Source organism: Caballeronia sp. GAWG1-1, from assembly GCF_023631465.1.
Taxonomy (GTDB): Bacteria; Pseudomonadota; Gammaproteobacteria; order Burkholderiales; family Burkholderiaceae; genus Caballeronia.
The window spans coordinates 168,716-225,127 of the sequence record NZ_JALQDB010000034.1 but is presented as its reverse complement, the minus strand read 5'-3'; the positions used below and the strand labels follow the sequence as shown (position 1 = coordinate 225,127).

52 protein-coding genes and 1 pseudogene (2 of these 53 only partly in view) are annotated in these 56,412 nt (G+C 61.8%); 31 read left to right on the top strand and 22 right to left on the bottom strand.

All coding sequences use genetic code 11. The features are described from left to right. The 3 genes in view from NCT03_RS24320 to NCT03_RS24310 are tightly spaced (at most 23 nt apart) and all read left to right on the top strand, a layout consistent with a single transcriptional unit that may run on beyond the window. On the top strand, positions 1–1,607 hold the 3' portion of the coding sequence (locus NCT03_RS24320) for an NHL repeat-containing protein (protein WP_502800412.1). The gene continues 589 nt to the left of window position 1, outside the view; only the last 1,607 of its 2,196 coding nucleotides appear in the window; the start codon falls outside the window, past its left edge; the stop codon is at positions 1,605–1,607. A gap of 15 nt (positions 1,608–1,622) precedes the next feature. Then, positions 1,623–3,134 carry an oligosaccharide flippase family protein gene (locus NCT03_RS24315; RefSeq protein ID WP_250494213.1) on the top strand — a complete coding sequence of 504 codons (1,512 nt, stop codon included), beginning with the start codon at positions 1,623–1,625 and terminating at the stop codon, positions 3,132–3,134. Positions 3,135–3,157: 23 nt separating this feature from the next. Further along, entirely contained in the window at positions 3,158–5,596 is a 2,439-nt protein-coding gene (locus tag NCT03_RS24310; RefSeq protein WP_502800413.1) for a glycosyltransferase family 4 protein, read from the top strand. A 56-nt stretch (positions 5,597–5,652) separates the two neighbouring features. Here the strand turns inward: NCT03_RS24310 and NCT03_RS24305 are convergent, their stop codons facing one another. Then, positions 5,653–6,789, bottom strand: a complete 1,137-nt coding sequence (locus NCT03_RS24305; RefSeq protein WP_250494259.1) for an acyltransferase family protein — start codon at positions 6,787–6,789, stop codon at positions 5,653–5,655. A gap of 217 nt (positions 6,790–7,006) precedes the next feature. Here NCT03_RS24305 and NCT03_RS24300 point away from each other — a divergent pair, with 217 nt between their 5' ends. The 4 genes from NCT03_RS24300 (at position 7,007) to NCT03_RS24285 (ending at position 9,990) form a co-directional block, all read left to right on the top strand. Further along, positions 7,007–7,159, top strand: a complete 153-nt coding sequence (locus tag NCT03_RS24300) for a hypothetical protein (RefSeq protein ID WP_250494211.1) — start codon at positions 7,007–7,009, stop codon at positions 7,157–7,159. Between the two features lie 100 nt (positions 7,160–7,259). Then, on the top strand, positions 7,260–8,192 hold the full coding sequence (galU, locus tag NCT03_RS24295) for a UTP--glucose-1-phosphate uridylyltransferase GalU (protein WP_244829987.1): 933 nt from the start codon (positions 7,260–7,262) through the stop codon (positions 8,190–8,192). Between the two features lie 156 nt (positions 8,193–8,348). Further along, a complete protein-coding gene (locus tag NCT03_RS24290; RefSeq protein WP_250494210.1) occupies positions 8,349–8,879 on the top strand; it encodes a septal ring lytic transglycosylase RlpA family protein in 531 nt (176 codons plus the stop codon). Positions 8,880–8,928: 49 nt separating this feature from the next. Then, positions 8,929–9,990: a phytoene/squalene synthase family protein gene (locus NCT03_RS24285; protein WP_250494209.1), complete on the top strand. Its 1,062-nt coding sequence runs from the start codon at positions 8,929–8,931 to the stop codon at positions 9,988–9,990. Here the strand turns inward: NCT03_RS24285 and NCT03_RS24280 are convergent. Continuing rightward, positions 9,968–10,819, bottom strand: a complete 852-nt coding sequence (locus NCT03_RS24280) for a LysR family transcriptional regulator (RefSeq protein ID WP_250494208.1) — start codon at positions 10,817–10,819, stop codon at positions 9,968–9,970. The two genes, NCT03_RS24285 and NCT03_RS24280, sit on opposite strands and share 23 nt — an antisense overlap. A gap of 104 nt (positions 10,820–10,923) precedes the next feature. Between NCT03_RS24280 and NCT03_RS24275 the strand changes: the two are divergent. The 3 genes and pseudogenes from NCT03_RS24275 to NCT03_RS24265 all read left to right on the top strand — a co-directional run bounded on the left by NCT03_RS24275 (position 10,924) and on the right by NCT03_RS24265 (position 13,493). Then, positions 10,924–11,792, top strand: a pseudogene (locus NCT03_RS24275) (alpha/beta fold hydrolase). Positions 11,793–11,990: 198 nt separating this feature from the next. Continuing rightward, entirely contained in the window at positions 11,991–12,407 is a 417-nt protein-coding gene (locus NCT03_RS24270; RefSeq protein WP_250494207.1) for a hypothetical protein, read from the top strand. A gap of 189 nt (positions 12,408–12,596) precedes the next feature. After that, positions 12,597–13,493 carry a fructose bisphosphate aldolase gene (locus tag NCT03_RS24265; protein WP_250494206.1) on the top strand — a complete coding sequence of 299 codons (897 nt, stop codon included), beginning with the start codon at positions 12,597–12,599 and terminating at the stop codon, positions 13,491–13,493. A gap of 45 nt (positions 13,494–13,538) precedes the next feature. On the opposite strand, the gene NCT03_RS24260 is transcribed toward NCT03_RS24265, so the two are convergent. Continuing rightward, positions 13,539–14,777 (bottom strand): NAD(P)/FAD-dependent oxidoreductase, encoded by a 1,239-nt coding sequence (locus NCT03_RS24260; protein WP_250494205.1) that lies wholly within the window; start codon positions 14,775–14,777, stop codon positions 13,539–13,541. 280 nt (positions 14,778–15,057) lie between these two features. On the opposite strand from NCT03_RS24260, the gene NCT03_RS24255 reads away from it, so the two are divergent. Continuing rightward, positions 15,058–15,357, top strand: coding sequence for a DUF4148 domain-containing protein (locus NCT03_RS24255; RefSeq protein WP_244829995.1), 300 nt, complete (start codon positions 15,058–15,060; stop codon positions 15,355–15,357). Positions 15,358–15,451: 94 nt separating this feature from the next. Here the strand turns inward: NCT03_RS24255 and NCT03_RS24250 are convergent, their stop codons facing one another. Then, a complete protein-coding gene (locus NCT03_RS24250; protein ID WP_250494204.1) occupies positions 15,452–16,393 on the bottom strand; it encodes a LysR family transcriptional regulator in 942 nt (313 codons plus the stop codon). A 108-nt stretch (positions 16,394–16,501) separates the two neighbouring features. Here NCT03_RS24250 and NCT03_RS24245 point away from each other — a divergent pair, with 108 nt between their 5' ends. From NCT03_RS24245 to NCT03_RS24205, 9 genes are all read left to right on the top strand, one after another. Then, positions 16,502–18,013 carry a CoA-acylating methylmalonate-semialdehyde dehydrogenase gene (locus NCT03_RS24245; RefSeq protein WP_250468613.1) on the top strand — a complete coding sequence of 504 codons (1,512 nt, stop codon included), beginning with the start codon at positions 16,502–16,504 and terminating at the stop codon, positions 18,011–18,013. 137 nt (positions 18,014–18,150) lie between these two features. Further along, complete coding sequence (locus tag NCT03_RS24240) at positions 18,151–19,242, top strand: NAD(P)H-dependent flavin oxidoreductase (protein ID WP_250494203.1); 1,092 nt, start codon at positions 18,151–18,153, stop codon at positions 19,240–19,242. A 148-nt stretch (positions 19,243–19,390) separates the two neighbouring features. After that, positions 19,391–20,326, top strand: coding sequence for a TauD/TfdA dioxygenase family protein (locus NCT03_RS24235; protein ID WP_250468609.1), 936 nt, complete (start codon positions 19,391–19,393; stop codon positions 20,324–20,326). A 64-nt stretch (positions 20,327–20,390) separates the two neighbouring features. Beyond that, the gene (locus NCT03_RS24230) at positions 20,391–21,452 is read left to right on the top strand and encodes an ABC transporter substrate-binding protein (RefSeq protein WP_250494202.1); all 1,062 of its coding nucleotides are present in this window, start codon (positions 20,391–20,393) and stop codon (positions 21,450–21,452) included. Positions 21,453–21,481: 29 nt separating this feature from the next. Beyond that, complete coding sequence (locus NCT03_RS24225) at positions 21,482–22,312, top strand: ABC transporter permease (RefSeq protein ID WP_250494201.1); 831 nt, start codon at positions 21,482–21,484, stop codon at positions 22,310–22,312. A gap of 9 nt (positions 22,313–22,321) precedes the next feature. Next, on the top strand, positions 22,322–23,113 hold the full coding sequence (locus NCT03_RS24220) for an ABC transporter permease (RefSeq protein ID WP_250494200.1): 792 nt from the start codon (positions 22,322–22,324) through the stop codon (positions 23,111–23,113). 29 nt (positions 23,114–23,142) lie between these two features. Further along, positions 23,143–23,901, top strand: coding sequence for an ABC transporter ATP-binding protein (locus tag NCT03_RS24215; RefSeq protein ID WP_250494258.1), 759 nt, complete (start codon positions 23,143–23,145; stop codon positions 23,899–23,901). A gap of 386 nt (positions 23,902–24,287) precedes the next feature. Continuing rightward, on the top strand, positions 24,288–27,428 hold the full coding sequence (locus NCT03_RS24210; RefSeq protein ID WP_250494199.1) for a CheR family methyltransferase: 3,141 nt from the start codon (positions 24,288–24,290) through the stop codon (positions 27,426–27,428). Positions 27,429–27,439: 11 nt separating this feature from the next. Continuing rightward, positions 27,440–27,817: a response regulator gene (locus NCT03_RS24205; RefSeq protein WP_250494198.1), complete on the top strand. Its 378-nt coding sequence runs from the start codon at positions 27,440–27,442 to the stop codon at positions 27,815–27,817. 10 nt (positions 27,818–27,827) lie between these two features. Here NCT03_RS24205 and NCT03_RS24200 read toward each other — a convergent pair whose 3' ends face one another. The 3 genes from NCT03_RS24200 to NCT03_RS24190 form a co-directional block, all read right to left on the bottom strand. Next, the gene (locus NCT03_RS24200; protein WP_250494197.1) at positions 27,828–28,592 is read right to left on the bottom strand and encodes an enoyl-CoA hydratase; all 765 of its coding nucleotides are present in this window, start codon (positions 28,590–28,592) and stop codon (positions 27,828–27,830) included. After that, positions 28,589–29,764, bottom strand: a complete 1,176-nt coding sequence (locus NCT03_RS24195) for a CaiB/BaiF CoA transferase family protein (RefSeq protein ID WP_250494196.1) — start codon at positions 29,762–29,764, stop codon at positions 28,589–28,591. The genes NCT03_RS24200 and NCT03_RS24195 overlap by 4 nt, the downstream gene beginning before the upstream one ends. Before the next feature lie 146 nt (positions 29,765–29,910). Next, positions 29,911–30,801 (bottom strand): LysR family transcriptional regulator, encoded by an 891-nt coding sequence (locus tag NCT03_RS24190; protein WP_250468594.1) that lies wholly within the window; start codon positions 30,799–30,801, stop codon positions 29,911–29,913. A 238-nt stretch (positions 30,802–31,039) separates the two neighbouring features. Here NCT03_RS24190 and kdgT point away from each other — a divergent pair, with 238 nt between their 5' ends. Continuing rightward, entirely contained in the window at positions 31,040–32,056 is a 1,017-nt protein-coding gene (gene kdgT, locus NCT03_RS24185; RefSeq protein ID WP_244830008.1) for a 2-keto-3-deoxygluconate transporter, read from the top strand. A gap of 21 nt (positions 32,057–32,077) precedes the next feature. Here the strand turns inward: kdgT and NCT03_RS24180 are convergent, their stop codons facing one another. The 4 genes from NCT03_RS24180 to NCT03_RS24165 all read right to left on the bottom strand — a co-directional run bounded on the left by NCT03_RS24180 (position 32,078) and on the right by NCT03_RS24165 (position 34,431). Then, positions 32,078–32,311 (bottom strand): hypothetical protein, encoded by a 234-nt coding sequence (locus tag NCT03_RS24180; protein WP_250494195.1) that lies wholly within the window; start codon positions 32,309–32,311, stop codon positions 32,078–32,080. A 122-nt stretch (positions 32,312–32,433) separates the two neighbouring features. After that, a complete protein-coding gene (locus NCT03_RS24175; RefSeq protein ID WP_244830010.1) occupies positions 32,434–32,652 on the bottom strand; it encodes a hypothetical protein in 219 nt (72 codons plus the stop codon). Positions 32,653–33,010: 358 nt separating this feature from the next. Beyond that, positions 33,011–33,697 carry a type 1 glutamine amidotransferase domain-containing protein gene (locus NCT03_RS24170; RefSeq protein ID WP_244830011.1) on the bottom strand — a complete coding sequence of 229 codons (687 nt, stop codon included), beginning with the start codon at positions 33,695–33,697 and terminating at the stop codon, positions 33,011–33,013. A 128-nt stretch (positions 33,698–33,825) separates the two neighbouring features. Further along, entirely contained in the window at positions 33,826–34,431 is a 606-nt protein-coding gene (locus NCT03_RS24165; protein WP_250468592.1) for a TetR/AcrR family transcriptional regulator, read from the bottom strand. A 250-nt stretch (positions 34,432–34,681) separates the two neighbouring features. Here NCT03_RS24165 and flgM point away from each other — a divergent pair, with 250 nt between their 5' ends. Then, on the top strand, positions 34,682–34,987 hold the full coding sequence (gene flgM, locus NCT03_RS24160) for a flagellar biosynthesis anti-sigma factor FlgM (protein WP_244830013.1): 306 nt from the start codon (positions 34,682–34,684) through the stop codon (positions 34,985–34,987). A 352-nt stretch (positions 34,988–35,339) separates the two neighbouring features. Here the strand turns inward: flgM and NCT03_RS24155 are convergent, their stop codons facing one another. Together NCT03_RS24155 and gcvA are read right to left on the bottom strand one after the other, a co-directional pair. Beyond that, a complete protein-coding gene (locus NCT03_RS24155) occupies positions 35,340–36,116 on the bottom strand; it encodes an EAL domain-containing protein (RefSeq protein ID WP_250494194.1) in 777 nt (258 codons plus the stop codon). Positions 36,117–36,205: 89 nt separating this feature from the next. Next, positions 36,206–37,138 (bottom strand): transcriptional regulator GcvA, encoded by a 933-nt coding sequence (gene gcvA, locus NCT03_RS24150; RefSeq protein ID WP_250494193.1) that lies wholly within the window; start codon positions 37,136–37,138, stop codon positions 36,206–36,208. 108 nt (positions 37,139–37,246) lie between these two features. Between gcvA and NCT03_RS24145 the strand changes: the two genes are divergently transcribed. The 7 genes from NCT03_RS24145 (at position 37,247) to NCT03_RS24115 (ending at position 44,247) form a co-directional block, all read left to right on the top strand. Further along, entirely contained in the window at positions 37,247–38,452 is a 1,206-nt protein-coding gene (locus NCT03_RS24145; RefSeq protein ID WP_250494192.1) for an MFS transporter, read from the top strand. A 304-nt stretch (positions 38,453–38,756) separates the two neighbouring features. After that, positions 38,757–40,058, top strand: coding sequence for a gallate dioxygenase (locus tag NCT03_RS24140; RefSeq protein WP_250494191.1), 1,302 nt, complete (start codon positions 38,757–38,759; stop codon positions 40,056–40,058). Between the two features lie 30 nt (positions 40,059–40,088). Then, complete coding sequence (locus NCT03_RS24135) at positions 40,089–41,441, top strand: MFS transporter (RefSeq protein ID WP_250468578.1); 1,353 nt, start codon at positions 40,089–40,091, stop codon at positions 41,439–41,441. A 14-nt stretch (positions 41,442–41,455) separates the two neighbouring features. Further along, positions 41,456–42,481, top strand: coding sequence for an amidohydrolase family protein (locus NCT03_RS24130; RefSeq protein ID WP_244830019.1), 1,026 nt, complete (start codon positions 41,456–41,458; stop codon positions 42,479–42,481). Between the two features lie 2 nt (positions 42,482–42,483). Further along, complete coding sequence (ligK, locus tag NCT03_RS24125; protein ID WP_250468575.1) at positions 42,484–43,167, top strand: 4-carboxy-4-hydroxy-2-oxoadipate aldolase/oxaloacetate decarboxylase; 684 nt, start codon at positions 42,484–42,486, stop codon at positions 43,165–43,167. Position 43,168: 1 nt separating this feature from the next. After that, a complete protein-coding gene (locus tag NCT03_RS24120) occupies positions 43,169–43,861 on the top strand; it encodes a substrate-binding domain-containing protein (protein WP_250494190.1) in 693 nt (230 codons plus the stop codon). Then, positions 43,858–44,247: a hypothetical protein gene (locus tag NCT03_RS24115; protein WP_244830023.1), complete on the top strand. Its 390-nt coding sequence runs from the start codon at positions 43,858–43,860 to the stop codon at positions 44,245–44,247. The genes NCT03_RS24120 and NCT03_RS24115 overlap by 4 nt, the downstream gene beginning before the upstream one ends. A gap of 28 nt (positions 44,248–44,275) precedes the next feature. Here NCT03_RS24115 and NCT03_RS24110 read toward each other — a convergent pair whose 3' ends face one another. From NCT03_RS24110 to NCT03_RS24090, 5 genes are read right to left on the bottom strand one after another with little or no spacing between them, the layout of a single operon-like run. Continuing rightward, positions 44,276–45,196 (bottom strand): dihydrodipicolinate synthase family protein, encoded by a 921-nt coding sequence (locus NCT03_RS24110; protein ID WP_250494189.1) that lies wholly within the window; start codon positions 45,194–45,196, stop codon positions 44,276–44,278. A 19-nt stretch (positions 45,197–45,215) separates the two neighbouring features. Beyond that, complete coding sequence (locus NCT03_RS24105) at positions 45,216–46,172, bottom strand: amidohydrolase family protein (RefSeq protein ID WP_250494188.1); 957 nt, start codon at positions 46,170–46,172, stop codon at positions 45,216–45,218. 6 nt (positions 46,173–46,178) lie between these two features. Then, positions 46,179–47,180 (bottom strand): 4-hydroxythreonine-4-phosphate dehydrogenase PdxA, encoded by a 1,002-nt coding sequence (locus NCT03_RS24100; protein WP_250494187.1) that lies wholly within the window; start codon positions 47,178–47,180, stop codon positions 46,179–46,181. 22 nt (positions 47,181–47,202) lie between these two features. After that, positions 47,203–48,489, bottom strand: coding sequence for an MFS transporter (locus tag NCT03_RS24095; protein WP_244830027.1), 1,287 nt, complete (start codon positions 48,487–48,489; stop codon positions 47,203–47,205). Between the two features lie 53 nt (positions 48,490–48,542). After that, the gene (locus NCT03_RS24090) at positions 48,543–49,718 is read right to left on the bottom strand and encodes an L-rhamnonate dehydratase (protein WP_244830028.1); all 1,176 of its coding nucleotides are present in this window, start codon (positions 49,716–49,718) and stop codon (positions 48,543–48,545) included. A gap of 169 nt (positions 49,719–49,887) precedes the next feature. Here NCT03_RS24090 and NCT03_RS24085 point away from each other — a divergent pair, with 169 nt between their 5' ends. Next, positions 49,888–50,811, top strand: coding sequence for a LysR family transcriptional regulator (locus tag NCT03_RS24085; RefSeq protein ID WP_250494184.1), 924 nt, complete (start codon positions 49,888–49,890; stop codon positions 50,809–50,811). A 58-nt stretch (positions 50,812–50,869) separates the two neighbouring features. Here the strand turns inward: NCT03_RS24085 and NCT03_RS24080 are convergent, their stop codons facing one another. The 4 genes from NCT03_RS24080 to NCT03_RS24065 all read right to left on the bottom strand — a co-directional run bounded on the left by NCT03_RS24080 (position 50,870) and on the right by NCT03_RS24065 (position 56,127). Beyond that, the gene (locus tag NCT03_RS24080; protein ID WP_250494183.1) at positions 50,870–52,186 is read right to left on the bottom strand and encodes an MFS transporter; all 1,317 of its coding nucleotides are present in this window, start codon (positions 52,184–52,186) and stop codon (positions 50,870–50,872) included. Positions 52,187–52,409: 223 nt separating this feature from the next. After that, positions 52,410–53,966 carry a methyl-accepting chemotaxis protein gene (locus NCT03_RS24075; protein WP_284503442.1) on the bottom strand — a complete coding sequence of 519 codons (1,557 nt, stop codon included), beginning with the start codon at positions 53,964–53,966 and terminating at the stop codon, positions 52,410–52,412. Positions 53,967–54,156: 190 nt separating this feature from the next. Then, positions 54,157–55,131 (bottom strand): glycosyltransferase family 2 protein, encoded by a 975-nt coding sequence (locus NCT03_RS24070; RefSeq protein ID WP_250494182.1) that lies wholly within the window; start codon positions 55,129–55,131, stop codon positions 54,157–54,159. Between the two features lie 234 nt (positions 55,132–55,365). Next, entirely contained in the window at positions 55,366–56,127 is a 762-nt protein-coding gene (locus NCT03_RS24065) for a DUF899 domain-containing protein (protein ID WP_250494181.1), read from the bottom strand. A gap of 101 nt (positions 56,128–56,228) precedes the next feature. Between NCT03_RS24065 and NCT03_RS24060 the strand changes: the two genes are divergently transcribed. After that, positions 56,229–56,412, top strand: the 5' end (the start) of a protein-coding gene (locus NCT03_RS24060) for a helix-turn-helix domain-containing protein (RefSeq protein ID WP_250494179.1). Its footprint extends 1,037 nt past the window's final position; the window shows 184 of its 1,221 coding nt (coding positions 1–184); the start codon lies at positions 56,229–56,231; its stop codon lies beyond the right edge, outside the window.

Here is a 56,412-nt window from a genome sequence, read left to right as displayed (position 1 = left end):
ATGTGGCGAACACGGCGCTGAATCGCATCGAAGTCTATGACGCACAGTCGATGCAAAAAGAAGCGCAATGGAGCGCGCCGCAGCCGGGGAAAATCGCGCTGTCGGCGGATGGTTCCTTATGGGCGATCGTGGAGAGCAACGACGATCATCCGCGCATCGCGCATTACGCCGCATCGGGCGCGTTATTGGACGATGCGCCGCGCTTGAATGCCGATAGCAGCGCGGTGGATATCGCCATCGACAGAGAAGGGCGTCTGCTTGTAGCCGATAACGGGCCGCGTCAGCAAGTGTTGTTCTTTATACGCAAGGCGAATGCTTATCACGAAGCTGGCGCGTTGGGCGAGCGCGGCGGCATCTTCTCCGGCGTTGCGGGAACGCCGGGCCCGCGTCGCTTCAATGGCCTGACAGGCGTGGGTGTCGATGCCGCTGGCAACGTCTACGTGTCGACGAACGGAATAGGGCCACGCACGGGTTCGACGGGCGCCGGTCTTGGCGCGACGCTGGAAAGCTATGCCGCCAATGGCGCGTTGCGTTGGCAGACGCAAGGGCTTCTTTTCGTCGATGGCGCGTGGATCGATCCGGGCCGCCCCAATAGCGTCTTTACCGGCAACAAGCGGTTCGAGCTGGATCTGTCAAAGCCTGCGGGACAGGACTGGAAATACGCGGGCTTTCTGTCGGGCCGCTTCAAGTATCCCGACGATCCGGTGTTCCACGTCGATCAATGGCCGGGCATGCCTATCGCAAGAAAACTCGATGGCCGCGCGTTCCTGTATCTGACCGACATGTATGCGGATCACATGAAGATCTATCGCTTCGATGCGAAGCATGACGGCGAGCTGGCAATTCCCTCGGGCTTTATCGCGGGAAGACCACGCCCCGTGCAGAACGTGCCGAACCGCCCCGAAGGCGGCGAGTGGATTTGGCGCGATAGCAATGGCAACGGCCGCTTCGACGAAAGCGAATTCAAGCGTAATCCGGGCACTGCGCGCATGACGGGCGGCTGGGGCTGGTGGGTCGATATCAAAGGTGACATCTGGCGTACGAGCGACGTGAAGGGCATTTATCGCCTGCGCTATGGCGGCCTCGACAAGCAAGGCAATCCTGTCTACGACTACGAAAACATCGAGACGTATCCCGTTCCCGCGCCGTTCACCGAATTGCGCCGCGCGATCTACGACGCGGCAAGCGACACGCTCTATGTCACCGGTTATACAGCGGACGCGCCTTACGACAAGCGCTATTGGAAAGAGGTCGGCAAGCGCCTCGTGCGCTACGACCACTGGTCCGACGGCCCGCATCAACGCTATGCAATCGACTTGCCGTGGGATACGCAGAAGAAGCCGCTATCGACCGTGATTGGTGTGACCGTCGAAGGGCAATACGTGTTCGCGGTCGAGCCTGTTGGCGACGTGCACGTGTTCGACAAGGACTCCGGCAAAGAGGTAGGCGTAATCAAGCCGGGGGCGGAAGTCGGTCATGCGTCGGGCTGGGTGGACGTACCCAATGGCGTGAGCGCCTATAAGCGCGGCGATGGCGAGTACCTGGTGTTCGTCGAGGAAGACGCACGAGGCAAGGTGATGATGTACCGCTGGAAACCCGGCACATGAAGTCGCGAGGAACCGATGGAAAAGAGCATGGTCAGGAACGTCGGCATCAACTTCGTCGGGTTGATCCTGCCGACATTCGTATCGCTTGCAACGGTACCTGCCTATATCCACCTCGTAGGCGTGGAGCGTTATGGCGTGATCAGTCTCGTATGGACGCTGATCGGCTACTTCGGGATTCTCGATCTCGGCATGAGCATGGCCGCGCAACATCAGATAGCGAAAGCGCATGCGGCCGGGGATATGGCACAGCGCGCGCAGGTCTTCTGGAGCGCGGTGTGGCTCAACTTCGCGACGGGCGTGGCAGGCGGCCTCGCCATCTACTTCGGCGCGTTTCTCTATACGGCGTATGTGGCGCACTCCGCACCGGCCTTGCAGCATGAGGTTTATCGCGCGTTGCCGTTTCTCGCGCTCGCCATTCCCATTGCCAATGTGTCGTGGGTTTTTGCTGGCGCGATCAACGCGATGGAACGCTTCGGCATCTATAACGCCAATCAGACCTTCGGCACTTTCCTGTTCCAGTTGCTGCCGCTCGGTGCTGCGTGGTTCATCGCGGCCAATCTGCAAACGGTGCTAGCTGCCGCGGTCGTCGCGAGATTGCTTGCGGCCATTCTGCTTGGAAGAGCGAGTCTGAAGCTGCTGGCGATACGCCGCATCGATTGGCCGAAGCGTGCCGTTATGGGCGGGCTCTTTCGCTTCGGCGGCTGGATGCTGGTCTCAACGATGACCTCCATGCTCACCGATTCGCTCGATCGCGTTCTGCTCGGCGCGCATCTCGGCGCGCGTTTCGTCACGTATTACACGGTGCCGCAGAACCTCGTCACGCGTCTCAACATGCTGCCCAACGCGATGGTGCGCACGCTGTTTCCGCGCCTTTCATCGATCGATCGCAGCGACGCCGGCAAGATGGCCGCGACATCGCTCGAATTCCTCAATGGCGTGTTTACGCCGCTTGCGATCTTCGCGATGCTCGTGCTCGAACCGTTCCTGCATGTGTGGATCGGCGCTGACCTCGCCATCGCAAGCGCGCCGGTAGGCCGCATTCTCGTGATCGGCGTATGGCTCGTCGGTCAGGCGAGCGTCACGCGCATCCTCATTCAGTCGCAGATCAACCCCGCTTCGGCTGCACGTGCAGGACTCTTCCAGTTGCCGTTCTTCGTGGCGCTCCTATGGTTCGGCATTCAACGATACGGACCGGTTGGCGCCGCAAGCGTGGTTGCCCTGCGAGCGCTTGCGGACTATGCGGTGCTCTTGTGGCTGACCCGTGTGCGCGCAACCCCGATTGCGCTCGACATGCTTGCCCATCTCGCGTTTCTGCTCGCGGGGCTGGTGCTTGGCTATCTGATCGATGCCCTGGCGCATCCGCTCTATGCAATATCCGCAGCCGCCTTGCTCGCACTCGTCGATGCGGGATGGTCCGTGGTGACGCGGCCGGCCTTGCGTGCGCTTTTGCTTGCAGTGCTAAGCAAGGCCGGCGCGCGTTTTGGAAGGCGCAATCATTTACCGTTGAAGGCTAGGAGTGACGCATGAAAACAAATATCGAAGACGCGTTCATGGGGACCGCGAAAGCGCGTCATTTCCTGCACGAGCCGGCGCCAGCCATGACGCCTGTGCCGCGTCGCGAGCGCAGTATCGCGCGTGCGAACGGTGTACCGCGTATTGCTATCGTGCATGACTGGCTCGTGACCTACGCTGGCGCGGAGCGTGTGCTGGAACAGATGATCGCGTGCTTTCCGGACGCGGATATTTTCAGCGTCGTCGACTTTCTCGAAGACAGAGCGTTCTTGCGCGGCAAGCAGGCGAAGACCTCGTTCATCCAGAAGTTGCCCATCGCGAAGAAGCGCTATCGCGCATATTTGCCGCTCATGCCGCTCGCGATAGAACAGCTTGACGTGTCCGGCTACGACCTCATTCTGTCGAGCAGCCATGCGGTAGCGAAGGGTGTGTTGACAGGACCCGATCAGGTGCACGTCAGTTACGTGCATTCGCCCATACGCTACGCATGGGACCTGCAACATCAGTATCTCAAGCAGTCGAATCTCACTGCGGGCATGAAGTCGCTGATCGTACGCATGGCGCTGCATTACATGCGCAGCTGGGACATACGTACCTCGAATTCGGTGAATCATTTCATCGCTAATTCGGCTTTCATTGCGCGGCGAATCCACAAGGTTTATCGGCGTTCGTCGCAAGTGATCTTTCCTCCTGTCGATGTCGCCGCGTTCAACGTGTGCGAGGAAAAGGACGATTTTTATTTAACGGCGTCGCGCATGGTGCCGTATAAGAAGATCGATCTGATCGTCGAGGCGTTCGCGCAGATGCCTGAGCGCAAGCTCGTCGTGATCGGCGAGGGCCCGGACATGGCGAAGATTCGTGCGAAGGCTAAGCCCAACGTGCGCATCATGGGGTATCAGCCGTTCTCCGTGCTGCACGAAAAGATGCGCCGCGCGAAAGCGTTCGTCTTCGCGGCGGAAGAAGACTTCGGCATCTCGGTGGTCGAAGCGCAAGCGTGCGGCACGCCAGTGATTGCCTATGGCAAGGGCGGCGCATTGGAAACCGTGCGCGATGCGTCGGAGGCTGAGCCCACGGGCATGTTCTTTCAGGAGCAGTCGGCGGACGCCATCGTGGATGCTGTCGAGGCCTTCGAAGACGGCACGGTGACGTTCAAGCCAGCCGACTGTCGCAAGAACGCAGAGCGCTTTTCCAACGCGCGTTTCAGGGAACAGTTCCATGCGCATGTCGCACGCGTGGCGCCGCGCTTCGTTCTTCCTCCGCTGCCGGCAGAGCCCGAAGTTCAGGTCGAAGAAAAGAGCGATTTGCGCGTGCTTGCCGTGGATCAAAGCGGCTCGCTCGGCGGCGCGGAACTCTCCATGCTCGAAGTGGTGAAGAACATGCGTGGCGACGTGCAGACGGTTCTCTTCGACGATGGTCCGTTTCGCATTGCGCTGGAAGCGGTGGGCATCAAGGTAGACGTGCTCGACGGCAAAGCGCTCGGCAATGTTCGCAAGGACGGCATGACGCGTCCTGGCGCGGGCGTGGTGGGCGGCGTCGTCAAGCTCCTGCGCGGCACGCTCGAAAAGTCGCGCAATGCCGATGTCATCTACGTCAACACGCAGCGCGCGATGGTGATCGGCGCCATCGCCGGCCTAATCTCGCGGCGCCCCGTGGTGTGGCATCTGCGCGATATCGTGAGCGAGGACCACTTCGGGCGCACGCAGCTTTCCATCATCAAGTGGTGCACCAAGCTCATGCTCGAGCATGTCATCGCCAATTCGACGGCATCGGCGGCCGCGGTCACGGCGCTCACGCGTTTGCGCGAGGAGCGGCTCGATGTCGTGTTCAACGGCATATCGGCGGAGCCTTTCACTAGCATCGAAACGGTGGCGCAGCATGAGTTGCGAGCACGGTTCGGCTTGCCGCAAGATGCGTTTCTCGTCGGATGCTTTAGCCGTCTTGCACGCTGGAAGGGTCAGCATGTACTGCTCGAAGCGTTGCGCGAATGCACGGAGATGCATGCCGTTCTGGTTGGCGCGGCGCTTTTTGGAGAACACGAGTACGAGGCCGAGCTGCGTGCTTTCGTACTCGAACACGGGCTTGCGGACCGCGTGCATTTTCTCGGCTTTCAGGATGACATTGCCGCGTGCATGAAAGCGGTCGATGTGGTCACGCATACGTCGATCATGCCGGAGCCGTTTGGCCGCGTGATCATCGAAGGCATGTTGTCGAAACGGCCCGTTGTTGCGACGCGTGCGGGCGGCGTGACGGATATCGTCGACGATGGCGAGAACGGCCTGCTCTGCGCTCCCGGGGATGCCGCCGAACTGGCGCGCATACTGAATCGCCTTAAGGGCGATTCACCGCTTCGTGACCGTCTGACCGAAAGCGGCTTCGTACACGCAACGAAAAGATTCGGGACCGAGCGATATGTCGAGAGCGTCGAGAGAATCCTCGGAGACGTGGCGGCAAAGGCGAAGAAGCGCGAGCGTAGCTGAGGTACTCGAACTTCGATCAAGCCGCCTTTCGAGGCGGCTTTTTTATTGGCGCTTTATCAACGCGCAATGCGAACGCGTGTCTTCGCAGGTTTCAATCTTGCGGCCCAGGCCATGGCGGGTCGCTCGACAAGCGCATAGAACGCTGCGGCAACCACAACTGCAATGGCGGTAAAAGCAAACGAGGCCCAGATGCCCGTTTGCAAGACCGAATGAAAAAGCACGGACCCAAGCAGCACGAAAATGGGCAGATGCACGACGTAAAGCGAGAAGCTGAACTCGCCGAGCACGGAAAACACGCGCACTGGGCCGCCTTCCCGCATGGGCCGATCTAGCGCGCCAAACAAATAAACGGCAAACGCCAGCGCCCAAAGCTGAAACGCCAGATATTGCGCAAGCCCGAAGGCAGCGCATCCGCATAGTGCGATGCCAACCGCCACGACTCCCGAGCGCCTCGGTGCGCGCACGTTGCGCGCTTTCGCTTCGGCGATCCATGCTCCAAGCATCCATGAAAGCCAGTAGGACGTGAAGATCACGATCTGCTGGCGCTCGAAGACGAGCGCCGACACGATGTTGACGACAGCGACAAGGCCGACGACCGCCGGCATTCCGATTCGCCTCCGCAATGCAATCACGAGCGGATATACGAGGTAGAACTGCACCTCGACGGAGAGCGTCCATAAGGCGCCATTGGAGCCGAACGTCTTGCCCGCGATTCCCTGCAAGGAAAAGAGATTGATGAGGAAAGCATGAAGATCGAAGGGATTGATCTTGCGGCTGACCGGATCAAAGCCGACGCTAAGCGAATCCAGCACGAACGTCAGGACCAGCGCGGCAATCAGAACCGGATAGATCCGCACGAACCGCCGTACCAGAAAATTCAAGCCGTCGAACGGCGCGCGCGGGTCGGCATTCAGGCGCCGCGCCATCGCGCGATGAATGCAATAGCCGCTGATGATGAAGAAAATCGGCACACCGGCCGATCCCCAGGCGACAGGGAACGTGAGGTAACTGACGACCGCGTTGAGGTCGAACGCGGGCGAAGCGCGATGAAACTGCTGCATGCCGACCCACGTAACCTGCCTGCAATGAAAGTACGCGACCAGCAACGCGGCGACACCACGCCATGCGTTGATCGCGACGTCTTTATCGTCGGCGATAGCGTTCGAATTGCGCGCGGAAGTGCGCAGCGCCATGCCGCTTTCGTCGAAGGCCGGGGAGTCGCTCATCGCTAAACCTTAAGGAGCCGAAGGGATCGGCCCATGTTAGAGCAGCAAGAAATTCATGCCTAAGCAAAAAATTCGGCGCATTTCTTAAGAGAACGCGCAGCGTAAGGGCTTAAAGCGGGCGAATTATTTATCGATTTTTTTCTGCTACGGTGAGCCCTCATCTACAGGCGAATGGGTGTCGATCATGGATATGCATACAGTCGCCGGCATAGCCGTGCTGCTGGTACTCGTGGCGGCGTCCGCGTACCGCGACGCGTTGCGCAACGACCCTCTCGATCCCTTCCGCAAGAAGGGCTCCAACAATGCGCAGGCATCGCAGATGGAGGAAGCGGAGTAACGTGCGCAACGCCAAGAGCCTGCCGCAAGTGCGGGCGAATTAACGAGAGATTAGCGCGGGGACAACATCAATTTTCCGGTTTCGATCTGGAGGAGCAGTCATGCTTAAAGTGACCAAGGCCGTATTTCCAGTCGCAGGTCTCGGCACACGTTTTTTGCCAGCCACCAAGGCGAGTCCGAAGGAAATGCTGCCAGTGGTCGATAAGCCGCTCATTCAATACGCGGTGGAAGAAGCCATTGCTGCGGGCATGACGGAGATGATCTTCGTCACGGGTCGGGGCAAGCGCGCAATCGAGGATCACTTCGACAAATCATATGAGCTCGAAGCGGAACTGGAAGCGCGCAACAAGGCGGTTCTGCTCGATGCGGTACGCAGCATCAAGCCCGCCAACGTGGATTGTTTCTACGTGCGCCAGCCGGCCGCGCTGGGCTTGGGTCATGCGGTGCTATGCGCGGAACGGCTCGTCGGCGGTGAACCATTCGCCGTCATCCTGGCCGACGATCTGCTGCACGGCGCCGAGCCTGTCATGAAGCAACTCGTCGATGTATTCGACCACTATCACAGCTCGGTGATCGGTGTGGAACGCATCGCGCGCGAGGAAAGCGCGTCGTATGGCGTGATCGAAGGCCGCGAATGGGAAGAGGACGTCATCAAGTTGTCGGGTGTCGTCGAGAAGCCGCAGCCCGCGCTTGCGCCTTCCAATCTCGGCGTGGTCGGGCGTTACGTGCTGATGCCGAGCATCTTCGATCATCTGCGCAAGACGAAGCCCAACGCGGGCGGCGAGATTCAGCTAACCGATGCCATCGGCTCCTTGCTCGCGGTCGAACAGGTGCTGGCGTATCGCTACTACGGCACGCGTTTCGACTGCGGCAGCAAGCTCGGGTATCTCAAGGCGACGGTACAACTGGCCTTGCAACATCCTGAAGTGCGCGGAGACTTTGAGGCGTATCTGCGTGCGGCGGTATGGGCGCTCATGCCGCAAACAAAGGACGAACCGATGACGCATGCGGAATCGCTACAGGATTCGCTGTGATTGGAAATAGTTCGAATGACGAATCATGATCATCGTAAGGCAAACGTAGTCCTGTAAAGAAGCGTCATATCCAAGGAAGGCAGGTCAACGCTAAAAAGCAGAGGGCGTTAAGGGCGATCCGATCCACGAATCGGTAACTCATGGAGTAGATCGCCCATGCAGGTCCGCGCATTTCATGCGCGCCGGCTATTGGCCTGGATCGTGTCCATCGGCGCTTGCGTGTTGCTGTGCGGATGGACTTCACATCGGCCAGTCAAGCCAGCACGCAAGCATCATGCTTTACACAAGGCCGTGTCGCACACGAAGCATGTGCACGCCAAGAAGGCATATGCCTTCCAGATCGGCATGGCCAGCTATTACGCCGACGCTTTCCAAGGCCGCCCCACCGCGAGCGGCGAGGCTTACGACATGAACGCGCTCACGGCCGCGCATCTCACGCTGCCGCTCGGCACTTACGTGCGCGTCAGCAATGCCGCGAAGACGCGGTCGGTCGTCGTGCGCATCAACGACCGCGGCCCCTACCAGAAGGGCCGCGTGATCGATCTTTCGTTTGCGGCGGCGGTATTGCTCGGCCTGCAACACGCGGGCACGGCGCAAGTGGTGATCGAGCGTGTATCGGCGCATGATGCCGTCGCCATTCCCTTGCATCATCGCGCAAAGAGGCGAAGGCACAAGCGGCACCGTTGAGCCGGATACAATGCGCTCTCGCCTGCTTGAGCGCTCTCTGATCCCACTCATGAATCAATCGACCCGGGCAGTCCTCCTCGGCCCGCTTCTCAAGAGCGTTTCGCGCTCGTTCTATCTGACGCTGCGGATTCTTCCGGCGGGCATGCGCGACCCCGTCGCGCTGGCGTATCTGCTTGCGCGCGCCGCCGATACCATCGCGGATACGTCGCTCATCGCGCCGCAACTTCGTCTGGAATTGCTGCTGTCGTTGCGCGCGCAAGTCAACGGCGCACCGGACGATGGCGCGCTGGCTCGCATAGCCGGCGAAGTAGCGGGCCAGCAAGCGCAAGCGGATGAACGCGCGCTGCTCGAATCGCTCGGCGGAGCGCTTGCCATCCTGCCGCAATTGAGCAAGGCCGACCGCGATGCCGTGCGCGATATCGTGACCACGCTCACAACGGGCATGGAGTTCGATCTGCGCACGTTCCCGGATGAAACCTCGGGCGAGATCGCGGCGCTCGGTGAATTCGACGAACTGGACCGCTACACCTATCTCGTCGCGGGCTGCGTGGGCGAGTTCTGGACGAAGATGACCTACGCGCATATGCCGGGCACGCTCAAGGCCGCGCCGGATGTCATGCTTGCGCGCGGCGTGCGCTTCGGCAAGGCGCTGCAGATGACCAACGTGCTGCGCGATTGCGCGCGCGATCTGCGTATCGGGCGTTGCTATCTGCCTTCGTCGATGCTGGCGCGTCATGGCATCGCGCCACGAGAACTGCTCGCGCCCGAGGCATCCGATAAAGCGCGTCCCGTGCAAGACGAGCTGTTGCAAACCACCATCGCGCTCTATCGCGACGCGCTGGCCTACACGATGGCGATTCCATCGAGCGCCATTCGGCTACGGCTCGCGTGCCTGTGGCCGATCATGATCGGGCTGGAAACGCTGGTGTTGCTGGAACGTAACGACGCATGGCTCGACCCGGAGCGCATTACCAAGGTGCGCCGCAACGATGTCTATCGCATCATGGCGGCGTCGATGCCTCTGGTTGCATCGAATGGGCTCCTGAAGGTGTGGGCCGAACGCAGGATCAGCGCCATCCAAGCCGCACTCAACGGCGCAGCTCGGCCATGATGCGTTCGGCCAGGAAGTCGCAAGGCGGCCGTTTGGATGCCGCGCTGCGCGCCAGCACCACTTCGAGCGCGGCGATTTCCGGCAGCCCTTGCGCCTGACCGAGTAGCGTGAAATGCGCGGGGACAGCGCACTTGGCAAGCGGCGTGACGGCAAGACCGGCTTCGGCCATCGTCAGGAGACCGAGCAGACTCGGGCTCTCGTACGACGTGCGATAGCCGATACGCGCGCGTTCCAGGCTGCGTATGGCGTTCTCGCGCGCCACGCTGCCCGGCAGGAACACGGCAATGGGCAAGGGACGTTCGCGCCAGATTTCCGTGGCGCCGGGCGCGGCGGCCCAGGCCATCGGCTCATGACGCAGGAATTCGCCGCTCAGACCTTTCACGCGCGTGGCGCAGACCAGATCGACCGAGCCGTCTTTCAGCATCGGCGCAAGCGCCACGCTCGGCAAGCCGACCACCTGAATCTCGACCTTGGGAAAGGTCGCCGAAAACTTCTTGAGGATGGGCGGAAACAGCGACGACGCGTAGTCGTCCGGTACGCCGATCACCACGCGCCCCGTCACGTCCGGCCGCACGACGGCGGCCCATGCTTCATCGCGCAAGGCGAGCATGCGGCGCGCGTAGGTCAGTAACACTTCGCCGTCTTGCGTGGGCGTCACGCTGCGCGGTTTGCGCACGAACAGCGCCTTGCCAAGCGCGGTTTCGAGCGTCTTGATCTGCATGCTGACGGCCGATTGCGAGCGATGCACGAGTTCCGCCGCGCGGCTGATGTTGCCCGTGTCCGCGACGGCGACGATCATGGAAAGGACATCGAGGTCGAGTGCTTTCATGCCTGTGTGACGACTTGGTATCAGAAAATCTGAACGATGTTATCAATATTATGCGATTTTCTTTTAAATTGGCGGACGGCATAGTGCGGAAAAGGAGCGAATCAATGAACGCCCGTACCGATCCCGCCGTACTGTCCGCCTTGCAAGCCTTGCCGGAAGCGTCTTTTGCGACGACCGCGTCCGGCATTTCCGTGCCTTACGTGGATTGCGGCGAAGGCGAGCCGCTCCTGTTCGTGCATGGTTCGCTCTGCGATTACCGCTACTGGAGCGCGCAGATTCTGCCGCTTGCCAGGCAGTTTCGTTGCATCGCGCCGAGTCTCAGCCACTACTGGCCCGCCGTCGATGCCTTCGTGCAGGGCGAATTCAGCTGGGAAGCGCATGTCGCGGAGATGGCGGAATTTACCGAGGCGCTCGACATTGCACCCGTGCATCTGGTCGGGCATTCGCGCGGCGGGTGCGTCGCGTTTCATCTCGCAAGGGAACATCCGCGTCTCGTGAAGACGCTCACGCTCGCGGACCCGGGCGGACCGCTCCAGGTTTCGCCGCAGTCTGCGGCCGCCAGCTTGCCGCCCGCGACCAACGCCTTGCGCACGCGCGTGGCGGAACTCATCGAAATGGGCGAAATCGAGCCGGGGCTGGAACTGTTCGTCGACTCGGTCAGCATGCCGGCTTCTGGCAAAAGAGCACGCCGGCTTTTCGACGGATGGCGATAGACAACGCGCTTACGGTGCCGAAGCAACTTCGCGATCCCTTGCCCGCTTATACCCGCGACGCCGCGCGCGATATCAAGTGCCGCACTTTGCTGATAGACGGACAAAAGAGCCCGCGCATGTTCCGCAATAACGTCGACAAGCTGGCGGACTGGATTGAATTCGCGGATCGGCAAACTATTGCCGGGGCATCGCACGGAATGAACGTGGCAAGCCCGGCCGCATTCAATCGCGCTATAGAGGCGTTTGCCGGTGCCTGGTAATTTCCTTAGCGATTCTTTAGCAAGAACGCTCGTTCGCTCGAAAGTCACGCTTAAGAATATCTTTGGCTATTGCTAAGGAAGTCATGGAAGGCAAGCACTTATCGTCCGACTTTTTGTCTGCTTGTTGTGGCGGGACAACGCAAACGCGCGGGTCTCGGGCTAACATCATTGCCACCTCATCGCCAAGAAGAGGCCAATGTGAGTACGGGCCAAGACGATCTCGAAGCATGGAAGCGCCAGCGCACCCAGCAATTGGCGTTCGAATTGGCCGATAGCGGTCAATACGAGAATTTCGCCGATATCGCTTATGCGCTGCAATTCGAGCGCGGTCTCGCGACGGCGCAAGCACTCATCGAAAATCCGGAAATGCGTCGCTTGCTGAACGTGCATTGCGCAAATGCGCGTGAAGCGCTCTTGAACGTCAAAGCGCCAGCGCCTGAAAAAATACAGGCGCAATCTCAGCCGGTTTTAGAAACGCCCGAATTACCCACCCTCGAAATCATGGCGGCGCAAGGCGCGCCATCGTTCCTGCGCCGCGCTGCATTCATGCTCGGGCGAAGCGCACGCGCGGTCGAACCCGTGAACGCCGGGGACTTCAACTCCGCTGCGCCTTGAGCAGATCGAGCCGCAAAAGCCCTGCCGCGTCGCCTTTTCTCTCCTCGATTTGAGTGTGTGGCAGGGGAAATGGCGGATATGCACAGTCAAGTCGCGCCTCAAAACCATTACACTTACCGTAGTGGAACCAGAAGCCCGGGCCGTGCTCGCGCGCGTTCCGGTGTTTGAACTTTGAGGAGGGAAATGTTCGTGGCTAACGAAAAGATGCTGTCGCAAATGGCGGAGAAGCAAGGTTTTATCGCCGCCTTGGATCAAAGCGGCGGTTCGACGCCGGGCGCGCTCAAGCAGTACGGCATTGCAGAAGACGCCTACGACGGCGACGCCGAGATGTTCAAGCTGATGCATGAAATGCGCGTGCGCATCATCACCGCGCCGTCATTCACGGGAGAAAAGGTCATTGGCGCCATTCTCTTCGAAGCCACCATGGACGGTCAGGCAAATGGCAAGTCCGTGCCTGCGTTCCTGTGGGAAGACCGTGGCGTGGTGCCGTTCCTCAAGGTCGACAAGGGCCTCGAAGCGGAAGCCGACGGCGTGCAGGTCATGAAGCCGAACCCCGGCCTCGACGCGCTGCTGGAACGCGCCGTCAAGCTCGGCATCTTCGGCACGAAGATGCGTTCGGTCATCAAGGACGCGAACGAAAAGGGCATCGCCGCAGTCGTGAAGCAGCAATTCGAAGTGGGCAATCAGATCATCGGACACGGTCTCGTGCCCATTCTCGAACCTGAAGTGTCCATCAAGAGCACGGACAAGAAGGGTGCGGAAAAGATTCTGCGCGACGAATTGCTGAAAGGTCTCGACGCGCTGCCGGAATCCAGTCAGGTGATGATCAAGCTGACCATCCCCGACGAAGTGGACTTCTACGCGCCGCTGATCGAGCATCCGCGTGTCGTGCGCGTGGTGGCGCTTTCGGGCGGCTATACGCGCACCGACGCATGCCAGCGTCTGGCGAAGAACCACGGCATGATCGCGAGCTTCTCGCGCGCGCTCATCAACGAACTGAAGAAGTCGATGAGCGACGACGAGTTCAACGCGACGCTCGGCGAGTCCATCGACGAGATCTACGAAGCATCGGTCGACAAGGTTTGACGCTTCAGTGTCGATGAGGCGTGGTGTCTGCCCTCATCGCCACGATCATGAATCGGCGCGTGTCGTCGATGGCGGCGTTTGCACGATAGGCGCGGCAGCCCGGAACAACTCTTCGCGGCAGCCGCTCCTCGGCGGATAGATCCGCTCCCCGTTGATCGTGCGCTTGGTCGCCTTGGCGGCCTCGCCTTCCGACACCAGCTTGCGTTCCCATCCCTCCGTATAGACCGCGCCCCACGGGCCCAGGTCGCAGACCGTCGTGTACCAGTCGATCTGCAACGGCAGCATCTCTTCTCCGTATAAATCGCAGACGGCGTTATTGCCGGCGTAGCGGCCCATCGGCCGGCCATGCTGACACGACATGACCGAAGGCCGTTTGCCGTCGATCAGCACGCGTGCGCAATCGCCCGCCGCAAATACGCCGGGAACGCCCGTGACGCGCAGATAGGCATCGACGGGCACGCGGCCCATGGAATCGAGTCCGACGGGAAGCTGGCTCGCCAATGCGTTGGCGCGCATGCCGCCGCACCAGACCACGGTGCATGCCTGGATGTAATCGGCATTGACGCCGTCCGAAAGCGAAGCGCCGTGTCCGTCGAGTTCTTCCAGCGATACGCCTGGCCTAAGCTCGACATCGAGCGAGGTCATGGCCTGAACGACGACGCTTTGCGCGCCGCCCATCGATTGCGCGATTTTCGGCGACCGATCCGCGAGCACCACGCGCACCTTGTCGCGATCCGCTTCGCCCACGATCTCACGCAGGCGGCCGGGCAATTCCGCCGCGAGTTCGATTCCCGTGAGGCCTGCGCCGATCACGACAGCCGTATAGCGTCCGGGCGAGTCGGGCAATGCGGGCAGGGTGGACAGATGCGCCTGGAGCTTGCAGGCGCCCGCGTAGGTATCGACGTCGAACGAGTGGCGATCCAGCCCGGGAATTTCCGGGCGTACCAGTTCGCTGCCTACCGCGAGGATGAGCCGGTCGTATTCCAGCGAACCTTCTCCGTCTTCCCGCGTGAACATGACGCGCCGATTCGCGCTATCGACCGTGTGCGCGGTCGCCTGGACGAAGCGCACGCCGGTCGGACCGAACACGCCGTCGAGCGGCACGAGCGTGGGATCGAGCGGTTGCTCGTAGTTGCGCACGCGCACGCTGTGATAAGGCTGCGGATTGAGGACGACCACTTCGGCCTCATCCGCTGGTTGCTGCAATTCATCGAGTTTGCGCGCGGCGGCGAGCGCGCTCCATAGTCCGGCAAAACCCGCCCCAACGACCACGATTCGCTTCAAGGCATTGCCTCCTTTGCAAACCGAACGTTCGATCCATTTGGCATGATGTGTCGTGGACAACGTCCTGCTTACTTTATAGGCGATGCGCTAAGCAATTTCCCGTCGATGCTAAGGAACTGGAGTTTTCAGGCCTGGATTAGTCGCGATTTCACCAAAACTGATTTCGTGGATTAAGTATTTACCCTTAGCGAAGCACTCATTAAACTCTGTTCAACGGTCGCACACAAGCAAATGCCGAGTGAGCGACAGCCCCAAAAACCTAAGCTGGAGGGTATCAATCATGAACAAGCTCATTGGAATCGCAGCAGTTGCCATCGCTTTCGCCGCACCGGTTGCTTCTTTCGCACAATCGAACCAACCGCTTACGCGCGCTGAAGTTCGCGAACAGATCGTTCAGTTGGAAAAGGCCGGTTATAACCCCGGCTTCGTGAGCGACTCGCACTATCCGTCGGACATTCAAGCTGCTGAAGCGCGCGTTGCGGGTCAAGGCAACTCGTTTGGCGGTGCGACTGAAGGCTCGGCGCAAGCCGGCTCGCGTGCGGTGCAAGCCGACGTGTTCCCGACGTTTGCGCATCACTAAGCAACAGGTAGTCTCGCTATAAAGAAAGCGCTCGCAATTGCGGGCGCTTTTTCTTTGGCTAGAGCAAGCGCTAAAGCAAGCGCTAAAGAAAACGCTAAAGCGGAAAGCCGCCCGCAAAGGTCTCACGCAAATAGCCGATGAAAAGCGCGACCGCACGCGGCACATGAGGCGCATAAGGACGCACGACATAAAGCTGATCGGCGAATGTGCCCACGCAGCGCCAGTCCGGCAGCAACACCACAAGCTTTCCCGCCTGCACCGCGGTTTGCGCGCTGAAGTCGGGTAACAGCGCGATACCCAGATCGTCGAGCGCGGCATCGCGCAGCACTTCGCTATTGTTCGCGGAGAATGGCCCGTTGACCGCAAGCGTATGAGGCCCGGCCGCCGTCTTGCGCGCGCCCTTACGCACGAACGACCACACGCCCGATGTCTGCGCACGCGGATAAAACAGGCAGTCGTGCACCGCGAGATCGGCGGGCGTCGCGGGCATGCCGCGCCGTTTGAGATATGCATGTGTCGCCACGATCACCGAATGGGTATCGCACAACTTCCACGCGACATGCGTTTCCGGCGCTTGCGCGCTGTGCCGGATGGCGAGATCGAAGCCCTCCGTCGCAATGGAACTCAACCTGTCCGATGCTTCCAGTTGCACGCGCACTTCCGGATGCGCATGCAGAAAGCCCGCTAAACGCGGCACCAATTGCTGACGCGCGAACGCCATTGGCGCGGTGACGCGGATCAAGCCGCGCGCCACGCCCGCCATTTCCCTCACGCTCGAAAAGCTCGCGGCGATATGCTCGTACTGCGTGCGTGTATCGTCGACGAGGCGCCGTCCTGCCTCCGTGAAGCGCACGCTGCGCGTGGTGCGCGTGACAAGCGGCACGCCTGCCGCGCGCTCCAGTTCGGCGATACGCTGACTCATTGCGGCTTTGCTCACGTTGAGCCGCGCCGCCGCCGCCGTGTAGCTGCCCTGCTCGGCGAGCACCGTGAGCCAATGCAGATGCGTCCAGAGCCCTTCGACTTTTTGTGCGTCCATGCGCGGGGATTGTTTGCCGTTATGAACAATGAGTTCAATCATAACGCGTTCGCGGCGCACGATTCCGTCCTACACTCTTGGCATTGACACTTCTGGACAGGAGACGAAATGCAAGCGTATAACGACACCGCCGACGTGGTTCACTTCATTCATGGCGAACGCGTGAATGGCTCGGGCGCCCGCTCGCAGCCCATTTTCAATCCCGCGACGGGCGAGCGTCCGCGCAAGCTCGTGCTCGGCGAAGTCGCCGATGTCGATGCCGCCGTCGAGAGCGCGAAAGCCGCGTTCCCCGCATGGCGCGACACGCCGCCCATTCGGCGCGCGCGCGTCATGCTGAAGTTCCTCGAACTCATGAACCTGCGTCGCGATGAACTCGCGGCGATCATCACCGCCGAGCACGGCAAGGTCTTTACCGACGCGCAGGGCGAAGTGTCACGCGGTATCGACGTGATCGAATTCGCTTGCGGCATTCCGCAATTGCTGAAGGGCGATTACACCGAACAAGTCTCCACCGGCATGGATAACTGGACGACGCGTCAGCCGCTCGGCGTCGTCGCGGGCATCACGCCGTTCAACTTCCCTTGCATGGTGCCGTGCTGGATGTTCCCCGTGGCCATTGCAAGCGGCAACGCGTTCATCCTGAAGCCGAGCGAGCGCGATCCGTCCGCGTCGCTTTTCATGGCTAATCTGCTGAAGGAAGCGGGTCTGCCGGACGGCATTTTCAACGTGGTGCAAGGCGACAAGGTCGTGGTCGATGCATTGCTCGAACATCCCGATGTGCGCGCGATCAGCTTCGTCGGTTCGACGCCTATCGCCAACTATATCTACGAGACCGGCGCGAAGCACGGCAAGCGTGTGCAGGCGCTCGGCGGCGCGAAGAATCACATGGTCGTGATGCCGGATGCCGATCTGGATCAGGCTATCGATGCGCTCATCGGCGCGGGCTATGGCTCGGCGGGCGAGCGCTGCATGGCGGTATCGGTCGCGGTGCTGGTGGGCGACGTGGCGGACAAGATCGTGCCGCGCCTCGCCGAACGTGCGCAGCAGCTCGTCATCAAGAACGGCATGGAGCTTGATGCCGAAATGGGGCCGATCGTCACGCGCGCCGCGCTGGAACGTATCGAAGGTTATATCGCGCTGGGCGTGGATGAAGGCGCGAAACTCGTCGTCGATGGACGCGGCCACAAGGTTCCCGGTCACGAAGACGGCTTCTTCACGGGCGGCACGCTGTTCGACCATGTGACGCCGAACATGCGCATCTACAAGGAAGAAATCTTCGGGCCGGTGCTTTCATGCGTGCGCGTGAAGGACTTCGGCGAAGCCGTGGAACTCGTCAATGCGCACGAGTTCGGCAACGGCGTCGCCTGCTACACGCGCGATGGTCACGTTGCGCGCGAGTTCGGCCGACGCATCGAAGTGGGCATGGTCGGCATCAATGTACCCATTCCCGTTCCGATGGCATGGCATGGCTTCGGCGGCTGGAAACGCAGTCTCTTCGGCGACATGCACGCTTATGGCGAAGAAGGCGTGCGCTTCTATACGAAACAAAAGTCCATCATGCAACGCTGGCCGGAAAGCACGGAAAAGGGCGCGGAATTCGTGATGCCGACCGCGAAGTAAGGCATACGCAGCACAGGTAGTCGTCGCCCGCTTGGCTTCCGTGCAGGAAGGAGCGGGCGATTTGTTATCTGGCCTCGCAGCCTTGCGTGCGGTTTCATCGTCGAGAAGCTCGAGGCCACTATCGAGAGGACATGGTCATGAGCAGGAGCAACGCTTTATTGCCGTTACTCGGCATCAACAAGCCCATCATTCAAGCGCCGATGGCCGGTGTCACGACGCCCGCGCTCGCGGCGGCGGTATCGAATGCGGGCGGACTGGGGTCGCTCGGCGTGGGCGCGATGAACGCCGAAGCGGCGCGCAAGGTCATTCGCGAGACGCGCGCGCTGACCGACAAGCCGTTCAACGTCAACGTGTTCTGTCATCGCCCGGCTAAAGCCGACGCCGCTCTGGAAAGCGCGTGGATCGAATGGCTCGCGCCCGTCTTCGCGCGATACGGCGCCACGCCGCCCGCGCGGCTCAGCGAAATCTACACGAGCTTTGTCGTCGATGAAGCCATGCTCAAGGTCTTCGTCGAGGAAAAGCCGGCTATCGTGAGCTTTCACTTCGGCCTGCCTTCGAAGGACTATATCGATGCCCTCCGTAACGCGGGCATCAAACTGATTGCATCTGCAACTAATGTGAGTGAAGCGGAGCAAATCGCAAAAGCGGGTATCGATGCGATCGTCGCGCAAGGCATCGAAGCGGGCGGGCATCGCGGTATCTTCGACAGTGAAGCCGACGACGATTTTCTCGGCACCTTCGCCCTCACGCGTTTGCTCGTGCGCAAGTTCGACGTACCGGTGATCGCGGCGGGCGGCATCATGGATGGCGCGGGAGTCGCCGCCGCGCTCGCGCTCGGCGCGCAGGCGGCGCAGCTTGGCACGGCTTTCGTTCCGACCACCGAGTCCGCAATCGATGCGGGATATCGTCGCGCGCTTCTGAGCGATGCCGCGAATCACACCACGCTTACCGCCGCGATATCGGGCCGCCCGGCGCGCAGTCTCGTCAACAAGTTCACGGAACTCGGGCGTGAGGCAAACGCACCGAACAACCCCGCGTATCCCGTGACTTACGACGCGGGCAAGGCGCTGCATGCGGCGGCCAAGGCACGAGGCGAGCTCGGCTATGGCGCGCAATGGGGCGGGCAGGCGGCCGCACTCGCGCGCGAAATGTCCGCCGCGGAATTGATGGCGCGGCTCGAAGCGGAACTCGATGAAACGATTGAATCCTTACAGCGTTATTCGCGTTGAATAGCGGATTCGAGCAAGGCGTCATCACCTCGGCGCTGTAAAGCTTAGTCGAAACGCTTCGTTGGTCGGATGGGCAGTCGATGCTTCAATGTTTCGGTCGCGTTCTTTCGCGGCTTGCCCACGATATCCGAAACCAACGGAGCAACCGATGTCCGATTCCGCTACGCTCGACCACGATTCCGTCCGTCAGCCCGCCGCCACGCAGGAGCCTTTCCAGGTCCGTCCCATAGGCGGCCGCATTGGCGCCGAAGTGCGCGGCGTGACGCTCTCAGGCGATCTCGACGATACCGCCATCACTCGCATCAACGACGCGCTGCTCAAGCACAAGGTGCTGTTCTTTCGCGGCCAGTCGCATCTGGACGACGCCTCGCAGGAAGCGTTCGCCGCGCGTTTTGGCGACACTGTGGCGCATCCCACGGTGCCTTCGAAGGAAGGCACGAGCCGTCTGCTCGAACTCGATTCGAAGCACGGCACGCGCGCGAATTCATGGCATACGGATGTCACTTTCGTCGATGCTTATCCGAAGATTTCCATCCTGCGCGGCGTGGTGATCCCGCCCGCCGGCGGCGATACCGTGTGGGGCAACACCGCCACCGCCTACAGCAACCTGCCGCAGCCCTTGCGCGATCTCGCCGACAACCTCTGGGCGTTGCATTCGAACGCCTACGACTACGCAGCCACGCGCAACGCGCCCGACACCGAGACGGAGCGCGAGTACCGCAAGCAGTTCACCTCCACGCTCTACGAGACGGAACATCCCGTGGTGCGCGTGCATCCGGAAACGGGTGAACGCACGCTCGTGCTGGGTCACTTCGTGCAGCGCTTCGTCGGCCTGTCGCAGCGCGATTCGGACCGACTGCTCGAAATCTTCCACGATCACATTCAGCGCCTCGAGAACACGGTGCGCTGGCGCTGGACGCAAGGCGATGTCGCGATCTGGGACAACCGCGCGACGCAGCACTACGCGGTGGCGGATTACGGCGATGACCACCGCGTCGTGCGTCGCGCGACCGTTCACGGCGACGTGCCCGTTTCCATCGACGGCAGAAAGAGCCGCACCGTCAAGCGCGAAGCACGCGCCTGAACGCCCTCACTGGCGATGACGCGGGTCATCGCCAGTCGATCATCGAATAACGCCGAAGGACAAGATGACAACGAGATTCGCGCGCTTCGCGGGCGCTCTTTTGTGCGCCGCATTCGCTTCCATCTCGCACGCCGCGGCGCCGGAAACGGTGCGCATCGGCGTCGCGCAGCAGGGCGCGGGCGACCCGCCCACGTTCGGCGGCTCGCCTGCCGCCACCGCGCAATTGCAGCATCGTGTCGAGGATGCATTGCAGGGCGATCACATCAAGGTCGAGTGGATCTTCTTCAAGGGCGCGGGTCCGGCCGTGAACGAGGCGCTCGCCAACAAGCAGATCGACTTCGCGTATCAGGGTGACTTGCCCGCCGTGCTCGGACGCGCGAACGGCCTGAAGACGCACTTGCTGCTCGAATCGAATGTGCGCGCGGGCGTGTACGTCGCGGTGCCGCCGGACTCCGACATCAAGTCGGTGAAAGACCTCAAGGGCAAGCGCGTGGCGATTTTTCGGGGCACGAATCTGCAGCTCGTGGCGGATAACGTGCTCAAGGAAAACGGCCTGACCGAACGCGATCTGCGCGTCATCAATCTCGATACGGCCGCGGCGCAGGCAGCGCTTGCGTCGAAGGGCGTCGATGCCGTGTTTCTCGACTACTCGCTCTTCAAGTTGCAGCGCCAGGGTCTCGCGAAGATCGTTTATGCGTCGCGCGATGGCGGCATGCAACTGACGCGGCAAGCGCATCTGCTCGTACTCGACGACTTCGAAAGCGCGCATCCCGACGTGGTGCAAAAGGTCGTGACTTCGGTGGTGCAGGCCGCGCAATGGTCGTCCGACGAAGGCAATCGCAATGCGCTCTTCACGTTGTGGTCGAAGAGCGGCGTGCCGTCGGAGTCGTGGGCATCGGAGTATGCGAATCAGCCTTTGAAGGACCGCAATTCGCCGCTCATCGATCCATTTGTGCAGGCACGCTATCAGTCCGTCGCCGATGACGCCTTGCGGCTGAACCTCATTCGCCAACCTGTCAGCGTAAACGGCTGGTTCGAGCCGAAGTATCTCGATCAGGCGCTCAAGTCGCTCAAGCTCGAAAGCTACTGGCCGCGCTTCGATGCGTCGGGCAAGCCGGTCGCCTGACCCGCTTCTTTCTCAACGGAGAACTTCCGATGGCGAATGCTCTCTCGCGTGTGCTGGTGCCGGCGGCACGCCGCAACGCTTCGGTCGCGCGCGCATCCGGCGGCACGGCGCGTTCGCTTGGCTGGGCCGTATTGCCGTGGCTTCTGCCGCTCGCCTGCGCGTTGCTATGGGTGCTGGGCTCGCGTCTTGGATGGATCTCCGCGCAGGTTCTGCCGCCGCCCTCGCTGGTCTTCGATACCCTTACCGCGCTCATCAAGAGCGGCGAACTATGGATGCACTTGGGCGCGAGCATGTCGCGCGCGGCTGTCGGCTTTGGCGGCGGCGTGGTGCTCGGCATTCTGCTAGGCGGCGTGCTCGGCCTGTCGCGCACGGTCGAGGCGTATGTGCTGCCGAGCTTCAACGCGATCGTGCAGGTGCCCGTGCTCGGCTGGCTGCCGTTTCTGATGATCGTAGTGGGCATCGGTGAGCCGTTGAAGTATCTGCTCATCGGTCATGCCGCGCTCGTGCCGGTGACCCTGAGCACCTTGCAGGGCTTTCGCAGCACGCCGCCCGAGTTGCGTGAGGTCGCGGCGGTGTATCGCTATACGCGCTGGCAAACCATTTTGCGTGTGGTCTTGCCCTCGTCGGTGCCGATGATCGGCACGGGCATTCGCCTCGCCTTCACCAAAGCATGGCTGACGCTCGTGGTCGTGGAACTCGTGGCATCGTCGGAAGGGCTCGGCTATCTGATCGTGTACGGACGCCAGCTCTTTCAGCTCGATCTGGTGCTGGCTTCGGTCTTGATCGTGGGCGCGGTCGGCTATGTCGCCGATCGCTTGTTGACCGCGCTCGAGCGCAAGTTGCAGCGCGGCGCGGTCTAGGAGCGGCCGATGTCATCGATAGAACTCGAAGCAGTCCCGCGTGTCGCCGTGCCGAAGCGCTGGCGCGGCTTCGTGCTGCCGCTCGCGGCGCTGGCGATATGGTGGCTCGTATCGCGCGATGCCAAGCCCGCCCACGGCATGATGGTGTCGCCCGCGCAAGTGCTGCATGTCGCGTGGGAACAGTTGCGTAGCGGCGCGCTGGCGCGTGCGTTGTCGGCGTCGCTTGCGCGGGAGTTGACGGGCTTTGCGATCGGCACTTCGCTCGGGCTCGCGCTCGGCGCGTTGCTGGGTGTGTCGAAGCTCGCGAATCGCGCCATTGCGCCGAGCTTCAACACCTTCAAGCAAGTGTCGCTGTTCGCGTGGATTCCGCTCATCTCCGTGTGGTTCGGTCTCGGCGATGTCGCGAAGGTCGTGTTCCTGTCGCTCGCCGCGCTGGTTCCGGTCGTGATGCATACGAGCGACGGCATCCGCGCCGTGCCGCCGCGTTTTCTCGAAGTGGCGCGCGCGTATCGCTACGGCAAGTTGCAGACGCTCGCGTTCGTGGTGCTGCCGGCCGCGCTGCCTTCGATCTTCACGGGCATCTATCTCGCGCTCATCTATTCGTGGCTCGCGACGCTCGGCGCGGAGTATCTGCTCGTCGCGGGAAGCGGGATCGGCAATACGCTCGTGGATGGCAGCGAGCAGTTTCGGATGGATCTCGTCGTATTCGGCGTGATCGTCGTGGGAATAACGGGGTGGGCGCTCAACGCGCTCGCGCGTGCGGTGCAGCGGCGCTGGTTCAGCGAAGCGCGCGCAGCTTGAGGAGAATGACGATGGCAGCGATACCAACGATGGCAACGGACACGAGCGGCCTCGCGCTGCGGCGGGTGAGCAAGCGTTATGAAGGCGATATGGGTGCGCCCGTGCTGGATCGTATCGACCTCTCGATCCGAAGCGGCGAGTTCGTGAGTATCGTCGGGGCGAGCGGTTGCGGGAAGTCGACGCTCTTGCGGTTGATCGCAGGCCTCGATGCGTCGTACGAAGGCGAGATCGAATTCGGCGGCGAGCGCGTGGTCTCGACGGATCTTTCGCGCGGCATCGTGTTTCAGGATCATCGTCTGTTTCCATGGCTGAACGTCGAACAGAACGTCGCGGTGGCCTTGCGCAACGCGCCTTTGAGCAAGCACGAGAAAGCGCGTGCGGTAGCCGAGCATGTGGCGCTCGTCGGCCTCGAGGGGTGCGAGGGACAGTATCCGCATCAGCTCTCGGGCGGCATGGCGCAGCGTGTCGCCATTGCGCGAGGGCTCGTCAACCGGCCGCGTTTGCTCTTGCTCGATGAACCGTTCGGCGCACTCGATGCGCTCACGCGCGCACGGCTCCAGGACGAACTGCAACGCATCTGGGCGCAGGAGCGCATCACGATGGTCCTCGTCACGCATGACGTCGAGGAGGCGGTGCTGCTCTCGGATCGCATCGTGGTGATGGAAGCGCGTCCGGGACGTATCGGCGAAATCGTCGATGTCGACCTGCCGCGTCCGCGCAAGCGCGGCAGTCTCGATGTCGTCGCGCTAAGGGACGGTATTCTCGAAGGGTTCTTTCACGAAGCGTAGAAGCGCTGCCAGACAGCGATCGTCGCCGTCGCCATCGCCGTGAAATGAAAATCGAACGGATTCGACGGCGAGTCAACGCTTATATTCGTGAAGCGGCCCGCGCGGGCCGTTTATGTTCAACACTCTGGCTGACCGCTCGCGTCACGCCATACATGTCTGCCCGCCTTGCATGCACGCTTCGACGCCCGTTGCGCGCGCGGTAATATAGACTGATACCTTTGTTCTTCGAGGCGGTCCATGACCAGCAAGCACGCAATCGACGTCCGTCTTACGGAACATCTCGCGGTTTTCGTCAGGGCGCGCTCAGGCCTTGCTCGCGAAGCCGGACTTCTCCCGGAGGCAAGGCGCCTGGACCACAGCGACAATGCGCCGATGAGGGAGAAGTCATGACACCGGCAACCGACTTCCCCATTGTCGGCGTCGGCGCGTCCGCTGGCGGCGTCGAGGCGCTGGAAGGCTTCTTTCGCGGCATGCCGGAAAAGCCAGGCCTCGCTTGCGTGATCATCACGCACCTGAGCCCGGACCGTATCAGCTTGTTGCCGGAGATTGTTTCGCGTTTTACGCCAATGCAGGTACACGCGATTGCCGAAGGCGAGCCGATCGTGATCGATAGCGTCTATCTCTTGCCGCGCGATGCCATCGTCAGCGTCTCGAACCGAACCTTGCACGTGCAGTCACTGGACAAGCCGCGTCGCGAGCGCAAGCCGATCGACCATTTTCTGAGCACGCTCGCGCTCGATATCGGCGAACTCTCGGCAGGCGTCATTCTCTCGGGCGGCGATTCGGACGGCACGCTCGGCATCAAGGCCATCAAGGAGCGGGGCGGACTGACGCTCGCACAGGTTGCGGACGGCTTCGGACCGCATCACCCGGACATGCCCAATAGCGCCATTGCCACTGGTCTGGTCGATTTCGCCGTGCCGGTCGACCAAATGGGCGCGAAGCTCGCGAGCTTTGCCGCGGGCGCCTTCAGGCTCGATTCCGTCGTGGAAGAGCCCGAAGTCGAAGCCGCCGCGAAAGCATTCGACGAGGCGCGAGAAGCCATTTACGGCATCTTGCGCGATAACGTCGGACACGACTTCAGCGGCTACAAGGTCAAGACTTTTTCGCGGCGGGTGCAGCGGCGCATGCAGGTCCGGGCGATGGCAACTCCGGAGAGTTATGTAGCGCGGCTCGCGGCCGATCCGCAGGAAGTGACGGCACTGTTTCGCGATCTCTTGATCAACGTCACGAGCTTTTTCCGCGATGAGCACGCGTTCGAGAGTCTCGCCACACTTGTCCTGCCGAAGCTTTTCGAAGGCCGCACCGCCGAGGATGTCGTGCGTGTCTGGGTGCCGGGCTGCGCCACGGGCGAGGAAGTGTATTCCATCGCCATGCTGATGTCCGAACAGATCGCAGGTGTCGAGAAGGCGCCGCGCATCCAGATCTTCGCCACCGATATCGACGACGGAGCGCTCACGGTGGCGCGTGCGGCGCGCTATCCGCTGGCGTTGCTCGACAATGTATCGCAAGAGCGGCGCGACCGTTTCTTCGTGCCGGACGGCAGCAGCTTCGTGGTGGCCAAGGAAGTGCGCGAACTGTGCATCTTTTCACCGCACAGCGTCATTCGCGATCCGCCTTTCTCACGCATCGATCTCGTGTCGTGCCGCAATCTCCTCATCTACTTCGGCATCGAGGTCCAGAATCAGGTCATTCCGACCTTCCACTATGCGCTGCGCCCGGACGGTTTTCTGTTCCTCGGCCCGTCGGAGAACGTGAGCCAGTTCGACGAGTTGTTCGTTCCGCTCGACAAGAAGCACAGGCTTTTCAAGCGCCGCGCCGATGTCGTGTCGCAAGTGCGCCTGCCACTCGCGGTATCCGCGCTGACTATCGGCCATTTGTCCGCGTTGACGCCAAGCCGTCCGCCCCTGGGCGGCGCCGCGCTGCGCCTGGCTGTCGACGGTCATATGATCGACCGCTTCACGCCGCCGCACGTGCTCGTGACGCGCGATGGCGATGTCGTCTACTACTCGGGCCGCACCGGCAAATATCTCGAGGCAGCGCCCGGCATGCCGACGCGCCAGCTATTCGCAATGGCGCGCAAGGGGCTGGGCCTCGACTTGCGCTCGGTGTTTCGCGAAGCGGTCGACTCGGGCCGCACGATCGCGCGAGAGGGGGTGGTGGTCGAAGGCGAGGACGGCCGTGTACAGGTGATCAATCTGACCATCGAGCCGCTCGTCCAGCAAGCGCCGGGTGAGCGCATGTATCTCGTCGTGTTCCAGGACCAAGGGCCCGTGCTCACGCGCGAAGAGGCGCTTGCGCGCGCCGAGGCCATGCACGACGGCACCGCGGAGCAAATCGAAAAGGAACTACGGGATACCCGTGAACGCCTGCAATCGATGATAGAGGAATACGAGACCGCGCTCGAAGAACTCAAGTCGTCGAACGAAGAGTTGGTTTCGGTCAACGAGGAACTGCAATCGTCGAACGAAGAGCTGGAGGCGTCCAAGGAAGAGCTCGTCTCGCTCAACGAGGAGTTGCACACCGTCAATCTGGAACTGAATGGCAAGATCGACGCGCTCGACCGCTCGAACAGCGATCTTCACAACCTGTTCGAAAGCACGTCGGTCGCCACCGTGTTTCTCGACCGGCAATTTTCCATTCGCTCGTTTACCCCGGCAATGGCCGATATCTTCCATATCCGTCCGGTCGATCGCGGGCGTCCCATTTCGGAGCTCGTCAGCCGTCTCGACCTTCCGGGGCTGGAAGAAGGCATCCGTGAGGTATTCAGGAGTCAGGAAACACGCGAACAGCAGGTCAGCAGCAAGGATGGACTGAATCATTTCCTCGTGCGTCTCGCACCTTATCTCAACGGCGATCGCAAGATCGACGGTGTGGTCATTGCTTTCGTCGATATCACGGGAATGGTTCATGCTGAAGGTAGGCAGGACGTTTTGATTGCGGAACTGCAACACAGGACGCGAAATCTGTTGTCGGTGATTCAGTCGATCGCGCAACAGACGCTCTCGGGCGACGAAGCGCTCGACACGTTCACGAGTCGCCTCGCCGCGCTTGGCAGGCTGCAGGGCTTGATCGGCGAAGCGAACGGGCATCTGATCAATTTGGGTGACATCGTTCGCCTTGAATTCGAGGCGCTCGGTGTCGGCAGCAGCGACAGGGTCTCGGTGAGTGGACCGGTCGTGCCGCTTGGCTTTCGCAACGTTCAGACGATCGCGCTCGTGCTTCACGAACTCGCGACCAACGCGCTCAAGTACGGCGCATTGAAGCATAAAGGCGCACGGCTCGTCGTCAGCTGGATTGTCGAGAAAAGAGAGTCCGGGCCGGAATGGCTCGTTCTGGACTGGATCGAAAGTGGTGTGCGCATCACGCCCGAGGACAAGAAAATCGGCTTCGGCCGGCAACTCATCGAGAAAGCGCTTCGTTTCACGCTACACGCTCGCACCGAGCTCGACTTCAACTGGGATGGGGTTTCGTGTCATATCGAGATCCCGCTGCGACCAGCGCATATGCACGGCAGCAGTCCCTAGGGGGTCCGAAAATGGCAGTAGTCGGGACACCGCTCGAAGGTTTGAGCATCTTGGTCGTGGAAGACGATTACCTGGTGGCGCTCGCGCTGTCCGCGTTACTCGAAATTGCAGGGGCAATCGTCGTCGGGCCGGTGGCGTGGGCGCAGGACGCGCTGGCGCTTCTCGACGACGACGAACATTACATCGACGTTGCCATTCTCGACATCGACCTCAACGGCGAGAAATCATACGCCGTAGCGGATGAACTGACGCTGCGTGAGATCCGCTTCATCTTTGCAACCGGGTACGGTGTCGATTCGATCGATAACGCCTACCGGCATCATCCGCGTTGTCAAAAACCCTTCGATCATCAAACGCTCTTCAACACGCTCGCACTGAGCGGGCGTTGAAGAATCGCGCTCACCGTTTCGGCTTGCCCGAAGTGAATGCTGTCACCGCATCACGAAAAGCCGCGCTTCCATAGACTTCCTCGATGATGTCTTCGTCCGCGAAGCTCTGGTCGATCATGATGCGCCGTAGGCTCTCCTTTACCGCCTTCTGCGTGATTGGCGACAACGCCATGAGCCGCTCGGCAAGCGCATGCGCGCTGGCATCGAGCGCGTCTTTCGTCACCACCGAATATACGTAGCCGCACGCCAGGACCTCGTTCGCTGCGAGAAAGTCGGCGAGCATCAGCATGCGCTTGACGCGCGGCACGCCGAAAGCCGCATGTAGCCGCGCGATATTGCGCGACGAAAGCGTGTTCGAGAGCGTCTTGGCAATCGGTGCGCCGAACCGGGAGTTTTCGCTGCACACGCGAAAGTCGCAGGCCGTGGCGAGCGCGAGACCACCGCCGACCGCCCAGCCATCGATCACGGCGAGCGTGGGAAGCGCGATGCGCTCGACTGTATCGATCACGCGCTCGACCAGCGCTTCGTAGGCCACGCCATCGTGTCCGCCGCGAAAGTCCTTGAAGTACTCGATATCCGTTCCCGCGATAAACGACTTGCCGCCCGCGCCGCGAAAGAGAATGCAGCGCACGTCTTTATTGCGCTGGCATTCGTCGATACGCGCGAGCAGCGCTTCGTACATGGGAATCGACATGGCGTTGTGACGCTCGGGCCGGTCGATGACGATCTCCGCCGCGCCCGATGCATGCAGCGTAAGCCGGACATGTTCGCTCATGGCTTCATTCCACTGGTTCCGTTGATCTCCGCGAAGATCTCTTCGTTATGTTCGCCGAGCAGGGGCGGATGGCGGCGCACGGTCTGCGGCGTCCCGAGCAGCTTGACCGGAAAGCCGATGTTCTTCACCTTGCCTTCGTGCGGATGATCGATTTCCATTGCCATGCGGCGATGCGTGGCATGTTCGCTCTCGAATGCTTCCGGATAAGTCAGGATAGGGCCGGCTGGAATGCCGGCCGCGAGCAGGGTATCGACCCATTCCGCGCTGTCGCGCTTGGCGAACTCCTCTTCGAGCACTTGGATCATGGCCTCGCGGTTTTTCAGGCGCAGCGAGACGTTCGCATAGTCGGCGTGGTCGATCAGATCGGGCCGCTCTAACAACCCGCACAGCTTCGTCCACAGCTTCTGGTTAGTCGCGCCCATCACGAAGTAGCCATCGCGCGCCTTCACGGCCTGATACGGCGCGCTCATCTTGTTGCTGGTGCCAAGCGGTGTCGGCGGCACGCCCGTGCCCCAGTATTCCGACATGTCCCAGATCGAGAAGGCCATGACGGAATCGAAGAGAGAAGCGTCGATATGCTGACCGACGCCCGATTTTTGCGCGCCGATATAAGCCGACAACAGCCCCGACACCGCAAAGAGCGCGCAGCCGATATCCGCCACCGGCACGCCCGCCTTGACCGGCTTGCCGCCGGGATATCCCGTCACGCTCATGACGCCGGACATGGCCTGAGCCATCAGATCGAAGCCGGGCCGCGTGGACCACGGGCCGCTTTGCCCGAAGCCCGAGATGCTCACATAAACGATCTTCGGGTTGATCTCCCGGATCGACTCGTAATCGATACGAAGCCGCTGCACCACGCCCGGCCGATAGTTCTCGACGATCACATCGGCAGTTTTCGCGAGCTTGTAGAAGAGCTCGCGGCCCTCTTCGCTCTTCAGGTCCAGCGTCACCGAACGCTTGTTGCGGTTCATGTTGAGAAAGCCCATGCTGTCGGGCCCTTTCATCTTGAAGCCCATCGCGCCGCGCGTCTGATCGCCTTCGGGCGGTTCCACCTTGATGACATCCGCGCCCATGTCGGCGAGCAGCATGCAGGCGAACGGTCCTGCCATGACCTGGCTTACGTCGAGCACGCGGATTCCGTCCAGGGGGAGAGGTTTTGTCTGGGTCATGTCGATTGGTTCGGTGGAGAAGGGCTTCGACCTGCGGCGCGGGTCATGCCTTCACTTTCGACCACCGCTTGCAATGCCGCAAGGCTTGCGCGGGCAAGGCTGGCTTCGCAATTCGCGAAAGCCTCGAGCGTGCTTCCTCGTTCAGACTAGTCGCGTGCGTCGAGCAGCTCGGCCACGACGCGTTGAAGCGTCTGTTCCTGAGCGTGACCTTCGACGCAAGAAAGCACGTAGCTGCGCTTATGCCAGTCGCCTGCAATCTCCTGCGACGCAATCGCGCCTTCGGGGTGAAAGCTGCGCAGCACAGCCGCGGGCATGAGGCCGACGCCCAAGCCCTGACGCACCATCACGAGCATGGTGTCGAAGCCGCTCACGGCGTAATTGTTCGCGAAGAGTCGTCCCCGGCTCTGATGTGCGCGTTGCAGCGCGGACAGAATGGCGGAGCCTTTGCCGAGACTGATCACGGGCAAGTCCATGATCTCGTCGATACCGAGCGGCGCATCGTCGAACTCAAAATGTTCGGTGCTATACACGAGTTCGAGCCGGTCTTCGCGATACGGCATGCGGTCGAGGTCGAGAAAGCCGCTCTTCTTTTCGTAGATGCCGATATCGATGACCTTGTCGCGCAACAACTGCTGAACGATTTTGCTGTTCTCCTCCTGAACCATGAGCGAGATGCCGGGATGCTTGCGCTGAATCGCGGCGATGGCGCCCGCCAGAAACTGCATGACCACCGCCTTCGGCGCACCGATGATGATGCGCCCGTGGCGCCCTTCCTTGAGCGCGCGCGCATCGCCTTCGAGACGGTCGATCAGATTGTCGATCTGGCGGATGTACAGCAGCAGCTTCGCGCCCGGCTCGGTGAGCTGCACACCGTGCGGAACGCGCGTGAAGAGCTTCGCGCCCAGTTGCGCTTCGAGGTCCGATACGCGCCGCGAGGCGGCGGCCACCGCGAGACTGAGCTTGTCCGCGGCGCGCGAGATGCTGCCTTCGTCCGCGATGGCGAGAACCAGACGGATGGTAGTCGTATCGAATTTCACTAAGGCTCCGTTTTGTCGTGCTCGCGAATGTGAAGTGTCCGCGAACGCCCACCGGACAGGCAAACCCGGTAACTCTGCCCGCGCGCGGGTAAACGATTAACCCGCCTCCCGGCCTTGCATTCAGCGAATATAAAACAGCGATGCTATATTGCGCCGAACCGATGCGGCCGAGCTTCAAGCGGCGCATTGCACTGGGTAGACAGCCCGCCATCCGGACGCCAAAGTCCACGGAGGAGACATGAATATAAAGAAAGCGATTGACCGCATTCCAGGCGGTCTCATGCTCGTGCCCTTGCTGCTCGGCGCCTGCGTCCATACTTTCGCGCCGGGCGCGGGCAAGTACTTCGGCTCGTTCACGAACGGGTTGATCACGGGCACCGTGCCGATTCTCGCGGTGTGGTTCTTCTGCATGGGCGCGACCATCGACCTGCGCGCGACCGGCACCGTGCTGCGCAAGTCGGGCACCTTGCTCGTCACCAAGATGGCGGTTGCGTGGATCGCGACCATCGTCGCCGCGCACTTCATTCCTATCGATGGCGTCAAGGCCGGTCTCTTCGCGGGCCTCTCCGTGCTTGCCATCACCACGTCGATGGACATGACCAACGGCGGACTTTACGCCGCCGTGATGCAGCAGTACGGCAGCCGCGAGGAAGCGGGCGCGTTCGTGCTGATGTCGGTGGAATCCGGGCCGCTCGTCAGCATGCTGATTCTTGGCGCGACGGGCGTCGCGTTCTTCGAGCCACGCCTTTTCGTCGGCGCGGTGCTGCCGTTTCTGATTGGCTTCGCGCTCGGCAATTTGGACAGCGACCTGCGCGAACTGTTCGGCCGCTGCGTGCATCCGCTGATCCCGTTCTTCGGCTTCGCGCTCGGCAATGGCATCGACCTGCACGTGATCGCGACGAGCGGCTTGCCGGGGGTTGCGCTTGGGTTGGGCGTGATCGTCGTGACGGGCATTCCGCTGATTCTCGCGGATCGCTGGATTGCGGGCGGCAATGGCGCGGCGGGACTCGCGGCTTCATCGACGGCGGGCGCGGCGGTGGCGAATCCGGCGATCATCGGCGAGATGATTCCGCGCTTCAAGCCGCTCGTGCCGGCGGCCACCGCGATGGTCGCGACCGCTTGTCTCGTGACGGCCATTCTCGTGCCGATTCTGACCGCGCTGTGGGTGCGCCGGCATCGGGCGCGTCATGGCCTTGAAGAACAACGTGTGGAAGAACCGGTGCGGCCGCTCGGCGAGCGCGACGTGCACGTGTGATTTCGTGCGGCCGACGAGCCGTCAGGATGGCTCGTCGCTCACGAACAGCATCGAGATATAAAGAATGGTCGAAACGGCGATAAGGCCAACGCCCGTGAACACCTTGGTGCGATTGAATTCGAGCCCGCCGTCGATGGCGATACCAATGCCGACCACCGAGCCTAGCGTCCCGAAGGCCGCGAGCGCGACATGCGCCTTGCTCAAGAAGAGACGCCGGCGTTTTCTGCCGGCTTCGCTGAAGGGTCCTCGTCGCATCGCTTCTCCATCGGCCATGTAGCCGCGCCGTTATTCGCGTTCCGGATGAAGCAGCAATATCACAAAAATTAAACGTGCTTCGCGAAAGAAAATCGGCGAAGCACGTTCGTATCGACGATGCGTCACTCGACGCTTTCCCAATGCTCCGGCTCGCCCTTGTCCGTGATACGCACCTTCGCCAGCAAGGGCGTATAGCCGCGCAGCCTGATTTCGCTGACCGCGAGCTTTTCCGAACTGAACACCTGCTCGGTGATCTTCGTGCCGTCGGGATACTCGAGTGTGTATCCATCGATCGGGCCCCATCGGCCCTTGGGCAAGGGTTCAACGTAGATTTGCATCATGATGACTCCGGCGTTGTAGGAAGCGTCGGGCAAGCGCCGTGACTGCGGCTGCCTCTTATATAAGAGCGTAGCCCTTAAGCGTGGCGCTGCATCGAGGAAAATGACGGCTAAATTTGCGCGTTGAATCAGAGGGTTGGAGAGAAAATTCCGCGATGAGAAACGCACCGGGGCTATGTGCAACGCGTGCATGCTGCCACGCAGCAGGATTTCTCACGACACGCGGGCTGGTTTCGTGATGTGGGATCGACGAGCTCACGCGCCCGGCAATTTGCCCGTGCATCGCAAGTCCTGGCACGAGCGTGGGTTCCATGGCGCGCGGCCGCCCAATGGCCGCGCGCGCCGGTAACGTCAACGTCGGTTATTGCGCGAGCGCCGGGTGCTTCATCAACGTCGCCGCAGCGGACGACGATGAAGCCGGGTTCTGCCCGGTAATCAAAAGGCCATCGGTGACGACATAAGGTGCCCAGTCTTCGAGCTTCGAATAGATGCCGCCCTTCGCCTTGAGTTCGTCTTCAACGAGGAACGGCACGACATCGGTCAGTCCGACCGCGGCTTCCTCGGAGTTGGTGAAGCCCGTGACTCGTTTGCCTTCGACAAGCGGTGCGCCCTCCGGCGTGCGGACATGGCGCAGCACGCCAGGTGCGTGGCAGACCAGCGCGACAGGCTTGCCAGCGGCCAAGAAGGCTTCGATCAGGGCGATCGAGTTTTTGTCTTCGGCCAGGTCCCAGAGCGGACCATGACCGCCCGGATAAAACACGGTATCGAAATCGGCTTGCGAGACGAGATCGAGCTTTACCGTGCTGGCAAGCTGCGCGGTAGCCTGCGAATCGGCTTCGAAACGATGTGTCATCTCGGTCTGATTGGCCGGCTCGTTGCTCTTCGGGTCGAGCGGCGGCTGACCACCTTTAGGCGATGCCAGCACGATTTCCGCGCCCGCATCCCTGAAGGCGTAGTAGGGTGCGGCCAGCTCTTCGAGCCAGAAACCCGTCTTGCGGCCCGTGTTGCCGAGTTGGTCATGCGAGGTCAGAACCATGAGCACTTTCATGTTGCATCTCCGTGGGTGAGTAAGGCGAAACCGTAAAGAAGGTTGATGGGGTTAGTAGACCAGTCGTCTAGTAAATGCTTCAAAAAAAGCACCTCTAAAGAAGTGCTGGCACCTCGCTCCCTGCTTCGTCAGGGAGCAAGTCGCAAGATCTGCTGCGTTGTCGTCGTCGCCACTTCAAACGGCTGCGTGTTGCGAACAATCTTCACCATGATGCTGGCGCCGAGCCACAGTTGATACAAGCTCTGCGCGACGCTTTGCGGATCACCTTCGATCGAAAGCGAGCCTTCCGCCACACCGATTTCGATTGCACTTGCAAGACGGCTAACGATCCCCGCCGTGCCGCGCTTCAGCGTGGCGCGCATGGCCTCCGACATGTCCGCCACTTCGGCGCCGAGCTTGACCGCGAGACATTTGCCCTGGCAATCGAAGAAGGACTGGGTTTCTTGCCAGATGCTCCAGTAGTTCGTCAGCCGCTGCGCCATGCTCAGTCCGGGCTGCGCTAGCGTCTGGTCGAGGTCGTTCAGGTAGTCCTCGAAATAGCGTTCCAGGAGCGCCACGCCGAACGCATCCTTGGAGCCAAAATAATGATAGAACGAGCCCTTCGGCACGCCGGCTTCCGTGAGAATCTCATTCAGGCCGACGGCGGAAAAGCCTTTGGCGCCGATCAACCGTTGACCGACGGTAATGATGTTTTCGCGGACGTCGACGGTTTCTGATGTGTTTGCGGTAGGCATGGGTGGACTTTAGCTTATAGTAGACCAGTCGTCTAGTATTTTAAGAAATTTCTTGCCCTCGCAGACGCCAAGTCCGGTCTATGTGCGATTCCTCACACTTTGTTTCAATTTGTTGCAAATACACGGGAGGCTTACTGGATAAGGCTTTGCGGGCTGGACGAGGTTGCGAGGGTGTCGGCAGGCCGCCGGGCTTGGTAAAGATTTCAAGCCCCACTCCGTTAAAGAACTCAACAGACAAGGAGCCGAAGCCATGAAGATCGAATCGAACAACACGCCCGCCGCACTCCAATCCGACACCTTTCGCGTAGCAAGCAAACGCGATGTGCAGGCTACGGGCGGCGTGCAGCAAACCAGCGCGACCAACGCAACCAGTTCGAAAGTGACGTTGTCCTCGTTGTCGTCTATGCAAGTCACGGGCGGCGCGGACATCGACACGGCGAAGGTCGAATCGATCAAGGCGGCTCTGCGTGATGGAACCTACAAGATCGACTCGGGCAAGATTGCGAGCGGCATGTTGAGCACCGCAGGCGATTTGCTCAAGACGACGATGCGTTGATGGGTGGTTAAGCGGGAATGGAGCGCGGGCGGCGTAGCGCAAAGCGTCGGGGGACAAAACCAAATGCCCCGTTCAAATGGCATGGCCGATTCTGCAGATTCGTAGTCGAGCGGACCGACGCGTAGTGAGCCCGACACCAATCACTCGCCTGGCGGCCCATACATCTTCGGATTTCTGCGCGGCGCCTCGACACGCTCTGAATGTGAATGATCAGTCGATGCCGGAGCTTGGGTGGCCGACCCTTCGGCTCCAACGCTATTCTCTGGCGATGCCGGCGCACCAGGCACCGCGCATCCCGCCAAAACGATTAGCAACGTCCCAAGCACGGCCTTCAACATTTTGGCACCCTGCATTAACGCACATTGGCAATCGCAGGCATCTCTTTAAACGAGGGCTTGGCGAACAAATAGCCTTGCATCAGGCTCACGCCGGCTGCTTCCAGAAAATCGCGCTCGCCTTGCGTCTCGATGCCTTCCGCGATCACGCGAATTTCCAGATCACTGCAAATCTTCAAGACGCCGGCAACGATCCGCTGACGCACGGTGTCGGTGTCGATGTCGCGCACCAATGCCATGTCGAGCTTGATCAAGTCCGGCTGAAAGTCGGCGAGCAGTGTGAGCCCTGAATAACCCGCGCCGAAATCGTCGATCGCGGTCTGAAAGCCGAACGATTTATACGCGCGGAAGATCTGCACCAGATGCGAACGGCTAATGATGTTCTCACCTTCGATGGTTTCGAAGATGATCTTATTCACCGGGAAGCCGTGTTTCTCGGCGGCCTCGAAGGTACTGCGAATGCATGCCGCAGGCTGATAAACCGCGTTCGGCATGAAGTTAATCGACAGAAAGCTGTCCATCCCCATGCTTGCCGCCTGCTCGATTGCAGTCGTGCGGCAACGCTGATCGAAGTTATAACGGTTCGAGTCGTCGACCTGCGACAACACCGAACCCGCCGATTCGCCATTCGGCCCGCGTACGAGCGCCTCGTAGGCATAGGGACTGCCCGACTGCACGTCGACGATAGGCTGAAACGCAAAGGCCATTTCGATCTGCGCCACTTCGGGGCTATTGCAGCCACCGCAGCGAACGGGGCCGTTCGCCGGCTGTCCCGCCTCGTGAATTTTGATCATGTTTCGTTCGTCTGAAAAGTTGGTCTTTGAAGCGACCGCTTGCCATCGCGCGCCGGCCTTCAATATATCGGACGATGGAACGCGCTTCTTTAACTTCCGGCACCTCCCGCGCTCGCCATGATCCACTTCTCGAAGGAAACCACGGCGTCATCCCCGACGCGGTCTGCGTTGATCGCCAGTGTGTAATCGGGCGCGCGCCACGCCGGCGCCGCGATCGGGCATACGAGTCGGCCTTCGGCGATATCGCGTCCGATCAGCGGCAACGACGCGAGCGCCACGCCGAGCCCCTCCGCTGCAGCAGCGAGTTGAAGATACGTGTGCTCGAACTCGACGTGCCGGGTCGCGCGCAAGTCCGCCGCGCCCGCCTGCTTGAGCCACGACGACCAACTCGTGCGCGTGCTGGCGGAATGCAGCAGCGCGTGATGACGCAGATCCGCGACGCTTGCTATGGGACGCTGACGCAGCAGCGCGGGGCTGCACACCGGCAGGCGCACATCGGCCATCAACGAGCGCGATACGACGCCCGCGCCTTGTTCGTGACCCGAGCGTATGCCGATATCGAAGGCATCGCCGATATACCGCAACTTGCGCGACGTGGTCGACAACCTGACGTCGATATCGGGAAAGCGCGCCTGAAAGTTGGCGAGACGCGGCAGCAGCCAGCACAACGCGAAGCTTGCCAGCGCGTTCACGCGCACGATGCCGGACACGCGGCGCGTGAATTCGTCGTGCCTGAGGCGCGCTGCCCCGCGTGTGAGACGTTCGAACGCGCTGCTCACGTCGTTGAGGAGCGCCGCGCCTTCATCGGTAAGCTGAACGCCGCGCGCGCGCCGCTCGAACAACGGCACGCCGAACCAGTCTTCGAGCAGCCGTATTTGCTTGCCGACCGCCCAATGAGTGACATGCAGGTCGGCCGCCGCCGCGGCGAAGCTTCCATGCCGGGCGACCGCCTCGAAATTGCGCAACGCATTGAGCGGCGGCAGCCTGTCCCGGTCCTGCGCCAGATTTGGTGGTTCGTCCATGGCGTGACTTTATCTCTCCATTGACGCGATCTTACGTCAATTGAAGGCGCCTTCCTCGAGTCATAAAATTGTCTTTTAGGCCTCGTCACGCCGTCGTCCGGGAGACTCATGCGCTTTATTCCGTTTTCCTTGCCTTCTCTGCTTAAAACCGACCGGACCGCGCTTCTACCTTCGCGCGTGCTTTGGCTGTCCTGCGTCGCACACGCGCTGCACGACGGTTACACGGACATGATCTACGCGTTGCTGCCGGTGTGGCAGGCGGACTTCGGTCTGGGGTATGGCGCGCTCGCCATGCTGCGCGGCGTCTATGCCGGAACCATGGCGAGTCTCCAGATACCGGCCGGGCGTCTGGCGCAAAGGCTTGGCAGCCGGGCGACGCTTGCGCTCGGCACGTTGCTCGCAGCCGGTGGCTACGCGCTCGCGGGTATGTCGGGAAGCCTGCTCGGTTTGTGCGTGGCGTTGGCGGTATCGGGAAGCGGGTCGAGCACGCAGCATCCCATTGCATCGGGCGCGGTGTCGCGCGTCTATGGCCGCCGCGCGCGCGGCCCATTGAGCGTCTACAACTTCTCCGGTGATCTCGGCAAATCGGCATTGCCGGCCGCAATCTCTCTTCTCGTTACGCTGATGCCCTGGCGTCACGCGCTCTCGATCATGTCGGTTCTGGGTTGCGTCGTCGCTGTATCCATTGCACTTTTCTTCCCTGTCATACCGAGAAGCACGCCGGCCGCCGATGCGCAATCCAGCGGCAACCGCGGCGGCTCAGGACGAGGTTTTTCGATGCTGCTCTCGATAGGCGTGCTCGACACCAGCGTCCGCATGGGCCTGCTGACGTTCCTGCCGTTCTTGTTGAAAGAGAAGGGCATCTCTCAACCGATGCTGGGCACGGCGCTCGCGCTGGTTTTCATCGGCGGCGCGGCCGGCAAGTTCGTCTGCGGATGGCTCGGCGCGCGGCTGGGCGTGATCGGCACCGTGCTCGCAACCGAGGGCGGCACGGCGGCCTGCATCGTCGCGGTGATGCTCTGCCCATTGAGCGTCGCGATGGCCTTGCTGCCGCTCCTCGGCGTAATGCTCAATGGCACCTCGTCCGTGCTCTACGGCACCGTGCCGGAACTGGCGCCACTCGACGGAGCCGAGCGGGCCTTTGCGCTCTTCTATACCGGCACCATTGCGTCGGGCGCGATCTCGCCGGTCATCTACGGTTTCCTCGGCGACCGGATCGGCGTGCACGGCGCCACGCTTGCCACGGCTCTCACGGCCATCGCCATTTTCCCGCTGGCCATCGCACTGCGCTCGCGCCTCGCGCACGAGGCCTAGATCGCGCATGTTCGTGCCAATCCGTCCGCGAACATGCGGGCGGTCGGGCGACCTTGCGTCTTCCTTCTTCACGCATCAGTTTTATTTATCGGACGCCGCATCACGTAGCCAGCCGATCGCTCGCCCAACCCCAGCAAGCAAAGGCATCGAACGTCGTCGGACGTATCGAATCGCGCCCATCTTCATGGTTTACGCGTAGTTTCCCGCGCTGCCGCCAGCCGCTATCTTCCATTCAGTTTTCCGCACCAGACACCGCTGCCGATGGACGCGTAACGCGTCGCCCGGCACCCGAAGGAGCATCACAATGGCTCGCATCATCGGCGGCATTGCTGCCTCGCATACCCCGACCATCGGTTTCGCGTTCGACAAGAACAAGCGCGACGACCCGGTCTGGGCTCCCATCTTCGAAAACTTCGCGCCGCTCGCCACATGGCTCGAAGAGAAGCGCCCCGATGTGGTCGTGACGATCTACAACGACCACATCACGTCGTTTTTTTTCGATCACTACTCGGCCTTCGCGCTCGGCGTCGGTCCGGAATGGCGCGTCGCGGACGAGGGCGGCGGCGCGCGCGATCTGCCGCCGATCAAGGGGCATCCCGCGCTCGCGGCGCACATCGGCAACTCGCTCGTGACCGACGAGTTCGATATGTCGTTCTTCCAGAACAAGCCGCTCGATCACGGCTGTTTCTCACCGCTCTCGATGCTTACCCTGCACAAGCCCGACTGGCCGATGCAACTGATTCCGCTGCAAATGGGCGTGCTGCAACTGCCCGTGCCGAGCGCGCGGCGTTTCTACAAGCTCGGTCAGGCGCTGCGCCGCGCCATCGAAAGTTATCCGGAAGACCTCAAGGTCGCGATCATCGCGACGGGCGGCCTGTCGCATCAGGTTCACGGCGAACGCGCGGGCTTCAACAACACGGAATGGGATCACCGCTTCCTCGATCTCTTCGAGCGCGACCCCGAGCAACTCGCCGACATGACGCTCGCCGAATACGCGGAACTCGGCGGCTTCGAAGGCGCTGAAGTGGTCATGTGGCTGACCATGCGCGGCGCGCTGTCGAACAACGTCGTGTGCAAGCACCGCAGCTACTACCTTCCGTCGATGGCCGGTATCGCGACCGCCATCTACGAAGGCGAGGACAGCGGGACGAAGCCCGCGATACTCGAACGTCATCGCCAGAAGATGGCCGTGCAACTCACCGATGTCGAGAAGCTGCAAGGCACGTATCCGTTCAGCATCGAAACGGCGGTGCGGGCTTATCGCATCAACGATTATCTGCATCGCATGGTCGAGCCCGCGCATCGCGAGGCGTTCAAGGCCGACGAGGAAGCGAGCTACGAAGCAGCGGGTCTGAGCGAACAGGAGCGCGATCTTCTGCGCCGCCGCGACTGGCGCGGTCTTCTTCACTACGGCGTGATCTTTTTCATGCTCGAAAAGCTGGGCGCGGTGACGGGCATCTCGAACCTGCATATTTATGCGGCGATGCGCGGCGAAACGCTCGAGGAATTCCAGAAGACGCGCAATGCGCCCGGCGCGCTCTACTCGGTGGCGGGCAAGGGCGCGGGCAATCTCGCCTGGGACAAAGAAGAGAAGAACAAGGCTTGACGGCCAAAACGATGCAACACGGAGACGAACATGAACAGCGGTAAAACCATCGACATCAAGGGCTTCATCGACGCGCGGCCCATCTCGGCGTACCAGTGGTTGCTGGTCGCGCTGTGCTTTCTCGTCGTCGCGGCCGACGGCATGGACGTCGCCATCATGGGTTTCGTGGCGCCCTCGATCATCGGCGACTGGCACATCTCGCGGCCGGCGTTCGGACTCGTGATGAGCGCCGCGCCCATCGGACTCGTGATCGGCGCGTTGACGGCGGGACCGGCTTCGGACCGCATCGGCCGCAAGTGGGTGCTGATCACCTCGGTGTTCCTGTTCGGCGTCTTTACCATCGCGACGGCGTTCACCAATTCGCCCTCGTCGATGGCGCTCCTGCGCTTGCTGACCGGTATCGGTCTTGGCGCGGCCATGCCCAACACCACGACGCTGCTCTCCGAATACGCGCCGCAGCGCAAGCGCTCGCTGCTCATCACCATCATGTTCACGGGCTTCAACCTCGGCTCCGCGCTGATCGGTTTCGTCGCCGGCTGGCTGATTCCCGAGCACGGCTGGCGCTCGGTGCTGATCTTCGGCGGCGCGTTGCCGCTCGTGTTGATTCCGCTGCAGATCTGGCTGCTGCCCGAATCGGCGCGTCTCATGTCGGTGCGCGGCGCGACCTCGCAACGGATCGGCGCGGTGCTCGGACGTGTCTGCGGCGAGCGCTTCAAGGGCGATGAAGTCTTCGTATCGACGGAACCGCCGCTGCCGACCAAGAAGCCTATCGGCGTGCTGTTCTCGCAAGGCTATGGTTTCATGACCGCCGCGTTGTGGGTCACGTACTTCATGGGCCTGCTCGTGATCTATCTGCTGACCGGCTGGCTGCCCACCTTGATGAAGGATGCGGGTCTCACGGTTTCCGCCGCCGCCAACATCACGGCGATGTTCCAGATCGGCGGCACCATCGGCGCGATCATCGTCGGCTTCATCATGGACAAGACGCGGCCCGCGCCCGTCATCAGCGCGGCGTATCTCGGCGGCGCGGTGTGCGTGCTGGGGCTTGCGTGGATTGGCGCGTTGTCGTCGTCGCTCGCCGTGCTCGTGTTCGCCGCGGGCTTTTGCATGAGCGGCGCGCAGACCGGCCTCAACGCCTTCGCGCCGGGACGCTATCCGACCGTGGCGCGCGCCACCGGCGTGAGCTGGATGCTCGGCATGGGACGCTTCGGCAGCATCTTCGGTTCGGCCATCGGCGGCGCGCTGCTCGGTCTGGGCTGGCAGTTCGGCGCGATCCTCGCGATGCTCGCCGTGCCCGCCACGCTTGCCGCCGTCGCCATTCTCGTCGCGCAGAAAACGCGCGCCGGCGAACCCGCGCCGCAAACGAACGCCGCTGCACACTAGTTTCTGGAGCAAGGATGATCATCGACATTCACGGCCACTACACCACCGCGCCCAAGGCGCTGGAAGCGTGGCGCAACCGGCAGATCGCCGGCATCAACAATCCTTCGGAGAGGCCGGCGGTTTCCGAACTGCGTATCAGCGACGACGAATTGCGCGAGTCGATCGAGAGCAATCAGCTTCGCCTGATGCGCGAACGCGGGCTCGACCTCACCATCTTCAGTCCGCGTGCGAGTTTCATGGCGCATCATATCGGCGACTTCGACGTGTCGAGCACATGGGCCGCGATATGCAACGAGCTGTGCTTTCGCGTGAGCGAGTTGTTCCCCGATCACTTCGTCCCCGCCGCGATGCTGCCGCAAAGCCCTGGCGTCGATGTGGCGACGTGCATTCCCGAACTCGTGAAGTGCGTCGAGCAATACGGCAATGTCGCCATCAATCTGAACCCGGACCCGTCCGGCGGTCACTGGACGAGCCCGCCGCTGTCCCATCGTTATTGGTATCCCATCTACGAAAAGATGGTCGAGTACGATATTCCCGCGATGGTCCACGTGAGCACGAGTTGCAACGCGTGCTTTCACACGACCGGCGCGCATTATCTGAACGCGGACACGACCGCCTTCATGCAGTGCCTGACCTCGGACCTGTTCCGCGACTTTCCGAGCTTGCGTTTCGTGATTCCGCATGGCGGCGGCGCAGTGCCTTATCACTGGGGTCGTTTTCGCGGGCTGGCGCAGGAACTGAAAAAGCCGCTGCTCGAAGACCATTTGCTGAAGAACATTTTTTTCGATACCTGCGTGTATCACCAGCCGGGCATCGACCTGCTGACGCGCGTGATTCCCGTCGACAACATCCTCTTCGCGAGCGAGATGATAGGCGCGGTGCGCGGCATCGACCCGCAAACGGGACAGTATTTCGACGATACGAAGCGCTATGTCGAAGCCGCGCAGATCGAACCCGAAGCGCGCTACAAGATCTACGAAGGCAACGCGCGCCGTGTGTATCCGCGCCTCGATACGGCGCTCAAGTCAAAGGGACGTTGAACATGGTCGAACTCGGAGTGGTTTATCGCAACATCGATCGCGCGGACGCAGAGGCCGCGACCAAACTCGGCGCGCTCGGCTCGGCGACCGTGCATGAAGCCATGGGGCGCGTCGGTCTCTTGAAGCCGTACATGCGGCCCATCTATGCGGGCGCTCAGGTGAGCGGCACGGCGGTGACGGTCCTTCTGCAACCCGGCGACAACTGGATGCTCCACGTCGCCGCCGAACAGATTCAGCCCGGCGATATCGTCGTGGCCGCCTGCACCACCGACAACACCGACGGCTTCTTCGGCGACCTGCTCGCGACGAGTTTCAAGGCGCGCGGTGCGCGTGCGCTCGTCATCGACGGCGGCGTGCGCGACGTGCGTGTGCTGACCGCAATGAACTTTCCCGTGTGGAGCCGCGCGATCTCGTCGAAGGGAACGGTCAAGGCGACGCTTGGCTCGGTCAACATTCCGGTGGTCTGCGCGGGCGCATGGGTTACTCCCGGCGATGTGATCGTCGCCGACGACGATGGCGTGGTCGTGGTGCCGGCAGCATCGGCGAGACAGGTGCTCGACAAGGCGAGCGCGCGCGAAGCGCTGGAAGAAGAGAAGCGCGACAAGCTCGCGAGCGGCGTGCTGGGTCTCGACATGTACAACATGCGCGAGCCGCTGCAACGCGCGGGCCTGCGCTACATCGACTGATATGGCAACGACGATTACCGGCATCTCGTCGATGGCGACGAAGCATCTGCTAGCCGATCTCGCCCATGCTTATGCAAGCGCATTCGCGCAGCCGGTCGCGATCGAATCGACGGGCGGCGTGGCGGCGTTGCGGCGTATCGAGGAAGGCGAGGCGTTCGATATCGTCGTGCTGGCCGCGAACGCCATCGAGCGTCTTGCCGAAGCGGGACGTATCGATCCGGCGAGCCGCGTGGATATCGCGCGTTCGGGCGTGGCCGTCGCGGTGAAGGCGGGCGCGCCGCATCCTTCCATCGACGACGAAAGCGCCGTGCGTCACGCAGTGTTGGCCGCGCGCAGTATCGGCTATTCGACCGGGCCGAGCGGCGCGTATCTAATGCGGCTGTTCGAGCGCTGGGGCGTGCTTCAGGAGGTGTCGTCGCGTATCGTGCAGGCGCCGCCCGGCGTGGCCGTGGGCGGACTTATCGCGCAAGGAGAAGTGGAGCTGGGCTTTCAGCAGACGAGCGAGCTGATCGGCGTCGCGGGCATCGACGTAGTGGGTCCGTTGCCTGCGGACATTCAGACGCTCACGGTATTTCAGGGCGCCGTGTGCACGGCCGCGCGCGAACCCGTGCTCGCGCGCTCCCTTCTTGCTTACCTGAGTTCTCCGGAAGCCGGCGCTGTCATGCAACGTCATGGCATGGAACCCGTTCGATGAGCACGCGCTTGAGCGAACGATGCAGACTTGCACTCTTCCGCCTGGCGTTGTCCGCGCCAGGCGGTGTCACCGTGTTTCTGATGGCCGATGGACGAGAGAGCGCCTTGCGCATCGCGCGCGCGGCCGTCTCCATTCTTCGCGAAGTGCCGGTGCATGAAGTGCGCGTACGCGAATCGCTGTCGTTTCGCGAGTTGCTTCGCGCGGGCGTCAGCGACGACCCCGATCTGCGCGTGTTCGAAGCATCGTCGAAAGACGGCAAGGTGCAAGCCTGGATCGAGCCGCCGATCTTCTTTACCGACGACGCCACCTTGCTCGGGAAGTGGGCCGAGCTGCATGCGGATCTCGCGACGGAGACCGCACGGCAGCTCATTGACCGCGCAAAGTAGGGGCGGACTTCAGGCCATTAAAGCGGCGTCAATGCCCCCAGCGCAGCACCAGCGGGTCGAGCTTTCGCGCCACCTTGAGCAAGCCTTCGCGCACTTTAGGATGCATCGGCGCAAGCGGATGCCTCACCGCGTCCGAGCCGATCACGCCGCCTTCCTTCATCAGCGTCTTGCATGCGGCAAGCCCGCACTGGCGGTTCTCGTAATTGATGAGCGGAAGCCATTGCTGATACAACTCGGCGGCTTCGTCGGTGTTGCCGGCAGCGTAGGCATCGACGATCTTGCGAATGCCGTCGGGGTAGCCGCCGCCCGTCATCGCGCCGGTCGCGCCTGCATCGAAATCGGGGATCAGCGTGATCGCTTCTTCGCCATCCCACGGGCCGACGATGGCATCGCCGCCGAGTTCGATCAGCTCGCGCAGCTTCGACGCAGCCTGCGCCGTTTCGATCTTGAAGTACGACACGTTTTCGACTTCACGCGCGAGCTTCGCGAGAAAGGGCGCGGACAGCGGCGTGCCCGCGACGGGCGCATCCTGAATCATGATCGGAATGTCGATGGCGTCCGACACCTTCGCGTAGAAATCCTGAATGCCGCGCTCGCTCACGCGGATAGTCGCGCCGTGATAAGGCGGCATGACCATGACCATGGCCGCGCCCGCGTCCTGCGCCGCGCGGCTGCGTTCGGCGCAAACGTGCGAGCTGAAATGCGTCGTCGTGACGATCACCGGCACGCGGCCCGCGACATGTTCCAGCACGGTGCGCTGCACGGCATCGCGCTCTGCGTCCGTCAGCGCGAACTGCTCCGAGAAGTTCGCGAGAATGCACAAGCCGTTCGAACCGGCATCGATCATGAAGTCGATGGCGCGCTTCTGGCCTTCGAGATCGAGCTTGCCTGCGTCGTCGAAGATGGTAGGCGCGACGGGGAACACGCCGCGATAAAGGGGAGCTGCCATTGATTGTTGTCTCCTGGATTTAGATGCGATAGAGGGCGCTGGCATTGTCGTGGAAAAGGGCCAGTCTTTCCGCGGGCGTTCGGTGCGCGACCATCGCCTTGAAGCCGCCGAAAAGATTGTCCAGCGAAACGACGAGGCTATCCACCGGAAAATTACTCGCGAACATGCAGCGTTCGACGCCGAAGCTCGCGATGGCCTCGCAGACCACCGGCCCGTTGCGCTCCACGCTCCAGTTTATCCCCGCTTCGCCGATGCCGGATATCTTGAGCCACACGTTGGGCCAGCGCGCGAGCGTATCGAGCGCGGCGCGCCATGCGCGCAACGCCTCCTCGCTGCGATCGGCCGGTAAGCCCGTGTGATTCACGATGATCTTCACATCGGGAAAGTCGCGCGCAAGTTCGGCCGCTTCCGTGAAATGCCACCACGGAGCCTGCAGTTCGAACATCAGATCATATGCCGCGAGCAGCGCGTAACCACGCCGCCACCGCTCGCAGCGCATGGAACCCGCAGCCGAGAAATCCGCGCGATGCTCCGCGCGCGGCACGGTCTTGGGCTTATGACGCACGCTGCGCACGAGCGGCAAGCCACGATATCCATCAAGCACCGCGCGCACGTCTTCGCGATCCAGCCAGATTTGCCCGGCCATTGCATTGGGCAGGCCGGTGCGCGCGTTGAGCGCGCTCGCCCAGCGCGCTTCGCCGAGCGGATCGCGCGCGTCCCATTCGCCTTCCATCATCACCGTCTTGACCACGCGATGACTCGCCGCCTGCGCAAAGTAATCGTCGGGCAGGAAGTCATGGCAGATGGCCGCGTAATCGCCATAACGAAACGGAATGCGCGGCAGATCGCGCAGCCACGGATGATAGTTGTTCGCGAGGTCCCAGAAATGATGATGCGCATCGACGACAGGCAGGTCGGCATCGTCGCCGCTTTGCAGGAAGCGCTCGCGCAAGGCATCGATATGGGCGTGCATCATGGGCTCTTAGCTCACGCGGTCTTGTGCCATGCGCACGAGAATATCGAAGGCCTTCTGTGTAGCGCCGACATCGGCGGAACCCTTGCCGTGGATATCGAACGCGGTGCCGTGCGCGGGCGTCGCGATGGGCACAGGCAAGCCGCCGTGCACCGTGACGCCGCGCCAGAAGCCCATGAGCTTCATCGCGATCTGGCCTTGGTCGTGATACATGGTGACGACGCCATCGAAGACCTTTTGGTCGCGTGCACGCACGAAGATAGTGTCGGCGGGAAAGGGGCCTTGCGCATCGTAACCGAGCGCGCGTGCATGCTCCACGGCCGGCGTGATGACATCGATCTCTTCGCGGCCGAATGCGCCGTTGTCGCCGTTGTGCGGATTGAAGCCGCAGACCGCGATGCGTGGCGCCGCGATGCCCGCGCGTTTGAGTCCGTCGTGAATCAACTGCACCGCGCCGACTATGCGTTCGTCAGAAAGCCGCGCGCTCACGTCCTTCAATGCAATGTGGGACGTGACGCGCGAGGTCCACAGTTCATCGAGCACGTTGAATTCGCAAAACGCGCCGGCATAGTCGAGCTGATGCGCGAACCATTCCATCTCGTCGTTCGTGTCCATGCCCGCCATGTGCAGCGAGGTCTTGTTGACGGGCGCGAACAACATGGCATTGGTGCGGTTCGCGCGCGTCAGTTGCAGGGCTTGTTTGAACGCTTCGAGGCTGTAGCGTCCGCCGCGTTCCGTGGATACGGCGGGCTCGTAAGGCGCGTCGTCGGGCAGGCGGAAGTCGATGAGCGAAGGCACGTCGGTATCGCGCGCGGCGGCGGCTTCATCGTTCAGCACGGTGTAATCGAAACGTTGCCGCGCGATCTCCATGCCGCGATCGAGTTCGCGCCGGTCGCCGATGATGAGCAGATCGGCACGCTTGCGATTTTCCGGCCGTGCAACGAGGCGCGCAATGAGTTCGGGGCCGATGCCGGCGGGGTCGCCGAGAAGGACAGCAATGCGAGGTTTCATGACGGATCAACCTTTGAGTTTTTTAGCGGGTACGGCGCAGATCGATGGCGATCGAGCCGAAGATATACACCAGCGCGCAGGCGCTGTAGAAATGCAGCACCGTATCGAACGAACCGGTTCGCTGCAGGATGAAGCCGGTGATGAGCGGAATCGAGATGCCGCCGACGCTGCCCGCGCAGTTCATGCATGCACCGAGCAGACCGACGCGCCCCGGCGTCGCGAGCAACGAAGGCAGGCTCCAGTAGAGACTACCCCACATCAGCAAGAACGACGCCGCGCACAGCACCGCGACCGCGCTCACCGGCGACTGAATGGTCGGCAGCGCGGCGAATACGGCAAGCGTCGTGATGCCCGATAGCGCGATCATGCTCTTAACCACCTTGCCGCGCGAGAAGCCGTGCGTGCAAAGTGCATCGCAGAGAAAGCCGCCCGACAGCGAGCCCAAAGCGCCGGAAAAGAAGATGAAGAATGTGGCCGCGCCGATCTGCGAAAGACTCAAGCCGCGTGCTTGCGTCAGATAGCTCGGTCCCCACGTGATGAGCCCGAAGAAGATCATCGCCCAGCTCATGCGGCCTACGCACATGGCGATGGTCGAGCGCAGCGGCAAGGGTTCCTCGGCGATGACGCTCGCGGCGACCGGGGCCGCGCCGTCACGAATTCGCGCGAGTTCCGCGCCATTCACGAAGGGATGCTTCGCGGGATCGTCGCGCAGATAGCGCCATGCGAGCCAGCCCGCCGCGATGGTCGCGATGCCCGCCACGACGAACGCCATGCGCCACGAGCCGAACGCGAGGATGAGATTGGAGATTGCAAGCCCGCCGATGGCCGCGCCCAATGGCGAGCCCGCATCCATCAATACGGCGCCGCGACCGCGCTCTTTCTTCGAGAGCCACAATGCATTGAGCTTGCTGCCGGCGGGAAAGAGCGGTGCTTCGGCGCCGCCCAGACCCACACGCAGGAACAGCATCGACAGACCGCCGCCGGCAGCGCCCATCAAGGTCTGGAAAATGCCCCACAACACCGTCGCGCCCGCGATGATCTTGCGCGGACCGTAGCGGTCGATGAGCCATCCGCCCGGTATCTGCAACAGCGCATACGACCAGAAGAAGCTCGACAGGATCAGCCCCTGCATGGCGGGCGAGAGCGCGTATTCCTTGGCGATGGTGGGCATCGCGATGGAAAGCGAGATGCGATCGACGAGATTGATCAGCGTGATGAGAAACACCACGCCAAAGATGCGCCAGCGCACGCTCGTCGCGCGCTCCGACGTAACCGCGTCGAGCGCGGGCGCTTCTATTCTGCTTTCCATTGCGTGTCTCCAATCCTTGATGTCGAGGGCTGCATTGGCCCATCGTTCATGCGTTATTCGATGATGTTGAAGTCATCCAGATACTTGTCCGAGAGCGTGATGCCGAGGCCCGGCGTCTCATCGGAGAGTTGCAGATAACCGTTCTCCGGTTGCGGTTCACCGTCGAAGATGTAGTAGAAAAGCTCGTTGCCTACTTCCACGTCGTAGACCGGGAAGAACTCGGACATGGGGCTCGCCACGCTCGACATGGTGAGGTGATAATTGTGCATCTGTCCGGCATGCGGAATGACCGGCACGGACCACGCCTCGGCCATTGCGTTGATCTTGCGCGCCGCCGTGATGCCGCCCACGCGGTTCGTGTCGTACTGAATGACGTCCACGGCGCGGCGTTCGAGCAGGTCCTTGAAGCCGTAGATGGTGAACTCGTGTTCGCCGCCCGAGATCGGGATGACGTTCATCTTCTTCAGTTCCTGATAGCCCTCGATATCGTCGCCGATGACCGGTTCTTCCAGCCAGCGCGGATTGAATTCGGCCAGGCGCGGCAACATTCTGCGTGCGTATTCGAGCGTCCAGCCCATATAGCATTCGACCATGATGTCGATGTCGTCGCCCGCGAGTTCACGCAAGAGACGCAACTGTTCGACGTTCTTCGCCATGCCGCTCGGACCGTCTTTCGGGCCGTAGCCGAAGCGCATCTTCATCGCGGTAAAGCCGTCGTCGAGATAGCTCTTTGCTTCGGCGAGAAACACGTCGCGGTCGTCGTTGTTGTAGAGCTTCGAGGCATAGCACCAGATCTTTTCCTTGGTACGTCCGCCGAGCAGTTTGAAGACGGGCTTCTTCACCGCCTTGCCCATGATGTCCCACAAGGCGATATCGACAGCCGAGATCGCCGCCATGCCAATACCCTTGCGCCCCCAGGCAAGCGTGCGCCGATACATCTTCTGCCAGATGTATTCGTGATCGAACGGGTCTTCGCCAATGGCGATAGGCGCGAGATATTCGTCGACGATCTGCTTGGCCACGCGCGGCGCAAGCGCGCAATTGCCGATGCCGATGGTGCCGTCGTCGCACTCCACTTCGACCACGAGCCATTGGTGAAAGCGGAACGAGCCCATGGCGTCGCCGCGTTCGTAGAGAATGTCCACGGCATTCGTGCAGAAGTGCGCTTGCGGCGGCACGACCTTGCCTTTCCATTCGAATACGCGTGCACGGATATGCTTGATCTTCATCGCGAATGTCTCCTTCTTGTTTGATGGAAGGCCGCGCGAGGAAGGGTTTGCGCGGCTGTTTCGGGTGACGCTAGTGTGCGAAACTGCGCGATAACTGACTATTGAATAATTTGCATCGGGTTATTTCCTGCGGTTATCGCGGGAAAGCGCTCACAGGGTTATCGCCGACATGATTGCGCCTGCCAATACCATCCGCAAACGCCTGCGCTTGCGTCATCTTCAACTGATGATGGCGCTCTCCGAAACAGAGTCTCTGCGCAGCGCAGCCGACGAACTCGCCATGACGCAGCCCGCCGCGACCAAGGCGTTGAAGGAACTGGAGGACACCATGGGCGCGTCGCTGTTCGTGCGGCATGCGCGCGGCATGCAGGCCACGGTATATGGCGAAGCGGTCATGCGTTATGCGCGCGTGGTGTTCGAAGACCTCGACGAGTTGCGCGAAGAACTCGCGGCCATCGAAGCGGGGGATATCGGCAAGGTGCGGATTGGCGCGGTCATGGCGCCCGCGCCCGAGCTGTTGACGAAAGTGATCGTACAGTTGAAGGACGCGCATCCGCGTCTGCATATCACCGTGCAGATCGATACCAGCGATGTGCTCGTGCAAGCCTTGCAGCAGGACCAACTCGATATCGTGGTCGGGCGCATTCCCTACGGGTTTCCCGCCAACGACTTGAGTTTCGAAACGCTTGCCGAAGAGGCATTGGCGATTGTCGCGCGGCCCGGGCATCCAGTGTTCGAATCGACCGGACGCCCGAAACTGGATGAGCTCGCGGGGTATGCGTGGATCGTGCAGCCGCATCCGAGTCCGATGCGCGAGATCATCGATCAGACTTTCAGGGAGTCACGCGTCGCACCGCCGGTGAGCACCGTCGAGACGTCTTCCATTCTCACGACGCTTTCGCTGTTGCGCGATTCCGATATGTTGGCGGTGCTGCCGAGTTCGGTTGCCGATTACTACGCTTCGCTCGATACCATCGGTTCCATTGCCACGCCGTTGCGTGGACGGCTCGCGCCTTATGGGTTGATCCTGCGCAGTAACCGGCGCATCAGTCCGGCTACGCAACTGGTCATCGAGGCGATTCGGGCAGCCTAGTTAGGGCGACGGCGCGGCCGCGTCATGCGTGTCGAGCGCGAGACGCCGTCGCCGTCCGTCATCGGCGATCCGCGAATGCCAGTTTCCCTTCGGCATCGCGCAACGAGGAATCGGCATCGTTCGCCGGATCGAGTTCGATATCGGGTCGCATGAAGAACGTCATCACGATACCCACCGCAAGCAGTCCCAGCGAGCCGCCGAACGGCAAGGTCCAGCTTCCGGTGCGGTCCACGATGAAGCCGAACACGATCGGCGAGAAGATGCCCGCAATGGCCGATCCCGCATTGACGAGCCCGCTCGCAATCCCGACGTGCTTGGGCGTGATGTCCATCGGCACGGCCCAGATGGGACCGATGGTCATTTCGAGGAAGAAGAACGACAGACTCATGCAGCCTGCCATGACGGGCAAGGACTTCACCACCATGACGGGCGCGAGAAAGATCAACGCGCCGAGAAATGCGACGATGATCATGTTGCGCCGCGCGGCGACCACGTTGCCGGTGCGTTTGAGAATACGGTCGGAGATCACGCCGCCCGCCGTATTACCCACGACGCCCGAGAGAAACACGCCCGCTGAAAAAAGCGCCGAGCTCTTGAGATCGAGGCCGCGTCCGTGCATGAAGAACGTCGGCAGCCACGTGAAGAAGAGCCAGCCTGTCCAGCCGTAGCAGAAGTAGACCATCATGGTTGGCCCGATGCGCTTGATGAGACGTCCCCACGGCGTCGGCTCGCGGGTCTTCTCCACGGCCACCTTATTCTCGGGCGGCAGCTCGGCGATTTCCTCGGCCGTGATGTGTCGATGCTTGCGCGGGTTATCGGCGAAGTACCACGCGTAGACCAGCACCCAGACCGCGGTCAGCGCGCCCACCAGAATGAACGATGCACGCCATGACGCGAAGGCGACGAGAATCGCGATCAGCGGCGGCGTCAGCGCATTGCCCAGGCGCGAGAACGAATGCGTGAGCCCTTGCACGAAGCCGCGCTTTTGCGCCGGATACCAGTTGACCAGCGCGCGGGCCTGCGCCGGAAGCGCCGCGCCCTCGCCGACACCGAGCAGCATGCGCGCGCAGAAAAGCGATACGACGCCGCCCGCGAAGCCCGTCGCGACCGTGGCGACGATCCAGATCGACGCGCACAGCACGAGCGTGGTCTTCGCGCCGAAGCGATCGCTCACCCATCCGCCGATCACCTGGCAGATCGCATAGGTGTAGGCGAAGGCGCCGAACACGAAGCCGATATCGGTATTGCTCAGATGAAGATCATCGCGAATCAGGCCTGCCGCGGCGGACAGGTTGACGCGATCGAGATACATGATGAAAGACATCGCGCACATGAGCGCGAGGACCGACCGGGTGACCTTGGGTCGATGGAACATAGCGTGTCTCCTCCGAGGCTTGTGCGCTTCATGCGCGCTCTTATCGAGGGCGAATCGTGTATCGATCCGACGTCCGAAGTCTGGAGAAAACAGCGATAGCCGTCTATTGAATTTGCCTTATGAGGCGATTACCACAGGTTATGTCCTTGAAAGCGGCTTCGAAAATGCCGCGGCCCGCGCTTCCTTGAGAAAACGCGGGCCGTCAGGGTGAATCAGTAGACGGTCAAGCGGCGATGCGCGCGCCTTCGTCATGCAGACGGAAGATTTCGACTGCGGTACGCAACGCGCCCGCCTGATCTTCGAGCGACTGCGCCGCTGCCGCCGCTTCCTCGACGAGCGCCGCGTTCTGCTGCGTCACTTCGTCCATTTGCGTCACGGCGCGCGCCACTTGTTCGATACCGCTCGATTGTTCTTCCGATGCCGCCGCGATCTCGCCCATGATGTCGGTCACGCGCTGCACGGCGTTGCTGATGTCGTTCATCGTGCGGCCGGCTTCATCGACGAGCGCCGCGCCGGATTGCACGCGTTCGACGGAGGTATCGATCAGTTCCTTGATCTCCTTCGCCGCCGCCGACGAGCGTTGCGCGAGCGAGCGCACTTCGCCTGCCACGACCGCGAAGCCGCGTCCTTCTTCACCTGCACGCGCCGCTTCCACGGCTGCGTTGAGCGCGAGAATGTTGGTCTGGAACGCGATGCCTTCGATGATCGCGATGATGTCCGCGATCTTCGTCGAGCTCTGGTTGATCTCGCCCATGGTGGTCACCACTTGCGACACCACATGGCTGCCCTTGCCCGCGATCTCCGATGCATTGGCAGCCAGCACGCTCGCTTGGCGCGCGTTGTCGGCGTTCTGTTTGACCGTGCCCGTGAGCTCATCCATGCTCGACGCGGTTTCCTGCAATGCCGACGCCTGTTCCTCGGTGCGCGAGGACAAGTCCACGTTGCCCGCCGCGATCTGCTTGGTCGCGGATGCAATCGATTCGCTACCCGAGCGCACCGAACGCACGGTTTCGACGAGGCTCGCCTGCATGGTCGAAAGCCCGCGCAGCAACTGGCCCATTTCGTCGTTCGAGGTGATGCGCACATCGCGGCGCAGGTCGCCTGCGGCAATGGCGCCGAACTGTTCGAGCGCGGCGTCGAGCGGGCGCGCAATGCGCTGGCGCAGCGAGAACCACGAATACGACGATGCAGCGAGCCCGATTACGATCGCGATGATCGACACCATGCGGAACATGGCGAAGGTCGCCTGGCTCGCGTCGTAGTCGCTTTGCGCCTGATCGAACTGCAGCTTGCGCAACTCGACGCCGGTCTTCGCAAAGTCGTTGAACGCGGCCTGCATCGTGGCGGCGTCGGCGGTGACTTTCGCCTGGTCCTTCGCGCGCACGTCGGCATAGCCTTCGTCGAGCAGCTTTTGCATTTGCAGACGCTGCTCGTTGAATTTGTCCGCAAGCTGCTTTTCGCCGGGAGCCTGGGGCAGGGCGGCGTACTTCGTCCATGCGTCGTCGGACGTCTTGCGCATCAGCGCGCCCCGGCCGATGGCCTCGTCCGCCGCGTTCGTGCCGATGTTCAGCGCCGCTCGATCGAAGCTCAGACGTTCGCGCGCCATGAACATTTCCGCATTGCCGACCGACACCGCGCTCGGCATTTCATTCGTGAAGAGGTCGTGGGTCGTCTCGTTGGACTTGCTCATGCCGACGAGTCCGACCAGCCCGATGCCGATGAGCAGCATGCTCAGCAGAGTCATGGCGAGGGCGAGGCGGCCCTTGATTGTGGAAAACATATTCGTCCCAAAGGTGGCTGCATCTTGTTCGCGCGCCGGCACGCGACGATGCTCTCGCCTGCCACGCGGCCAGTGAAATGTCACCGGCCGCCTGTATAACGACCGCAACGCGATGGCCTTTAGGGAAACGGTTACCGATAACTGCGCGGCTTTGAGATCGACCGTGCGAAAACCTCGGACATTCAGCGCATCAGGGAAAACGTGGCGTGCCTGAACGCTGCCGGCTACGCATGGCGACGAGCGCGCGCACGATCAGCATGAGGTGATAGTAGAGCCTGAGACTTGCGCCATACGTATAGGCATCGGGATGTTCGAAGGCGACGCGCAGCGCGGCGAGCGGCGCATCGTGCCGCGCGTGCAGCGAAACGACGATCGGCGCCAACCGGCGCAACGCGATGCCGCGCGCCGCTTCGAGCGATGGATCGAGCGTCATCGCCGAAACGAACTGGTAGGCGCTAAACGCTGCCGCGCTGACCGAACGGCGCGTGCTGCGCGACACGGAAGCCGTCGTCTTGCGATAGTACGAAACGTATTCGTGCAGATAGTAGACATGCTTGGCCGCCAGACACAACTGCGCGCCGAACACGTAATCGCAGCACGCGCCGACTTCCTCGCGGTACCCCACTGCCCGCACGAGCGCCGCGAGCGCCATCCAGCCATTGTTGGGGAACATTTGCACAAGACCGGTTCGTCCTGGCAGCGGCTGCATGCCTTGCGCGCGCCGTTTTCGATGGAACGCCGCATTGAGCGCCGCGCTTTTGTGGACATCGACATGACCTTCGGCATCGACCTCGTATTGATCGCCGAACGCGACCTGCAGATGCGGATACGTCGCCCAAAGCGCCGCGAGGCGCGCGACGGCGTCGTGCACGAGATAGTCGTCGTCGTGGATCAGCATGACGAGCGCGCCCGTCGCACGCTCGAAGAGGCTCGACACATTGCGTGCTTGCCCGAGCGGCACGTCGTTGCGTACATATCGCACGCGCGCGTCGTGCGCGTAGCACGCGGCGATGAGCTGCTGCGTGAGATCGTCACGCGAGTCGTCCCCGATCAATATTTCGATGTGCGGATACTTCTGCGCGAGGCAGGAGTCGAGGCACTGCACAATTAGTTCGGGCCGGTTGCAGGTGGGCAGGCAAATGGAGACCGTCAGCGCGTTTTTCATCTTCTTCTCGCTTCGTCGTTTGTTTATATCGGCGATTTTGTCGGCGATTTTCAGCGGCCGCTTCACAATGCGAAATCTTTCGCGTCGTTAGCAAGGTAGAAGAAAGAGGAAGAAAAATAATCCGAAAAAAATGGGTAATTAATACGGCGTTTGCGGTTCGGGTTCGTACGCCATACCGATTTACGCGATTCACGCGTGCATCGCCCTACCTAACTGGCGCGATGCCCCGCGCCTTCAGCCCGGATATTCGTCGTGACGCTTCCACCAGTTGCCGGTTTCGTTGCGGCCTTTCGGCGCGCGATCGAGCCACTGATACATGCCCCAGAGACTGTCGAGACCTCGCGAGTAGGCCGAGTACGTGTGATAGACGTCGCCGTCCTGCATCGCGAAGACGCTCAAGCCTGGTCTGTCGAGCGAATACGCGGGCGCGGTCGTGCCGACATCGGCGGCGCCTTGCTTGACGGTTTCGGGCGGGTCTTTCTGATCCATCGCGTGGCGATTTTTCGCATAGTTATATTCGATGCTGCCGTCGCGCTGCTGCTCTTCGGTGAACGACACGTTGAAGTCGAAGTTGAAGTCGCCATCGTGCGCGGAGGCCCATGGGAAGTGCCATCCCATGCGCTTCTTGTAGGCCGCGAGCTTCTCGATGGGCGCGCGGGACACGCACCACAGCGCGACATCGTGATGCGCGAGATGAATGGCGAAACCGTCGAAGCCATCCGCGATCGCGGAGCAAGACGGGCAGCCCGCCTTCCAGTCCGGCCCGAACATGAAGTGATAAACGAGCAACTGCGAGCGGCCGCCGAACAGGTCAGCCAGCGTGGCACTTCCTGTTTCCGTATCGAAGCGATAAGTCTTGTCGATGCGAACCCACGGCAACGCCTGACGTGCCGCGGCGAGTTCATCGCTTTGCCGGGTGAGTTCCTTTTCGCGCGAAAGAAGGCTCAAGCGTGCGGCCAGCCAGTCGTCGCGCGTTCCTGTCGTATGACTCGTCATCGTGCTTGTCTCCCGAGTGAGGTTTCGAAATGCACGGTGTTAGATTAGTACCGAACGCACACCTGAGGGGAGTGACAATTGTGGCGGGAATCTGAGGCGGCATGGATTCACTGATCAACGCGGCGGCGCGCGCGCTCGCGGCCGGCGACCCCCTTGGCGCGCTCAATCGTGTTGCATTGCGCGACGACGCCGCCGCGCTCGCACTGCGTGGCATCGCCATGGCGCAACTCGGCGAGTTCGCGCGCGCGAAGACCTTGCTGCGCAGCGCGGCGCGTCGATTCGGCG

What these genes read in the sequence shown, in the direction of transcription:
- NCT03_RS24315 (WP_250494213.1), top strand. Translation starts at nt 1,623, where the DNA reads ATGGAAAAGAGCATGGTCAGGAACGTCGGCATCAACTTCGTCGGGTTG.
- NCT03_RS24310 (WP_502800413.1), top strand. Translation starts at nt 3,158, where the DNA reads ATGGGGACCGCGAAAGCGCGTCATTTCCTGCACGAGCCGGCGCCAGCC.
- NCT03_RS24305 (WP_250494259.1), bottom strand. Translation starts at nt 6,789, where the DNA reads ATGGCGCTGCGCACTTCCGCGCGCAATTCGAACGCTATCGCCGACGAT.
- NCT03_RS24300 (WP_250494211.1), top strand. Translation starts at nt 7,007, where the DNA reads ATGGATATGCATACAGTCGCCGGCATAGCCGTGCTGCTGGTACTCGTG.
- galU (WP_244829987.1), top strand. Translation starts at nt 7,260, where the DNA reads ATGCTTAAAGTGACCAAGGCCGTATTTCCAGTCGCAGGTCTCGGCACA.
- NCT03_RS24290 (WP_250494210.1), top strand. Translation starts at nt 8,349, where the DNA reads ATGCAGGTCCGCGCATTTCATGCGCGCCGGCTATTGGCCTGGATCGTG.
- NCT03_RS24285 (WP_250494209.1), top strand. Translation starts at nt 8,929, where the DNA reads ATGAATCAATCGACCCGGGCAGTCCTCCTCGGCCCGCTTCTCAAGAGC.
- NCT03_RS24280 (WP_250494208.1), bottom strand. Translation starts at nt 10,819, where the DNA reads ATGAAAGCACTCGACCTCGATGTCCTTTCCATGATCGTCGCCGTCGCG.
- NCT03_RS24255 (WP_244829995.1), top strand. Translation starts at nt 15,058, where the DNA reads ATGAACAAGCTCATTGGAATCGCAGCAGTTGCCATCGCTTTCGCCGCA.
- NCT03_RS24250 (WP_250494204.1), bottom strand. Translation starts at nt 16,393, where the DNA reads ATGGACGCACAAAAAGTCGAAGGGCTCTGGACGCATCTGCATTGGCTC.
- NCT03_RS24245 (WP_250468613.1), top strand. Translation starts at nt 16,502, where the DNA reads ATGCAAGCGTATAACGACACCGCCGACGTGGTTCACTTCATTCATGGC.
- NCT03_RS24240 (WP_250494203.1), top strand. Translation starts at nt 18,151, where the DNA reads ATGAGCAGGAGCAACGCTTTATTGCCGTTACTCGGCATCAACAAGCCC.
- NCT03_RS24235 (WP_250468609.1), top strand. Translation starts at nt 19,391, where the DNA reads ATGTCCGATTCCGCTACGCTCGACCACGATTCCGTCCGTCAGCCCGCC.
- NCT03_RS24230 (WP_250494202.1), top strand. Translation starts at nt 20,391, where the DNA reads ATGACAACGAGATTCGCGCGCTTCGCGGGCGCTCTTTTGTGCGCCGCA.
- NCT03_RS24225 (WP_250494201.1), top strand. Translation starts at nt 21,482, where the DNA reads ATGGCGAATGCTCTCTCGCGTGTGCTGGTGCCGGCGGCACGCCGCAAC.
- NCT03_RS24220 (WP_250494200.1), top strand. Translation starts at nt 22,322, where the DNA reads ATGTCATCGATAGAACTCGAAGCAGTCCCGCGTGTCGCCGTGCCGAAG.
- NCT03_RS24215 (WP_250494258.1), top strand. Translation starts at nt 23,143, where the DNA reads ATGGCAACGGACACGAGCGGCCTCGCGCTGCGGCGGGTGAGCAAGCGT.
- NCT03_RS24210 (WP_250494199.1), top strand. Translation starts at nt 24,288, where the DNA reads ATGACACCGGCAACCGACTTCCCCATTGTCGGCGTCGGCGCGTCCGCT.
- NCT03_RS24205 (WP_250494198.1), top strand. Translation starts at nt 27,440, where the DNA reads ATGGCAGTAGTCGGGACACCGCTCGAAGGTTTGAGCATCTTGGTCGTG.
- NCT03_RS24200 (WP_250494197.1), bottom strand. Translation starts at nt 28,592, where the DNA reads ATGAGCGAACATGTCCGGCTTACGCTGCATGCATCGGGCGCGGCGGAG.
- NCT03_RS24195 (WP_250494196.1), bottom strand. Translation starts at nt 29,764, where the DNA reads ATGACCCAGACAAAACCTCTCCCCCTGGACGGAATCCGCGTGCTCGAC.
- kdgT (WP_244830008.1), top strand. Translation starts at nt 31,040, where the DNA reads ATGAATATAAAGAAAGCGATTGACCGCATTCCAGGCGGTCTCATGCTC.
- NCT03_RS24180 (WP_250494195.1), bottom strand. Translation starts at nt 32,311, where the DNA reads ATGCGACGAGGACCCTTCAGCGAAGCCGGCAGAAAACGCCGGCGTCTC.
- NCT03_RS24175 (WP_244830010.1), bottom strand. Translation starts at nt 32,652, where the DNA reads ATGATGCAAATCTACGTTGAACCCTTGCCCAAGGGCCGATGGGGCCCG.
- NCT03_RS24170 (WP_244830011.1), bottom strand. Translation starts at nt 33,697, where the DNA reads ATGAAAGTGCTCATGGTTCTGACCTCGCATGACCAACTCGGCAACACG.
- NCT03_RS24165 (WP_250468592.1), bottom strand. Translation starts at nt 34,431, where the DNA reads ATGCCTACCGCAAACACATCAGAAACCGTCGACGTCCGCGAAAACATC.
- flgM (WP_244830013.1), top strand. Translation starts at nt 34,682, where the DNA reads ATGAAGATCGAATCGAACAACACGCCCGCCGCACTCCAATCCGACACC.
- NCT03_RS24155 (WP_250494194.1), bottom strand. Translation starts at nt 36,116, where the DNA reads ATGATCAAAATTCACGAGGCGGGACAGCCGGCGAACGGCCCCGTTCGC.
- gcvA (WP_250494193.1), bottom strand. Translation starts at nt 37,138, where the DNA reads ATGGACGAACCACCAAATCTGGCGCAGGACCGGGACAGGCTGCCGCCG.
- NCT03_RS24145 (WP_250494192.1), top strand. Translation starts at nt 37,247, where the DNA reads ATGCGCTTTATTCCGTTTTCCTTGCCTTCTCTGCTTAAAACCGACCGG.
- NCT03_RS24140 (WP_250494191.1), top strand. Translation starts at nt 38,757, where the DNA reads ATGGCTCGCATCATCGGCGGCATTGCTGCCTCGCATACCCCGACCATC.
- NCT03_RS24135 (WP_250468578.1), top strand. Translation starts at nt 40,089, where the DNA reads ATGAACAGCGGTAAAACCATCGACATCAAGGGCTTCATCGACGCGCGG.
- NCT03_RS24130 (WP_244830019.1), top strand. Translation starts at nt 41,456, where the DNA reads ATGATCATCGACATTCACGGCCACTACACCACCGCGCCCAAGGCGCTG.
- ligK (WP_250468575.1), top strand. Translation starts at nt 42,484, where the DNA reads ATGGTCGAACTCGGAGTGGTTTATCGCAACATCGATCGCGCGGACGCA.
- NCT03_RS24120 (WP_250494190.1), top strand. Translation starts at nt 43,169, where the DNA reads ATGGCAACGACGATTACCGGCATCTCGTCGATGGCGACGAAGCATCTG.
- NCT03_RS24115 (WP_244830023.1), top strand. Translation starts at nt 43,858, where the DNA reads ATGAGCACGCGCTTGAGCGAACGATGCAGACTTGCACTCTTCCGCCTG.
- NCT03_RS24110 (WP_250494189.1), bottom strand. Translation starts at nt 45,196, where the DNA reads ATGGCAGCTCCCCTTTATCGCGGCGTGTTCCCCGTCGCGCCTACCATC.
- NCT03_RS24105 (WP_250494188.1), bottom strand. Translation starts at nt 46,172, where the DNA reads ATGATGCACGCCCATATCGATGCCTTGCGCGAGCGCTTCCTGCAAAGC.
- NCT03_RS24100 (WP_250494187.1), bottom strand. Translation starts at nt 47,180, where the DNA reads ATGAAACCTCGCATTGCTGTCCTTCTCGGCGACCCCGCCGGCATCGGC.
- NCT03_RS24095 (WP_244830027.1), bottom strand. Translation starts at nt 48,489, where the DNA reads ATGGAAAGCAGAATAGAAGCGCCCGCGCTCGACGCGGTTACGTCGGAG.
- NCT03_RS24090 (WP_244830028.1), bottom strand. Translation starts at nt 49,718, where the DNA reads ATGAAGATCAAGCATATCCGTGCACGCGTATTCGAATGGAAAGGCAAG.
- NCT03_RS24085 (WP_250494184.1), top strand. Translation starts at nt 49,888, where the DNA reads ATGATTGCGCCTGCCAATACCATCCGCAAACGCCTGCGCTTGCGTCAT.
- NCT03_RS24080 (WP_250494183.1), bottom strand. Translation starts at nt 52,186, where the DNA reads ATGTTCCATCGACCCAAGGTCACCCGGTCGGTCCTCGCGCTCATGTGC.
- NCT03_RS24075 (WP_284503442.1), bottom strand. Translation starts at nt 53,966, where the DNA reads ATGTTTTCCACAATCAAGGGCCGCCTCGCCCTCGCCATGACTCTGCTG.
- NCT03_RS24070 (WP_250494182.1), bottom strand. Translation starts at nt 55,131, where the DNA reads ATGAAAAACGCGCTGACGGTCTCCATTTGCCTGCCCACCTGCAACCGG.
- NCT03_RS24065 (WP_250494181.1), bottom strand. Translation starts at nt 56,127, where the DNA reads ATGACGAGTCATACGACAGGAACGCGCGACGACTGGCTGGCCGCACGC.